The 57,671-nt window shown below is 42.1% G+C and carries 56 protein-coding genes and 3 pseudogenes (2 of these 59 running past the window's edge); 8 read left to right on the forward strand and 51 right to left on the reverse strand.

All coding sequences use genetic code 11. The annotated features are described in order from the left end of the window. The 13 genes from dagF to QNH28_RS24115 form a co-directional block, all read right to left on the reverse strand. Window positions 1-308, reverse strand: the beginning of a protein-coding gene (gene dagF / locus QNH28_RS24055) for a 2-dehydro-3-deoxy-phosphogluconate aldolase (protein ID WP_283908853.1). The gene continues 448 nt to the left of window position 1, outside the view; 308 of the gene's 756 nt are visible here — the first part of the coding sequence; it begins with the start codon at window positions 306-308; its stop codon lies beyond the left edge, outside the window. 1 nt (window position 309) lies between these two features. Further along, on the reverse strand, window positions 310-1,413 hold the full coding sequence (locus tag QNH28_RS24060) for a DgaE family pyridoxal phosphate-dependent ammonia lyase (RefSeq protein WP_283912249.1): 1,104 nt from the start codon (window positions 1,411-1,413) through the stop codon (window positions 310-312). After that, window positions 1,379-2,491 carry an amidohydrolase/deacetylase family metallohydrolase gene (locus QNH28_RS24065; protein ID WP_283908854.1) on the reverse strand — a complete coding sequence of 371 codons (1,113 nt, stop codon included), beginning with the start codon at window positions 2,489-2,491 and terminating at the stop codon, window positions 1,379-1,381. Before QNH28_RS24065 ends, QNH28_RS24060 begins: the two co-directional genes overlap by 35 nt. A gap of 347 nt (window positions 2,492-2,838) precedes the next feature. Continuing rightward, window positions 2,839-3,015, reverse strand: a complete 177-nt coding sequence (locus QNH28_RS24070; protein WP_179086734.1) for a hypothetical protein — start codon at window positions 3,013-3,015, stop codon at window positions 2,839-2,841. A 13-nt stretch (window positions 3,016-3,028) separates the two neighbouring features. Next, window positions 3,029-3,502 carry a NanQ anomerase/TabA/YiaL family protein gene (locus QNH28_RS24075; protein WP_283908855.1) on the reverse strand — a complete coding sequence of 158 codons (474 nt, stop codon included), beginning with the start codon at window positions 3,500-3,502 and terminating at the stop codon, window positions 3,029-3,031. A gap of 215 nt (window positions 3,503-3,717) precedes the next feature. Then, window positions 3,718-4,572 (reverse strand): MurR/RpiR family transcriptional regulator, encoded by an 855-nt coding sequence (locus QNH28_RS24080; protein ID WP_094872738.1) that lies wholly within the window; start codon window positions 4,570-4,572, stop codon window positions 3,718-3,720. Between the two features lie 23 nt (window positions 4,573-4,595). After that, entirely contained in the window at window positions 4,596-5,468 is an 873-nt protein-coding gene (locus tag QNH28_RS24085) for an ROK family protein (protein WP_283908856.1), read from the reverse strand. Window positions 5,469-5,470: 2 nt separating this feature from the next. Then, window positions 5,471-6,172: an N-acetylmannosamine-6-phosphate 2-epimerase gene (locus tag QNH28_RS24090; RefSeq protein WP_283908857.1), complete on the reverse strand. Its 702-nt coding sequence runs from the start codon at window positions 6,170-6,172 to the stop codon at window positions 5,471-5,473. A 24-nt stretch (window positions 6,173-6,196) separates the two neighbouring features. Beyond that, a complete protein-coding gene (locus tag QNH28_RS24095) occupies window positions 6,197-7,039 on the reverse strand; it encodes a carbohydrate ABC transporter permease (RefSeq protein WP_283908858.1) in 843 nt (280 codons plus the stop codon). 13 nt (window positions 7,040-7,052) lie between these two features. Beyond that, a complete protein-coding gene (locus QNH28_RS24100) occupies window positions 7,053-7,865 on the reverse strand; it encodes a carbohydrate ABC transporter permease (protein WP_283908859.1) in 813 nt (270 codons plus the stop codon). Between the two features lie 147 nt (window positions 7,866-8,012). Further along, complete coding sequence (locus QNH28_RS24105; RefSeq protein WP_283908860.1) at window positions 8,013-9,419, reverse strand: ABC transporter substrate-binding protein; 1,407 nt, start codon at window positions 9,417-9,419, stop codon at window positions 8,013-8,015. 13 nt (window positions 9,420-9,432) lie between these two features. Continuing rightward, window positions 9,433-10,110: an SGNH/GDSL hydrolase family protein gene (locus QNH28_RS24110; protein WP_283908861.1), complete on the reverse strand. Its 678-nt coding sequence runs from the start codon at window positions 10,108-10,110 to the stop codon at window positions 9,433-9,435. Next, window positions 10,079-10,990, reverse strand: coding sequence for a dihydrodipicolinate synthase family protein (locus tag QNH28_RS24115; RefSeq protein ID WP_283908862.1), 912 nt, complete (start codon window positions 10,988-10,990; stop codon window positions 10,079-10,081). Before QNH28_RS24115 ends, QNH28_RS24110 begins: the two co-directional genes overlap by 32 nt. 523 nt (window positions 10,991-11,513) lie before the next feature. On the opposite strand from QNH28_RS24115, the gene QNH28_RS24120 reads away from it, so the two are divergent. Continuing rightward, entirely contained in the window at window positions 11,514-11,699 is a 186-nt protein-coding gene (locus QNH28_RS24120) for a hypothetical protein (RefSeq protein WP_042130754.1), read from the forward strand. Window positions 11,700-11,927: 228 nt separating this feature from the next. Here the strand turns inward: QNH28_RS24120 and QNH28_RS24125 are convergent, their stop codons facing one another. The 11 genes and pseudogenes from QNH28_RS24125 to QNH28_RS24175 all read right to left on the reverse strand — a co-directional run bounded on the left by QNH28_RS24125 (window position 11,928) and on the right by QNH28_RS24175 (window position 24,210). Continuing rightward, window positions 11,928-13,202 carry a Gfo/Idh/MocA family protein gene (locus QNH28_RS24125; protein WP_283908863.1) on the reverse strand — a complete coding sequence of 425 codons (1,275 nt, stop codon included), beginning with the start codon at window positions 13,200-13,202 and terminating at the stop codon, window positions 11,928-11,930. Between the two features lie 92 nt (window positions 13,203-13,294). Next, window positions 13,295-14,977, reverse strand: a complete 1,683-nt coding sequence (locus QNH28_RS24130) for a response regulator transcription factor (protein ID WP_283908864.1) — start codon at window positions 14,975-14,977, stop codon at window positions 13,295-13,297. Between the two features lie 13 nt (window positions 14,978-14,990). Further along, complete coding sequence (locus QNH28_RS24135; protein ID WP_283908865.1) at window positions 14,991-16,724, reverse strand: sensor histidine kinase; 1,734 nt, start codon at window positions 16,722-16,724, stop codon at window positions 14,991-14,993. A gap of 45 nt (window positions 16,725-16,769) precedes the next feature. Next, window positions 16,770-17,654 carry a carbohydrate ABC transporter permease gene (locus QNH28_RS24140; RefSeq protein WP_283908866.1) on the reverse strand — a complete coding sequence of 295 codons (885 nt, stop codon included), beginning with the start codon at window positions 17,652-17,654 and terminating at the stop codon, window positions 16,770-16,772. 34 nt (window positions 17,655-17,688) lie between these two features. Then, a complete protein-coding gene (locus QNH28_RS24145) occupies window positions 17,689-18,594 on the reverse strand; it encodes an ABC transporter permease (protein ID WP_283908867.1) in 906 nt (301 codons plus the stop codon). Between the two features lie 89 nt (window positions 18,595-18,683). Beyond that, on the reverse strand, window positions 18,684-20,348 hold the full coding sequence (locus QNH28_RS24150; RefSeq protein WP_283908868.1) for an extracellular solute-binding protein: 1,665 nt from the start codon (window positions 20,346-20,348) through the stop codon (window positions 18,684-18,686). 224 nt (window positions 20,349-20,572) lie between these two features. Continuing rightward, window positions 20,573-21,502 carry an aminoglycoside phosphotransferase family protein gene (locus QNH28_RS24155; protein ID WP_283912250.1) on the reverse strand — a complete coding sequence of 310 codons (930 nt, stop codon included), beginning with the start codon at window positions 21,500-21,502 and terminating at the stop codon, window positions 20,573-20,575. A gap of 280 nt (window positions 21,503-21,782) precedes the next feature. Further along, window positions 21,783-22,118, reverse strand: a pseudogene (locus tag QNH28_RS24160) (HIT domain-containing protein). A 270-nt stretch (window positions 22,119-22,388) separates the two neighbouring features. After that, window positions 22,389-23,156, reverse strand: a complete 768-nt coding sequence (locus QNH28_RS24165; RefSeq protein WP_283908869.1) for a nucleotidyltransferase domain-containing protein — start codon at window positions 23,154-23,156, stop codon at window positions 22,389-22,391. Between the two features lie 211 nt (window positions 23,157-23,367). Continuing rightward, window positions 23,368-23,595 (reverse strand): hypothetical protein, encoded by a 228-nt coding sequence (locus QNH28_RS24170; RefSeq protein ID WP_283908870.1) that lies wholly within the window; start codon window positions 23,593-23,595, stop codon window positions 23,368-23,370. A gap of 261 nt (window positions 23,596-23,856) precedes the next feature. After that, entirely contained in the window at window positions 23,857-24,210 is a 354-nt protein-coding gene (locus QNH28_RS24175; RefSeq protein ID WP_283908871.1) for a hypothetical protein, read from the reverse strand. 262 nt (window positions 24,211-24,472) lie between these two features. Here QNH28_RS24175 and QNH28_RS24180 point away from each other — a divergent pair, with 262 nt between their 5' ends. Further along, on the forward strand, window positions 24,473-24,814 hold the full coding sequence (locus QNH28_RS24180) for a hypothetical protein (protein WP_283908872.1): 342 nt from the start codon (window positions 24,473-24,475) through the stop codon (window positions 24,812-24,814). Between the two features lie 231 nt (window positions 24,815-25,045). Here the strand turns inward: QNH28_RS24180 and QNH28_RS24185 are convergent, their stop codons facing one another. The 4 genes from QNH28_RS24185 to QNH28_RS24200 form a co-directional block, all read right to left on the reverse strand. Then, the gene (locus QNH28_RS24185) at window positions 25,046-25,516 is read right to left on the reverse strand and encodes a peptide-methionine (S)-S-oxide reductase (protein WP_283908873.1); all 471 of its coding nucleotides are present in this window, start codon (window positions 25,514-25,516) and stop codon (window positions 25,046-25,048) included. Between the two features lie 283 nt (window positions 25,517-25,799). Then, window positions 25,800-26,288 carry an NUDIX hydrolase gene (locus tag QNH28_RS24190; protein ID WP_283908874.1) on the reverse strand — a complete coding sequence of 163 codons (489 nt, stop codon included), beginning with the start codon at window positions 26,286-26,288 and terminating at the stop codon, window positions 25,800-25,802. Between the two features lie 144 nt (window positions 26,289-26,432). Continuing rightward, window positions 26,433-26,714, reverse strand: coding sequence for a hypothetical protein (locus tag QNH28_RS24195; RefSeq protein WP_283908875.1), 282 nt, complete (start codon window positions 26,712-26,714; stop codon window positions 26,433-26,435). Between the two features lie 231 nt (window positions 26,715-26,945). Beyond that, window positions 26,946-27,734 carry a helix-turn-helix domain-containing protein gene (locus QNH28_RS24200; protein WP_283908876.1) on the reverse strand — a complete coding sequence of 263 codons (789 nt, stop codon included), beginning with the start codon at window positions 27,732-27,734 and terminating at the stop codon, window positions 26,946-26,948. Between the two features lie 765 nt (window positions 27,735-28,499). Between QNH28_RS24200 and trxA the strand changes: the two genes are divergently transcribed. Together trxA and QNH28_RS24210 are read left to right on the forward strand one after the other, a co-directional pair. Further along, window positions 28,500-28,814 (forward strand): thioredoxin, encoded by a 315-nt coding sequence (trxA, locus tag QNH28_RS24205; protein WP_283908877.1) that lies wholly within the window; start codon window positions 28,500-28,502, stop codon window positions 28,812-28,814. 141 nt (window positions 28,815-28,955) lie between these two features. Beyond that, window positions 28,956-30,125: an MFS transporter gene (locus QNH28_RS24210; protein ID WP_283908878.1), complete on the forward strand. Its 1,170-nt coding sequence runs from the start codon at window positions 28,956-28,958 to the stop codon at window positions 30,123-30,125. Window positions 30,126-30,332: 207 nt separating this feature from the next. Here QNH28_RS24210 and QNH28_RS24215 read toward each other — a convergent pair whose 3' ends face one another. The 5 genes and pseudogenes from QNH28_RS24215 to QNH28_RS24230 form a co-directional block, all read right to left on the reverse strand. After that, entirely contained in the window at window positions 30,333-30,797 is a 465-nt protein-coding gene (locus QNH28_RS24215; RefSeq protein ID WP_283908879.1) for a DUF8821 family protein, read from the reverse strand. Window positions 30,798-30,932: 135 nt separating this feature from the next. Then, on the reverse strand, window positions 30,933-31,124 hold the full coding sequence (locus tag QNH28_RS24220) for a hypothetical protein (protein ID WP_283908880.1): 192 nt from the start codon (window positions 31,122-31,124) through the stop codon (window positions 30,933-30,935). Then, a complete protein-coding gene (locus QNH28_RS29760; RefSeq protein ID WP_481858404.1) occupies window positions 31,121-31,429 on the reverse strand; it encodes an immunity 51 family protein in 309 nt (102 codons plus the stop codon). Before QNH28_RS29760 ends, QNH28_RS24220 begins: the two co-directional genes overlap by 4 nt. Window positions 31,430-31,471: 42 nt before the next feature. Further along, window positions 31,472-32,833, reverse strand: a pseudogene (locus tag QNH28_RS24225) (SMI1/KNR4 family protein); the annotation flags it as partial. 105 nt (window positions 32,834-32,938) lie between these two features. Continuing rightward, complete coding sequence (locus QNH28_RS24230) at window positions 32,939-33,847, reverse strand: LysR family transcriptional regulator (RefSeq protein ID WP_283908882.1); 909 nt, start codon at window positions 33,845-33,847, stop codon at window positions 32,939-32,941. Between the two features lie 129 nt (window positions 33,848-33,976). On the opposite strand from QNH28_RS24230, the gene QNH28_RS24235 reads away from it, so the two are divergent. Together QNH28_RS24235 and QNH28_RS24240 are read left to right on the forward strand one after the other, a co-directional pair. Further along, window positions 33,977-34,987: an alpha/beta fold hydrolase gene (locus tag QNH28_RS24235; protein ID WP_283908883.1), complete on the forward strand. Its 1,011-nt coding sequence runs from the start codon at window positions 33,977-33,979 to the stop codon at window positions 34,985-34,987. Between the two features lie 337 nt (window positions 34,988-35,324). Then, a complete protein-coding gene (locus QNH28_RS24240; RefSeq protein ID WP_283908884.1) occupies window positions 35,325-35,774 on the forward strand; it encodes a GNAT family N-acetyltransferase in 450 nt (149 codons plus the stop codon). Window positions 35,775-36,325: 551 nt separating this feature from the next. Here the strand turns inward: QNH28_RS24240 and QNH28_RS24245 are convergent. The 7 genes from QNH28_RS24245 to QNH28_RS24275 form a co-directional block, all read right to left on the reverse strand. Continuing rightward, window positions 36,326-37,279 (reverse strand): hypothetical protein, encoded by a 954-nt coding sequence (locus QNH28_RS24245; RefSeq protein ID WP_283908885.1) that lies wholly within the window; start codon window positions 37,277-37,279, stop codon window positions 36,326-36,328. Further along, window positions 37,276-37,833: an RNA polymerase sigma factor gene (locus tag QNH28_RS24250; protein ID WP_283908886.1), complete on the reverse strand. Its 558-nt coding sequence runs from the start codon at window positions 37,831-37,833 to the stop codon at window positions 37,276-37,278. Before QNH28_RS24250 ends, QNH28_RS24245 begins: the two co-directional genes overlap by 4 nt. A 150-nt stretch (window positions 37,834-37,983) precedes the next feature. Further along, complete coding sequence (locus tag QNH28_RS24255; RefSeq protein ID WP_283908887.1) at window positions 37,984-38,628, reverse strand: hypothetical protein; 645 nt, start codon at window positions 38,626-38,628, stop codon at window positions 37,984-37,986. A 132-nt stretch (window positions 38,629-38,760) separates the two neighbouring features. Next, on the reverse strand, window positions 38,761-39,273 hold the full coding sequence (locus tag QNH28_RS24260; protein WP_349655009.1) for an NUDIX domain-containing protein: 513 nt from the start codon (window positions 39,271-39,273) through the stop codon (window positions 38,761-38,763). A 75-nt stretch (window positions 39,274-39,348) separates the two neighbouring features. Further along, entirely contained in the window at window positions 39,349-39,762 is a 414-nt protein-coding gene (locus QNH28_RS24265; RefSeq protein WP_283908889.1) for an NUDIX hydrolase, read from the reverse strand. 135 nt (window positions 39,763-39,897) lie between these two features. Then, window positions 39,898-40,896, reverse strand: a complete 999-nt coding sequence (locus tag QNH28_RS24270) for an NADP-dependent oxidoreductase (RefSeq protein ID WP_283908890.1) — start codon at window positions 40,894-40,896, stop codon at window positions 39,898-39,900. Then, window positions 40,877-41,119 carry an ArsR/SmtB family transcription factor gene (locus QNH28_RS24275; protein WP_481858405.1) on the reverse strand — a complete coding sequence of 81 codons (243 nt, stop codon included), beginning with the start codon at window positions 41,117-41,119 and terminating at the stop codon, window positions 40,877-40,879. Before QNH28_RS24275 ends, QNH28_RS24270 begins: the two co-directional genes overlap by 20 nt. Window positions 41,120-41,980: 861 nt before the next feature. Between QNH28_RS24275 and QNH28_RS24280 the strand changes: the two genes are divergently transcribed. Together QNH28_RS24280 and QNH28_RS24285 are read left to right on the forward strand one after the other, a co-directional pair. Next, the gene (locus QNH28_RS24280) at window positions 41,981-42,514 is read left to right on the forward strand and encodes an RNA polymerase sigma factor (RefSeq protein ID WP_283908891.1); all 534 of its coding nucleotides are present in this window, start codon (window positions 41,981-41,983) and stop codon (window positions 42,512-42,514) included. After that, window positions 42,501-43,670 (forward strand): DUF4179 domain-containing protein, encoded by a 1,170-nt coding sequence (locus QNH28_RS24285; RefSeq protein WP_283908892.1) that lies wholly within the window; start codon window positions 42,501-42,503, stop codon window positions 43,668-43,670. Before QNH28_RS24280 ends, QNH28_RS24285 begins: the two co-directional genes overlap by 14 nt. Before the next feature lie 122 nt (window positions 43,671-43,792). On the opposite strand, the gene QNH28_RS24290 is transcribed toward QNH28_RS24285, so the two are convergent. The 11 genes and pseudogenes from QNH28_RS24290 to QNH28_RS24340 form a co-directional block, all read right to left on the reverse strand. After that, window positions 43,793-45,745 (reverse strand): AraC family transcriptional regulator, encoded by a 1,953-nt coding sequence (locus QNH28_RS24290; RefSeq protein ID WP_283908893.1) that lies wholly within the window; start codon window positions 45,743-45,745, stop codon window positions 43,793-43,795. A gap of 645 nt (window positions 45,746-46,390) precedes the next feature. Continuing rightward, window positions 46,391-46,804, reverse strand: a pseudogene (locus QNH28_RS24295) (phage tail protein); the annotation flags it as partial. A gap of 72 nt (window positions 46,805-46,876) precedes the next feature. Further along, window positions 46,877-47,776, reverse strand: coding sequence for a hypothetical protein (locus QNH28_RS24300; protein WP_283908894.1), 900 nt, complete (start codon window positions 47,774-47,776; stop codon window positions 46,877-46,879). A 219-nt stretch (window positions 47,777-47,995) separates the two neighbouring features. Then, window positions 47,996-48,514, reverse strand: coding sequence for a hypothetical protein (locus tag QNH28_RS24305; protein WP_283908895.1), 519 nt, complete (start codon window positions 48,512-48,514; stop codon window positions 47,996-47,998). A 259-nt stretch (window positions 48,515-48,773) separates the two neighbouring features. Next, window positions 48,774-49,097: a hypothetical protein gene (locus QNH28_RS24310; RefSeq protein ID WP_283908896.1), complete on the reverse strand. Its 324-nt coding sequence runs from the start codon at window positions 49,095-49,097 to the stop codon at window positions 48,774-48,776. Window positions 49,098-49,131: 34 nt separating this feature from the next. Next, complete coding sequence (locus tag QNH28_RS24315) at window positions 49,132-50,871, reverse strand: ABC transporter ATP-binding protein (RefSeq protein WP_283908897.1); 1,740 nt, start codon at window positions 50,869-50,871, stop codon at window positions 49,132-49,134. Continuing rightward, entirely contained in the window at window positions 50,868-52,649 is a 1,782-nt protein-coding gene (locus tag QNH28_RS24320; protein WP_283912251.1) for an ABC transporter ATP-binding protein, read from the reverse strand. Before QNH28_RS24320 ends, QNH28_RS24315 begins: the two co-directional genes overlap by 4 nt. A gap of 171 nt (window positions 52,650-52,820) precedes the next feature. Continuing rightward, the gene (locus QNH28_RS24325; RefSeq protein WP_283908898.1) at window positions 52,821-53,846 is read right to left on the reverse strand and encodes a helix-turn-helix transcriptional regulator; all 1,026 of its coding nucleotides are present in this window, start codon (window positions 53,844-53,846) and stop codon (window positions 52,821-52,823) included. 190 nt (window positions 53,847-54,036) lie between these two features. Then, window positions 54,037-55,770 (reverse strand): family 10 glycosylhydrolase, encoded by a 1,734-nt coding sequence (locus tag QNH28_RS24330; RefSeq protein WP_283908899.1) that lies wholly within the window; start codon window positions 55,768-55,770, stop codon window positions 54,037-54,039. 37 nt (window positions 55,771-55,807) lie between these two features. Continuing rightward, window positions 55,808-57,454, reverse strand: a complete 1,647-nt coding sequence (locus tag QNH28_RS24335; protein WP_283908900.1) for an extracellular solute-binding protein — start codon at window positions 57,452-57,454, stop codon at window positions 55,808-55,810. Between the two features lie 35 nt (window positions 57,455-57,489). Further along, window positions 57,490-57,671, reverse strand: partial view of a carbohydrate ABC transporter permease gene (locus QNH28_RS24340; protein ID WP_042191442.1) — the end only. It continues 709 nt past the right edge of the window; 182 of the gene's 891 nt are visible here — the last part of the coding sequence; its start codon lies beyond the right edge, outside the window; it ends in the stop codon at window positions 57,490-57,492.

The raw sequence follows: 57,671 nt of genomic DNA on the forward strand, positions 1-57,671 counted from the left end.
GTAGCTCCGACAACAGGGAACGCCTGGTTAATATGACTACCCGGATAATGCTTAGCAATCTCAGCCACAATTACCGCTTGGCGATTATCCCCTGCACCTAAACCAATCGATACAGCGTCTTCTATTTCTTGACCATATTGCTTCATGGCGGTTACGGCTTCTTCTACCGTCTTATAGTCCTTAGAGAGCACACCGACCAGTACATAACCTTCCGCAGCGGCATAAATCTCTTTAGCATTAGCGATATCTTTAGCGAGTACATTTAATGCGGTACGGCCCTTATAAAAACGTTGTGATATTGTTGTCATCTTATTGTCCCCCTATCAATTTATGAATGCTGTCTACGATCACGAGCAGATCATCCCCAAGAAGCGGTCGTGGATCAATATCGAAATATCCTTGCTTCACTCCATAATCGCGGGTGTAGATCGCAATCTCGCCCTTCTGCAACCCCTCTACCAATTCCTTCGCCGTAATTCCGGTCTGTTGTGGATCAACCTGAACCCGGCCGCGATAGATGGCACGGCCCGCCTCGTCCTGCACAATGGTTATACGAATTCCCGGAAGTTCATTCAACACCATCAATCCCTGCAAAGACGCTTTCTCGGTGTCACTCTTCTCTTCCTTGACCATGTATTCCTCTAGTGCTTGCAGCAGACCAAAGGAAGTTTCTTTACCAACCTTCATACTGCGTCCTATTCCATACAATTGGACCTTAACCCATTCCACATAATTACGTTTGCCGGCGATAATACCGGATGTAGGCCCTTCAATAGCTTTAGAACCACTATAAATTGCCAGGTCAGAGTATTTCACATATTTACAGAGGTCTTCTTCCGCTGCGGCATCTACGATTAGTGGAATGCCCCTACGTTTTGCGATCTCCCATGCTTCTTCGACGGATAACATATTCTTCTGCACCGCATGGTGGGACTTCACGTATAGAATGGCAGCCGTCTGCTCACAAATGGCATCCTCTATATGCTCGGCCCGGCCTTCATTCGCATAACCGACCTCAATTAGCTTCCCACCGCCTAGATAGACCATCGTTTCTACAGGAGCTCCGTACTGTACATTATGCCCCTTCAGAATGATGATTTCATTGCGTGGAATGGCTTCTTGGTGCAAACGTTCACTGCGGCGCCGATTGCCTTGGGTCACTAGCGCCGCAACGGACAATGCAATACCGCTGGAGGCTGAGTTAACGATAAGCGCTGCTTCAGCACCGAGAATTCGTGCCGTGTAGTCCCCGGCTTTATCGACTAAATCTGCTATTTCTACATAACTCTGTCCACCTTGCTTCATCGCCTCCATCACTGTATCAGACGGAGCCGACACCCCCAGAATGCTCATTCTACCGCTTGCATTAATAACGCGTTTAAGCCCGTATTTCGCATTTAATGAATTCCCCACCCAGAACCACTCCTTTTGCATGAATTACTTTATCCGTCACTCTTTCTTCCCCTTCAGAATCAATCAACACAGTAGGTTCATGTTGCACGGTGAACAGGGTCAGGTTAGCAGAATCACCCACCTGAATTCGGCCTAGCTCCGGCCTGCCCAGCCATTCTGCCGCATTGTAAGTAATCGCTGCCATAATCTCATCCAGAGCATAGCCCAAACATAGAAACTTGGAAAGTACATTAGACATGCTAAAGACAGGTCCCTTCATTCGGTTCACTCGATAGATATCTGTGCTAATCGTATTCAGTCCAATACCATTACGTTTAGCAGCCTCAGCTACCTTAAAAGAGAAGCTTGCTGTTCCATGTCCCACATCCAGATGAACTCCCCGTTCAATAGCCTCAGTCAGTACCTGAAGCGGCTGGCCATCCGCAGCGAACAAATTATTCTCTTTTCCGTTGAGATAATGAGTCACGATATCCTTACGCTGCAAAAGAGGCATAACCTCTTCGATATCTGGCGGTGCTGAACCGATATGTACCATTAACGGCAGCCCCGTCTCCATTGAAAGGCTTCGTGCAATATGCAGCGGCTCAATCCCGCTCGCGCCAACAACGCTCTTGCTGATCCTAGCCTTTAATCCCACGATTATCTCCCCGTAGGTTCGTACGGATTGCAGGATCTTCTCCTTATCAATCCATTCCAAGTTGGATAATTCGTCAATTCTTAGCAGTCCGATCCGCGAGATATTTAAGAAAGCCAGCACATTCGTCTTAGCCTGAGACGCATCCCGGGCCAGATCACCTATCCGATCCGCCCCGCAGCTACCAGCATCGACTAGGGTGGTCACCCCTTGCCGGACACCGATCTCATCGATCTCGTCACCATATGGATCAAATTCGCGAAAGGCATGCACATGCATATCGATCCAGCCACTGGATACGTACGCGCCTGAACCTTCCCACTCCCGCCCCCCATGCGCCTCACCTGCCGGGGTGATCTCTGCGATCTTGCCATTTTCGATTACAATGTCGATCTCTTCTCCGCTTACTCGTTTCACCTGACGGAGCACGTATCTTTCATCCATTGTTCTCACCTTTTTCCATATAACATTATAATGTTTAAAATAACACGAATAGCGCGTTAAGTAAATATAACGTTATAATGTTTGTACGTAAAATTAGACGTGGTTGTCACAAAATTAGTGAAACCTGATTATCGGACGGATTCTTTGTAGAGAGTAATTAGGGAAAATCCCCCTGATTATAGCCGATAATTGCTTTTAATGAATAGAATTAGGGAATTCCTCCCTAAAAATCGTGGTAATATCTATATTCACCAACGAATCAGTTGAATTAGAGGGAGATTTTCCCTAATTATTAGTCAAATAAGCAAAAATCGCAGAATTTTACGGAGATTTTCCCTAATTATCTATCAGAGCTTCCGTTTCACTTCTTCAGTAGTGCTAGAAGTCGATTTGGCTTTTACCTGCCCATAATCTACAGAAGCAAGCTGCAAATGACCGAAACGCAAAGCAGCGATCCTCCAATAAAAAGGAGAATCGCTGCTTTCTTGACTTTTACCGTTCAGAATATCGAATGTGTCTGTCACTCTTGTACAAAATCTATGAACTTAATAACCCTACATGTATCTTAATAACAGCCTTCTTAATCTTCATGCCCGGTTGACCCATACCAGGTCTGTGTACATCATGCGGGAAAAAGACAGCGAACATCCCCGGCTTCAAAGTTAACAAAATTTCATCGGATGACGGAGGATAGAGCGCATAATCTGCTTCGGCATCGTAAGGCTTAGTAGCCTCGATCCCTTCTTGCAGAGGGGACCAACCGATCGTTTCTTCACCTTCAATCAGATAATGCACATCAATATAAGCCTCATGCTTTTCAGCAACCTGTTCCTCTAGCGACTTCGCCTCAAGCGCCATAACCGAAACGTATATCTCGTTACCGCGAATCTCGATTCGCCCGAGATCAGGTTCGTGCTGTAAGATGACTTTTAATTCCTCAATAGCCTCTGCAATGACTGAATTCTCATATCTGCTATGCTCTTCCCAAGATGACAATGAACCTAAGATCATATTGTCTCATTCTCCTCACATCTCAATTATCTTACAGAGGTTGTTCAAAAAGTCCGCTTTTGATCATGAAGTAGCCCAAGAAGCTTACTCGACATCGAATATTGAATTCAGGCGAAACTTCCGGTGCTCACGTAGCTTCCACTACGCCCCGCTCCTCAGTTTCTACCTTCATCCAATCTTCTCGGTGCTGAAAACCATACTTTTTGAACTCGCACTTATAGGAGCTTCTCACTAACTGCCGCAGCTGTTGTTTCTTTATTAATAATGGACTGCTCACTAGTCCTCTTGAAATATTCTACATATAAAATATCCAGCAGATAGAGCTGTGAGATCTTAGCAGATAATGAACCGCCCTGCAGAGGACCCTCATTAGCACCACATAGCAAGGTAAGATCCGAATACGACGTTAAAGGTGACTTTTCAAATCTCGTAATAGACACCACCTTAGCGCCTCGTTCCTTCGCCTTTCTTGCAACTTCGATACTATCTTTAGTTGAGCCGGAATAAGAAATGATTACAGCGACATCTCGGTTAGACATCAGCGCTGCAGACATCATCTGAAGATGTGAATCCATCAAACATTCCGTTTTGTTCGTAATGCGCATAAATTTAATTTTGGCTTCCATCGCCGTGATTAGAGAAGAGCCCACGCCGAAGAATGATACACGTTCCGCGTTAATCATATAATCAATGGCTTCATTGATCTTCTGTATATCAATTAAATTATAGGTCTCGTTCAGTGCACTTACATTTGTGGTCAGCACTTTGGAAGCCACGGCTTCAGTAGTGTCGTCCATTAGAATTTGATCCGTAAGCTGCGGGATCTCATTCTCCACAGTGATACTATGAGCGAGTGCAATCTTGAATTCTTGATACCCTTTATAACTTAAAGATTTGCAAAATCGAAAAATACTTGATTCACCTACATCGCACGCATCTGCAAGATCAGTAATCGACATATAGACAACACTTCTCGTGTTCTCCAGGACGTAGTCCGCTACCTTCTTCTCCGTATTCGTCAAATTGTTGTACTTGGAATGAATAGAAGAAAAAATACTGATTGTTCGCAAATAAGCCCCTCCTTTACAATGATTTAATGTGTGAATAAAGAGGAAGCGCCTAGCAAGCCTGCCTTATTCCCAAGTGAGGCCTTAACAATTCTTACACCCGCAAAACTCTCCATAATTAAAGACTTCGTCCGTTCTTCTACCCTTTGAACTAAATCTTCTTGCTCCATAACGCCACCCCCAATAATTATAGCGGATGGATTAAAAATATGAATAATTGAAGCTAAACCCACAGACACCTCAGTTACCCATGAATCCAAGATCTGTTTCAGAGCTTCGTCCCCATTGTGTATTTTCTCAAATAGGACTTTTCCATCTACACATTCGGGATCTGCCAGCTGAGCCATCTTCACTAAAGCAGTGGTTGAAGCATACTTTTCATAAAAAGGCAGTCCCTCCACCGCATCTGACAATGGATGTGTCAGGATATGACCAAATTCGGCCGCCACCCCATCTGCACCTTTATAGATTTGGCGGTTCATTACAATGGCACCACCAATGCCCGTGCCAAACGTCAAGCATAAGAAAGTGTTAAAGTTCTGGGCAGCACCATAATAAGCCTCGCCTAATGCTGCTGAATTCACATCGTTCTCTACCATAACAGGTTTATGAAAATGATTAGTTACAATTTCCTTAATCTTCATCCCTGTATATCTAGGTATATTTTCGTTAGCATAGACTATAATTCCTTCTTCAGCATTGACTTGACCGGCCGTACTTATAGCAATCGCATCAAAATCATCATTTTCTGCAATCTTATCAAGCAATCTTGAGATTACATGCGGCCCTCCCAAGTGGCTCTCCGTTGCATACTCCTTAAAGTTATGAACATTCCCAAGCTTATCGCATATACACATCTTGGTATTGGTACCGCCAATATCTACAGCGAGAATTCTCATTCTTATCTACCCTCTCCGGCAATAGCGTCTACAAACCTTTTGGTAATCTCCATTGGTCTTGTAATCGCTGAGCCGACTACTGCTGAATAAACACCTAGATCGAACATTGTCTTCAGTTCTTCAGGAGTGGAAACACCGCCTTCAGCTATCACAGGCACAGAGAAGTTGCTTACGATTTGTCTGACTAGCTCGAAATCTGGAAGTGACCGCTCTTTGGTGTATTCTGTATATCCGCTTAAGGTAGTTCCCACAAGATCAAACCCCAGCTCGACGGCTTTAGCAGCTTCTTCAAATGTAGAGCAATCTGCCATAAACAGTTGATCTTTATAGGTCTCCCTTATGTGAGGAAATAGTTCTGAGATGGTTGATCCATCCGGACGAGTCCGGTCCGTCGCGTCCATAGCAATGATATCTACCCCTTCGCGGTAAAGCTCCTCTACTTCCTTCAGGGTTGGTGTAATGAACACTTCAGAACCTTCATATACCCTTTTGATGATCCCAATGATAGGTAGATCCACTGTTTTCTTAATTTCTTGAATATCCGCTACGCTATTTGCCCGAATGCCTGAAGCACCGCCCAAGTATGCTGCATAAGCCATTCTTCCCATTATAAACGGACTATGCAGCGGTTCTTCGGGTAAGGCTTGACTGGAGACGACTAGTTTATGTTTTATCTTTTTAAGTACATTATTTTCAGTATTCATCAGTAACCCACTCCACATCTTTATTTATTCTTTAACTGCTCCTGCTGTAATTCCATTGGTGAAGAACCGTTGGAATAACATGAACACTAGCAACATCGGAATTGCAGCGATGGTGGCTCCGGCCATTTTATATGCGAAATTAGGATTCAAATCCTGCATTAAGGTCGCAGTACCAACCATTAATGTTTTCATTTTGTTCTCTTGGCCTATAACCAGCTGCCACAAATAATCATTCCAGACTTGCACGAAATTCAGAATAAATAAGGCTCCAATACCAGGTTTAATAATAGGTACCATGATGCGAGTGAAGATTCTCCATTCGTTTGCACCATCTATTCTCCCAGCTTCTCTTAAAGCGTTAGGGGTTAAATCGAAGAATCCTTTTAATAGGAACACTCCAAATGCACCCGCGACGTTCGGCCAAATCATACCGTTATACGAATTCACCATTCCAAATTGCTGTGTAATCCGGAATAAAGGTACGATCATAATTTCTTTAGGAATCATCAAGCTCGATATGAAAATAATGAAGATGATATCTTTCCCTTTAAAATTGATCTTCGAGAATGCATAGGCAGCCATAGCGCCTACAACAATAACGATAATCGTAGATACGCCTGAGACATAAATACTATTAAACGTCCATCTCAAAGCCGGTTGGTTCTGAAACACATCCACATAGTTGGAAAATGTGATCGATTTAGGCCACCAGTCTGGAGGCATCTTCACAACATCTGAACTGTTCTTAAGCGAACTAGTGAATAACCAATACAATGGAAAAAGATTAAGGAGCGCGAAGAGGACAATGATCACATTCGATATCACATCAAACTTCTCTCTCTTCTTCTTATTTCTTATTTTCGACATGTTGTATTCCCCCTCACTTCACCTTAATCATGCTTCGTAGCTGAGGCACAGATAATAACAATGTAATCACGAACATGATAACGCCTACCGCAGAAGCTACGCCGAGTTGGTTGTACTTAAAGGCATTATTATAGAGGTAGTACATCAAGGTTACCGATGAGTTGTTCGGTCCGCCGCCGGTTAATAACTGGATGACTACAAATATTTTTAGAACAGCAATAATATTGATAATCGTAATATAGGTCGTTGTTGGTCCTACAGAAGGAATGAGGATCTTCGAAATTACTTGCCATCTGCTTGCACCGTCGATTTCTGCTGCTTCAAAAAGCTCTTTAGATACACCAATCATCGAAGCAATATACAGAATAATGGCTTGGCCCACGTTAGTCGCGAAGGTCACAAAGATCACCACTGGCAAAACTGTCTTTGGATTTCCTAGAAGATTGATCGTCCCAAGACCCATATCTTTATATATAAAAGAAATAAGTCCGTTAGCAGGATTCAGCAGGAAACTCCACACCATACTCATTACAACCATGGATACCATGACCGGGATATAATAGCTCCCTCTTATAAAGGAAACGTACTTAGCGTTCTTATCAAATACAGCCGAGGCTACAAATAATGCAAAGCCCACTGTAAGAAGGACGATAAAGACTACGAATATAATCGTATTGAAGATGGCCTTGAAGAATACCGGATCATTAAACAATGTGGTGTAATTAGCCAGACCCACAAACTTCTCACTATCATAATTAATTTGGTATAAACTCAGGCGCATCCCTTCTAAGATCGGATAGACAAGAAAGGCTAAGAATACTATCATCTGAGGTAAAATAAACAGATAACCTGTAATATTCTCTTTTAGGTAATTACTACGTAGTTTCATATCGTTTACCTTTCTAATTAACAGCCCTCGGAGCCTCTTCAGACTTAAGGGCTGTTAATCGTTTATTGTTTACCTGTTCTTAGATTATTGGAAAATAACAGAGTTAGCTTTATTCGTATCAATCACTTTATTACCATTGGTCTGATAATCTTGTACAAACTGTTCTGGTGTCTTAGCTCCCATGTAAAGCGCCTGTAGATCAGGGTACAAAACTTCTCTTAATTGGCTATATCCTGGCACGTTGCCCGTGAAGTTAAACAGATATTTTGAGTTGGCATCATAAGCAGCAAAGAGAGGATTCTCCGACTTCAGTTGTTCGGCCACGGAGCTTCTCACAGGAATACCGTTCTTAGAGGATTTCACTAATTCAGGATCACTTGAAAAGAACTTCACGAAATCTTTAGCGACTTCAGTCTTCTTCGCATCTTTAGACTTGAATACACTAGCACCTACTACATAAGTAAAGGATAGGGGATCTCCGCTTTCGGACGGAATATTAGCAAGACGCATATCAAACTTTGGAGACGTGCCGGATTCCATATTTGCTTTTGTTCCATTGAACAAGATTGGATTGGTGAAACTGATCGCTAGCTGCTGATTCTGGAACATAGCATTGGCATCATTGGAAGATACAGATTCTGCACCTGGATTTGTATATCCACCGTCATATAATTTTTTCAACCATGTAGCTGCTTTAACTCCATTCGCATCATTCAGAACAATGTTCCCTTGATCATCGAAGAACTTATTGCCGAACATTCTTAAGTATGCAAGGTTCCATGTATCTCCTTGGTTATTCACAGCATACAGTGCCATTGGATAGGCATTAGAATATTTGTCCTTCGGAAGATTATTTTTCAGACCATCCAGAATTTGTTGATATTCATCCAAGTTCCAAGTCTTAATTTCGGACTCTCCACCAATGAATTTTTCTAAACCAGCCGCTTTAAACATGTCTGCGTTGTAGACCAAAGTGCCTGGATTGTGCTGGAATGGGTAGAAGTACACATCTTTTCCGAATGTTACTGCATCCCAGTAATTTTGTGCGATATCACTTTTTGCGTCCTCATCGATGATGTCGGTCAAAGGCTCCAAAGCTCCACGATGAACATAATCGCCCATTGGGAATACGCTTTCAAAGAAGACATTCGGTGGAGTTCCTCCGCTCAAGTTAACATTGAGGAGTTGGTCGCGCTGATCTCCGGCAATAACTTCGACCTGAATGTCAGCATCATATTTATCATATTGTGCCTTGAATTTCTCAGCAGCAGCCTTAAGGAAGCTATCATAGTCAGCACCGCTTTCCGTTGCATCCACAACACCCTTCCACTGAGGGGTCAGCCATACTTTAATCGCCACTTTTTCCTTGCCTGATTTAGCAGTATTATCGGATGTATTAGAGCTTGCTGCGTTGTTACCAGAGCATCCTGAAATCAGTGAAATAATTACCATTAATGCAATCATTGTTGAGAGTAAACGTTTCTTCTTCATTTTAAATCCTCCCCTATTTTAAAATCCGTTTGACGTGATCTTGTACTAAATCAGCCATGTTCCGATGTCCTTGTATATCAAGATGCATGTAATCTATTTCATTCATCGATACATATTCTCTGGAATCAATAAAGTGGATATCTGTCCCCGAAAGCAACGCCGCAAGATGCTGAGAGAGCTCCAATGATTTCTCGCTACAATTACTTCCCATTGGCTTACCAATCGGAGTATGAATATACTCTGCCCCAATGGGAGGAGGAGCGATCACAAGCACTTCTGGCGCTTTTCCCGATGGTCCTGTCCCGCTACCTCTAGCTTTAAGAGCGAGTCTAACAATACCTTGTGCTATGTTATAAGAAGTTAGTGCAAATCTTTCTTTCGTATCATTCGTCCCAAGCATGATCACTACCAAATCAAGTGGTGCATGTGACATTAGGCATGGATAGAGATAAGCTATTCCGGCTAACCCTTCAAATAGCGGATCGTCACTAACACTGGTTCTACCAGGAAGCCCTTCCTCTATGACCCGGTAAGTGTTGCACAGTTCTGATTGTAGAAGTCCGGTCCAACGTATTTCATCATTAAACCTTTGGTCCGTCTCTGCGTCGTAGCCCCAAGTATTGGAATCACCAAAGCATACGATGGTTCTCTTCATTGCATTAACCACAATATTTTTCGATCGCTTGATCAATCAATTTCATAATATCTGCGATTGGACCAGCATCTTCAGCGGCTACCCCTTCAAGCGGTGCTCTTACACTACCAATGTTTACGCCTCTTAATCTCAGAACCTCTTTAATTTCCGCATACATAGAACCCTTGAGGGAACAAAGCGCGATGATGATATCGTTGATATCACTTTGAAGTTGTCCTGCTTCCTCAAACTTGCTGGCAAGTACAAATGTATTAGCTTGCAAGAACAGCTCCGGCATAACTGCATAAGTACCACCAATGCCAGCATCGGCTCCCATGATTCTTCCCGCAACATACTGTTCATCCGGTCCATTAAAGACCACTACATCTTTTCCACCCACTCTTTTGAAGCGTTCAATATCCATAGGTGGCATAGAAGAATTCTTAACGCCGATAACTTTTTTATTAGTAAGCAGTTTCTCGAATAAAGCTGGAGTTAGTGTATATCCCGTAGTCTGAGGAATGTTGTAGATAATGAACGGTAGAGGAGTTGCCTCCATAATATCGCTCCAGTATTTAGTTACTGCACTATCAGGTAATTTGAAATATATAGGTGGGATTGCGGATAGTGCATCATATCCTAAGCTCGCCGCATGTTTTGCTAATTCGATACTATCTCTAGTGGAAGGGGCTCCTACATGAGCAATCAGTGTCATTTTACCTTTCAGGTTACTAGCTACATAGCTGAGTACCGCTTTGCGTTCGTCCAGACTCTGGTAGATACATTCTCCAGAACTACCTCCCACATAAACACCTTGAACTCCTTTTTCAAATAAGTAATCACATAAGGCATGTGTCCGGGATTCGGAAATATTTCCTTGATCGTCATAGCAAGCATAGAAGGCAGGTATAATTCCGTGGAACTTGTTGAGTGTCATTGATAATCCCCCTTAAGATGTGAACGGTTTCTTTTCTACATCTTCAAGATATCACTTAAATTAGATTCTGTAAATTATTTTCTCTATTTTTTTAAAAATAAAATTTATTTCCACCAGAAGAACAATCATACTAGAAAAATAGTTTCATTTAAGTGAACGCCCATAAAATAAGACCTTATTTTCCATTTAAAAATAGAATATCGTACGATATATGCAGTTCTAGTTATGATCAGAGAAACACTATCTACAGCCTTAAAGTCATCCGTCTGGTTGGTAATTACTGAAAATCCTTTACGGTTCTTAAGGGCAGTAGATTATCGTTTTAAATCTAATATGATTGTCTCCTACAAGGAGACACTTTTCTCCTTAGGAAGCACAAACCCTAATTAACACACAATGTTCACTAATAAACTGTGTTTTCAGGGTGGACATATCTTTAAAAAACTAATTTCTATGTTATAATGAAAACGTAACCAAAACAATATAAAATACATTGTTTCTTCGCCAAAGGAGGCTGGAGGAAATGCTAGCAGGTCTTAAGGAACTTAAAAATTGGGTAACGGAAAATTGGAATCCAACGATGAATTCAGGGAATGAGGATTATCAAAAAATGGAATATTCCGTGCAACGTCATTTGCACACTCCAAGATCCCCAAAACCACTCACCTATGAAGAAGAAGCTCGTATCAAGACTGTTAAATTCCATTAATCTCACCACCTTTAGATACAGATTGACCCTATAATAGAATCTTGTCCTAAGGCCGCAGATCCGGAAGTCATTCCAGTAGAGCGGTCTTTTTATTATGCCTTGAAATTATGTAACGAAAAACCTTTTCCATATTGACTCGATTTCTTGAATCAAATACATACCAAAAAACCTCCCTCTCCATGACGGCATCCCATCACTTCGAAAGAGGCTTCCTAGTATCATTTTATCTTATACAGACATTTCTCCTTTCTTCTGCAAGTCCGAAAGCTTGACCGCCTGACCTGCGTTCAATCTCGAATGTTCCGACGCGAATGCGATCAAATGACTCTGCAGGGATGCCGTCGCCGAGGTCAAGCCTTGCGATGGATTGCTGTCGAATTGACGCACATTCCGCAGGAATGAGCTTACCATACGGTCATCGCCGCCTCCATGACCATCGCCTTCCACATTGCAGCCAATCTCAACCTTCTCGCCCGATACATAGCGGTACAGCGTGAAGGATCCCTTGTCCATATCCCCGATGATCTCGCCTTGTGTTCCCATAATTTGAACCCGACGCGTGCCGCTCTGTGTCAGCCCTGACATGATAAACGATGCATTCGCTCCGTTCTCGAACTCCATGTTGACCACCTGGTGATCCACGACATTATTATCGCAGCGATACACGCAGCGACCCCACGGTCCTTCCTTCAGCGCCTTCAAGATTCCCTCTTGCGACAAATCATTCGTCATATAGCGTGCCCAAGGGTGTTCCGGGGGCTGAATATATATTTTCAGCGCCGAGAAGGCGCATTCCTTCTCAACCTCACAGCCGTTGATACAGCGATCCGCGGAGCCTTCCGGAGCGTTCTCCGCCCTGAAATGCAGTAATGATCCGTACGAGCTCACGCTTGTACATGGTTGATTCATAAGCCATGAGATGAGATCCAGATCATGGCAAGATTTGGCCAGGATCATGGGACTCGTCTCCTCCGAATTGCGCCAATTCCCACGGACATAACTGTGTGTCATATGCAGGTAGCCCACATTTTCGGTTAATTGAATCGTACCTATCGTTCCGAGTTCACCGTCTTCGATGCATTTTTTGATCCCAGACCAGAACGGGGAATATCGCAGGACATGGGTTACGACGAGCAATCTCTTATACCGAAGCGAAGCTTGCTCCAATTCGATGCATTCTTCCATGGAAGGAGACATCGGCTTCTCTAGCATGACATGATAGCCTAGCTCCATCGCTTTCATCGCTGGTATATAATGCATCCGATCGAGCGTAGCAATTATCATCACGTCCGCCATTTGACCCTGATCGAATACTTTCTCCCAAGAATCGTAGACAAGCTCTGGGGCAATTCTATGAATCTCTGCAAATCGATTTCTACGTTCATCATCCGGCTCAGCTACGGCAACAATCTTTAATTCATTCGGGAACTTCTCCGCGTAAGGCCCATAAATATATCTTCCTCGACTGCCAGCGCCAAGTAATACAGCTGTTAATGTTCTCAAGACTACTCCTCCTCTTGCGCACCTAGTGTACTTCCATTGTAAGGCGGTAGAAACGGAGGCAAAAGAGATCGTTACTGACATTTCATATACATTTATTGACCTTGATTCTGTATATGGGTCCTTGTCATACGGAAATCTTGCGGAGTTGTTTCGTTCTGCTTCTTGAAGAAGCGAATAAAGGCAAGCGCTGAGTTGTACCCCAGAGCAGCAGCAATTTCATTCACTTTCATCGATGTGTTGAGCAGCATATCTTTGGCGATCAGATTACGATAGTCGTTCACATATTTAGATAACCCCATTCCAGTGATTTGCTTATAAAGTCGGGACAAATACGATGGATTCAAGCTCACGTAATCGGCCAGCGCATTTAAGGAAATATCAGTGGAAATATGTTCTTCAATATATCGATGTACCTTATTCACGACTTCTGTCGGTAATTGCGTACCCCGCAGCGCATTCCACTCGAAGAAGCAATCCGCCATTTGCGAGAAGTATTGAATCAGCTCCGACCATGATGCGGAATCTCCATAGCGATATAACTTATCCAGATCCATCAGCGTATTGATGTAATCCCGAATTTCCCGATTCTTATGGATATAGAACAGAAAAATAGCTGAAAGCGAATGATACAGTTCGATCTTCCGCCCATTTGGCGAATCCTCATCATTCCAAATGGACGTTAGTTCGGCATACAGCTTGTTGAATTGCTCCCGATGATTATTCTCGAGACAAGACATCAGCAATTGAACACGGGCGTGATAGAAGGCATCGTGGTAGTTCCCGTTCACATCACCGTTCACTTCTCTTTGAATGTCTTTATCGGTCAATATGACCTCATTAAATAATCCATGTCCTTGTACCAGGCCGTATTTGATCGAGTGAAACCGATCAGATATGTTATCCCATGTCGTTGCTTCACCTCCAAGGAGGAAAGAAACCGATAGACTCAGCAATTGCTTGCAATTTCCCTGTACAGTCTCCAGAATACCGCTCGTATAACGATGAGCTCTGAGCCAATCCTGATCCCCGTATTCGATAGACGATCCATCCGGGATTTTCGGTTGAATCATCCAGACGATTTTGGATAACTCGAATACAACGGAATAGCATCTGACCTGCATGGACAAATACTCATCGCAAATGTTCTGTACGGCGTAAGTCAATAACGCTTTATCCGGCGTCGTGAACATTTCTTTCCATGCGTCTACCCTGCCTATGAGCAAGTAAACCGGCAATGTCGCATCAAGCCGGATATCGATTTCTTTGAACGCCTGCTTTAATTGGCTATCCGATACATGCTTGCCTTGAAAGAGCTCCCACACATACTCTTTTTGCAGGGAGGGCAATGCCAGTCTCATTTTGGATTGTGCTCTAGCGATCATCTGTTCTTGGTTATTTTCTTCTTCAATTTTCTCAATCGCCCGTTCTACGGACTGAATAATTTTCTCATCACTTTCGACCTTCAGAATATAATCGAACCCACCGTACGTAATTGCGCTCTTAGCATAATGAAAATCATTGTATCCTGTTAAGAAAATAACTTTGCAGGCCGGCCACTGGGATTTGATTTCCCGAAGCAGCTCAATCCCTTCCAGTCCAGGCATCTTAATGTCGGAAATCACGATATCAATACGATGATGAGACAGTACCTCCAGTGCTTCTTCACCTGAATACGCCTTCATAACCTCGAGTTGTAAATGATCGGTCTCATTGAATAGCTCCAGAAGACCATCGACAATAATGGGAAGGTCATCGACGATTAGCAGTCGGTACATACTGATTCCTCCTCTAGTTCGCGCTCAGATTGATTCTTACTTGAAGTCCACCAAGAGCAGAACGTGACACTGTAATGCCATATTCCTCACCGTACCGCAGCTGTATTCTGCGATGCACATTTATGATTCCGGTTGTTTCCTCCATCCGAGTGGTGGATTGACGCAGTCGCTTCTGAAGCTGTGCGATCTCCGCATCGGAGATGCTTCGGCCATTATCTTCGACATAGATGGAGAATACATCGCCCACCCGCTCACAATGAACCCATAGCTCACCCTGCTGAATCATATTACCCAAGGCATGCTTATAAGCATTTTCGATGATCGGCTGCAGAATCAGCCTCGGCACGAAGAGATCGGGAACATCACCTTCGAACTTGACTTGAATACGGTCTCCGTAACATATGGTTTGCATGTCTACATACGTACGAGAATGATTGACCTCCAGCCCCAGCGGAATATCATCCTCGTCATCGCGAGTAATGAACTGAAAATATTGTCCGATGTACAGGCAGAATTGATAAGCCTTTTCCTTCTGATTCTCGGATTTAATTAACCGGCACAATACAAAAAAACAATTATATAAAAAATGAGGATTAATTTGCGATTGCAATCGTTTCAGTTCGGAACGCTGGTTCCTGATTTGCTGCTCGTAATTTTCCTCGATTAGTGTTTTCAAGGATCGGATCGTATTATTAAAAGCTTGGTACAAATACCCGAACTCATCGGCTCCACGATCGATCACGATCGGTTCCAGCCTATTCTGCTGAACGCGCCGAAAGGAATGCACAAGCTTCATTAATGGGCGATAGATAAATCGTAATAGAAAGTAGGAGAAGAACACGACAATACCCACAGCTAGCGCGCAAGCCCACCAGAACAATGTTCGATAGATCTCAAGAGAACCCAAGATCGTCTCTTCGGGAATGCACATAATCGAATAGGAATTCCAGAGACTGGAGTATTTATATACTGTAAGAAACCGCTTACCATTATACATAATCGTTTCGTATCCTTCGTCTTTTTGCAATTCCCGCTTATCCGCAGCGAAGGATTTCATTTGTTCCAGCAGTTCCGGATCCATGTTACTCTCGATCTCCCAACCACGTTCCAGATTGAGCAATACGCTCTGTCCACCACGCGAGCTGCCGATTTGAGATAACGTTTCTCTGATTTTGGTAGTCGATAATTCAACCGCAACGATATAAATCGGATTTTTAACGGTGTTAATGGGGTATTGCATGGAAATAAATAATCGATCGTTCCAGTAAATGAAAGGTTCTTCGTATAATCTCTTGTTTTGCTGCATAGAAGCATATTCCTGCTTATTCATCGAAGTTTCAAATTTATTGCTAAGAATCGTTCGGTCGATAAGAGGGATATACGCCCTTGCTTCTTGAATAAATGGACTTGAGTTCTTCATCAATTCAAGCCGTCTTTGGATATCTAATATTTTTTGCGCACGATCGTAATAACTCATGTAATTGCCTGTAGTTGCAATTTCCATCAAGTCTTTGTCCATCACATAGTTCGGCAAATAACGGCTGATCCGGTCTGCTTCCTTGTCGAGTGAATCCAGATAAAAGCGAGTCGTATTTAGAATAGACTCGGAAATTTCACTCCGAATATTGTCCGAACCCTTCTCATTAATCAACCAGGTAATCGCCATGAGCGGAAACAAGGCTGCCAGAAAGGCAGCCATTATTTTCTGGAATATAGAGGAATCTTTAATCAAGAATCGGATTTTCATCGTTTGTTCTCCTGCAATGCAATGTCTTAGTTTGAGTGCCCTATTTTATTCTTTGACACTCCCCATCACAATTCCTTTAATGAAGAACCGCTGCAAGAACGGATACACGATTAGAATCGGAAATGCTGCTACGAAAATTTGAGCGGCTCTGCTCGTACGATCGGACAATTTGAGCATTAATTCTGCCCTCTCAGGTTTAATAAAGCGGAAATCCATTTTGATAATGATCGTCTGCAGGAAGGTCTGCAGCGGATAATTCTCGGGATGATTCATGTAAATCATACCGTCAAACCAGCTATTCCAATGCCCCACCATGGTGAAAAGACCTGTCGTTGCCAATGCCGGCAACGATAGCGGCACATATATTTTCCATAAGGTAGTAAATTGACCCGCTCCATCGAGTAGCGAAGATTCCTCAAGTTCTTTGGGCAGACTGCGATAGAAATTCAGCAGAAGAATAACGTTGAACACCGTGACCGCTCCTGGCAGCACCAAAGCCCAGATGGTATCAAGCATCCCAAGGTTCTTCACGGTTAAATAGTTTGGAATAAGCCCGCCACTGAATAAAATCGTGAATACGAAGAACCATGAATAGTAGGTCCGCAGCCGAAATTGGCGAGAATCTTTGGATAATGGATAGGCCGTGATAATTGTAAGGAACATGCTGATTGTCGTTCCCATAAGGACCCGCTGAATCGATACCCAGAATGCGCGTAAATATTCAGGTTTTCCAAATACGTTAGCATAAGCAGCCGTTGTGAATTCAACTGGCCACAGGATGACTTTTCCGGCGGATGCTGCCTGCCCGGAGCTGAACGACAGCGCCAAAATATGAATAATAGGCATGAGGCATAACAAAGATACGGATGCCAGAAAAATGAAATTACATATCAAAAACAATTTCCTTCCGAATGATCTGTCAGTACGCACGATGTGTCTCCCTTCTGAATTACCGCTGATTGCATTAGAAAATGCGGTAATTCGCTACACGATAGGCTAAGATATAGGACATAGATACGAATACGAAAGAGATGACGGATTTCAGTAGTCCTACGGCCGTAGCGAAACCGAACTGTGCTTGCTCAATCCCCATACGATATACGAAGGTATCGATAATATCCGCGCTCTCATAGACCGGAGGACTGTATAGATTGAAGATTTGATCAAATCCGGCATTCAGTACATTCCCGATACTAAGCGTAAACATGAGAACGATAATAGGAAGCATCCCCGGCAGCGTCACATGTAACGTCTGCTTAAAGCGTCCTGCGCCGTCGATCTCCGCTGCCTCGTACAGTGACGGATTAATACCGGTAAGCGCAGCCAGATAGACAATCGTACCAAATCCGAACTCTTTCCATACATCCGATATGACCATGACATAAGGGAACCATTTATTGTCTCCCAGGAAAAAAACAGGGTTGATACCAAACAAGCCAAGCACTTGATTGAGAATACCGGAAGATGGAGACAATACATCGATTAGAATACCGCTTAACAAGACCCATGATAGAAAATGCGGCAAGTACACGAGCGTCTGGAAGGTCCGTTTGACCCATTCTTTCCGCAGCTCATTCAGCAGTATCGCTATGGTGACCGGAACGACCATGCCTGCTACAATTTTCATCACCGCAATGTATACTGTATTGAAGAATATCCGGCCGATATCGGGGTAATCCATCAGTAACTGAAAGTTTTTAAGACCAATAAATGGTGAGCCGAACAATCCTTTATTCGGTACGTATTTCTGAAAGGCCATCATAATGCCGGCCATCGGGATATAACTGAAGATGAGGACCAATACGATCCCAGGAACCAACATCAAGTGAAGCGGCCACTCCCTTTTCCATATACGCGTTAATACATTCATGCCATCCACCTCGCTATAGAACTAAAAATGAAGAACTAGGTTAAAGAAAAGAGAGGTCGTTTGTGTCCAACCCCTCGATTCTCCTGCTATCATTGTTTGTTAGTCGCGTACCATTCATTGACTTCTTTGGTCATTTCGTCGCCGCCAAGCTTTTTCCACTCTTCTACGAATTTATCGAATTCATCCACGGATACTTGATTCATCATAATCTTGAAGTATACTTCATCCCGCTTCTTCTTCAGGATTTCTTGTCGATCTGCCATGGTTGGAGTCGGTGCGCCGTAGAATTTGTTTTGTAGGTACTGTTTATTGTTCTGAATTTCAGGAACAAGTGAATATGCACCTTTTGGACCTGAGATCAGATATTCCCACCACATGTTGATATCGGTACCATCAACATACTTCATGGCACGCTCGTAACGAGTTTTTTGATCTTTCGTCTCCAAAATGCTCTCGTCTTTGTTCTCGATCGCTTTTGGCAATATTTCACCGTTATTATCCTTTTGTTTACCAACACGAAGCGGGCTTAGAAGCCAGTAGTTGTTCCCTTTCTCCTTCAGGTCTTTACCATACTCATACACTTTCTGTTCTGGCGTCGGATGATTATCCACGACAATCCAATGATTCAGCAATTTAATAACGCCTTCCGGATGCTTCGCTTGCTTGGAGATAACATAATATTCGTCAACACCCAAACCTATCTGCGATAGTGCAGGTTCGCTATCCACCGATGGAATCGGGAATACGCCCCACTCTTGTACGACTTTACCATCCTTTACTGCGCCTTTAGCGAGCTGAGCCGGTACCCAAGACTGGCCGTATACGATACCTGCGTTGTTGTTATAGAGGAGCTCTGCTGCTTTCTCCACATCTTTAACGACGAACTCAGGATCAATTAATCCTTTCTTGAACATTTCCTGCAGCGCCTTAAGTGCGTCTTTCACTTGAGGCTGAATGTCACTGTTGACCAAATTGCCATTTCCGTCTTCCATCCAAAGATTTTCATAAGCATGGTAACTATTCAAGAATGCTATTAGTCCTGTAACAGCTGTGGACTGGTTGTTAAATGGATCTTTGCTAATTACAATTCCATACGGTTTCCCAGTGCCGCCTGGATCTTTTGTTTTGAACGCTTCGGCGATCGTCAAGAGATCCGCCATCGTCTTCGGTTCCGGCAGGTTCAATTTCTTCAGCCAGTCCGTGCGTACATAGAGGAACTGATACTGGTACGGATTATAAGAACTTGGAATCCCCATGAGTTTACCGTCGAAAGTGGCGGTCTTCAGTTGCATTCCGCCATCCATCGACAAGAATTTCTTCGTCTCATCCGTCGCATTCTTGTCATATACGTCCGTGATATCCATAATCATATCCGCTTCGGTCAGCTCTTTCAGCTGTGTAGCATTAACCTTCATGAAGTCCGGAAGATCATTGGAGGCGATGGACATCTTCACTTTTTCCTTGAATTGAACGTCATCGGCGGACACCCATTTATTCGTGAGCTTCACGCCGATATCTTTCTCATACGCATCATAGACCGAGTTCTTCTCAAAGCTTTCGCCATCATCGAATTTGAGATACTGATCGCTTGCCGAAACTGTTGAAACTTCAATCACTTCATTTTTTTGTTCCACAGATTTCTCAGGCTGCTTCTCAGGCTGCTTCTCCCCTTCATTTGTGGTTTTGCCGCATGCCGTGATAGTTAAACTTAGGATCAATGCGACGATCAGAAGTATTCTACTTTTTTTCTTCATATTACCCCTCCACATTGTCTCAAAATAGGTCGTGCATCTACTTCATGCAGCTTCTCTTCCTAGTTCTAGTATAGGAAAGGGAATGACCCCCATCTATATACTAGTCTTTACTTTCGTATACACCTCTTGACTACTGCCAGGCTTGTCCCTAGAACGCACAAGAGAGAGGGAGTCTCCCCTAGGTTAGGTTGACTCCCCCTTCGCTTCGTTGAATTTTCATTTCTTCATTTTTCGATAAACCTAAGCGCACGTTCAGATTGATATTTAGCTAGACCTTTTGCGAATTGTTGATCGGGAAATCCTCTATGCTGTAGCTTTAAACCCGCTGAAGTTAATGATATATGGTGATGCAATTGATAAAATAACAGCCTATCCGGATCAAGCTTATCGTTCTTAAGATACCGATAGAAATCTCCAAATCGCATCTCCAAAAAACTATGCTCATGCTCAATATCAAAGAACGCTGCTCCTTCGATATCGATCAGAAAGGGCTCCAGCTTATCATTAACCAATACATGGTCAGGGCCCAGTTCCCCATGAATAAATCCATACTGCTTTCTAGGCTTAATTCTTGACTCAAGCTCATACAACTTATCGAGCAGTTTACTTTGATTAGACCCGATCTTCTCCACATGCTGAGAGGCATAAGCTAGCTGTACTTTCGCATTTTCCATTTGTAATGAATGACATTTTTCTGTACTGATCTCGTTAGCATTGGCTTTCCCAAAAAACTGCCTTTCGGTGGTATGCATAGTAGTAAGCATATCCCCCAACTGCTGAAACACTTTATCTTGAGCAGCTAACTCGGAATGTTTGAAAAAGGTTTCTGCCTTACGTCCATCTATATATTCAACAAGCGCATAATCAAATGGGTAACGATCTCTTTCCTTGTTCAGATCATAAAGTGCTGGGGTCTGAATTCCATGTTGTGTTAAATACTTATTGTTTAATTCAAACAAATCACTTCCATAGGACTGTTCATTTATATCTTCATTCGCTTTTTCTTCTTCAAAATAATTCATGGAAAGATCCCACACATACAAAACGCAGGAAAATCCATTACTGCACTCAATCTTGTAGACCACCTTTTGTGCGCCACCATGCATTCGTGAAACACGAGTAACTAAATAACTGGTGCCAAAAATCCGTCTAATATAATCCTGTAAGTCGGCCTGATCGAGATGATAGGTAACGTCCATTAACAACACTCCATTTATTAAGTTTTGCCGGCTTCACAATAGTAAATAAAATCCAGCCCAAAGTATAGACTTTTTCTTTCTGATCAATTATGATGTTGAATAAGGTCTTGAAAAAAATAAGCATACAAAAAGCCTTTGGATTTTATTCCAAAAGGCTTTTTTTTGATGAAAATTCTAGCCAATCCAACCCTTAAGTTATTTATAATTACTCAACTATCGTGTCCCGTTAGTATAATCAACTCTTGTTCAAAGACTGACCAAAGACTGCGTGAAAATGAAGATGTTTAGAATCTTGGTATTTCCCCAAATTTGTTATCACTTTACAAGCCCCATGTTCTGAAACGATTTGTGCAGCTATCTTCTTTACAATATCCATAATCTCAATTAACAGGGCATTATCTCCTTCTTCTAAAGAAATCAGTGATGGAATATGTCTTTTCGGAATTACTACAATATGCACTGGATAGAATGGACGAGTATGGTGCTATGCGAGTACATTATTTGTTTCCAATACTTTTTGTACAGGTGTTCGTCCACTTAAAACCTCTTCGCAATAAAAATCCTCAGTCATGACTATCCCCTCCACATCATTTCCCATTTTTTTGATATTTGTTACATTTCGTCAATATCCTACCCAATAGTTAACACCAAGCGGAGCAGCTGTCGCGGCATTCTGTTATGCTATCGTTCCCCGTTAGTTCAATAGTCTTATGTTTTAATTAGAGTCGCTGCTTATAGTTGTGAGGCTTGCCGAACCGCTAATGCAATGACGTCCCGACGGGCTTAGGGGGCTGGATGTGGTCACTCGCTTCTCAGAGTGACCCGGAGCGTCAATATGTTGTTAGCCGAAGGAAGTTCTGGAAGCAGCCATTGCATTTAAGGCGTTCTCAAAATAGCTATATACTTCATCTGCAATTCCCAGAAACTCTTCAACAAGTACATTACTATCCAAGTAACAAGCATACAGATAATCAACTAAAGCGGAGTCAATCTCACAATAGTTTAATATGGCATTCTTCATCTTAATAATGTCATCTTGCCATACACCTGTATCTTCTAAAACCAAAGAGTATAATGCACGAATTAATCTCTTAGAGTAACCTTTAATATATCTAGTTTTCATTGTGTTATCATTAGCATTAGAAAGTAAACTATGTATACGATCTACTTCCTCCTTGGTCTCTGTATTTAAGTCTAAAATGAACTCTGGAGAAATAATTATCGGTGGTACTTTTTCACCAACGTCATGACCATATATGCAAACACAAATTATCTTTACCCAAAAACCCCACTCATTTGGTTTACTTAGTACATCGTCAATCGAGCAAATTATCGTATCAATCTTAGTTACTACTGGATATTCTTCCAAAAGCCTGTCTTTAATATTTGACAATCTTTCGTAATCAATATCTTTGGGATTTACACATACAATAGTAAAGTCTGCATCTGACTTAAAAGGTTTAGCAGTTCCTTTTGGAATCGAGCCACACATATAAATGCTATGAATCTTACCTTTAAATTCGGTAAGTATATTATCTATATACTTATCAACAAAATCCTTATATTCACTTTGTATTACAATTCTATTTATAACTTTTTCTAATATCATATAGACTCCTCCTAAACTAAGAACTTCTTTCGGCTAACGTCTTTTTTGCGAACTTCGTAAATTCGTCATGACTTAAGTTATTCGCGAAATCATTCAACTATCCTGCCCGTTAGGTTAACCGCTTTTTGCTTACTATTGGAACAACCCTAGATTTTATTTGAACAAGATTGAGGTATCACGAGAATCAAAAAAGTACAAACGGACGTTGATGCTAACTAAATATTAGGACTCCAAATATAATAGTCAGTACCACAATAACTGTCAATGAGGCTACTTTTGCATAACGAATTGCCCCCTCAGATAGTTCAGGTTCTTCTTTATACATCCATCGTTTCCCCCATAATAAACTATCCTCAGGACAAAAATAAGTCCATATTAATACTCCATACATAGGAATCATAAAAATAAAAAACAAAAAAATTTCAGCTATCTTTTCCACTACATCACGCTCCCTCTACCATACCCCAATAATGGATTGGACAATTCTTATGGCCTCCAATAAGTAGGATTTCGTCTTATTTAAATATACCATATATTGGAACATTCCTGCCCGTTCAATGAAAAAAGCAGGATACCGTAGCTCCTGCTCATCAATGTGTATTATTGAACTATAGTGTCCCGTTAGCGCAAAAACTTAAATTAGGGACCGAGGGACGCTAGCCCGATGCGTGAATGATGTGTTACTGTCTTCTCGAAATCCTTACACTAGTTTCTTAGCTTCTATATGATCCCTATATTTATCATGTAGTTGAATATTCTTTGTTATCGATTCCCCAGTTTTCTTATCAATTATATCTGCTTCAAAATTCAAGCTCTTATAACCATCGAGCATTTCCAGAATTGAGTATATAACCTCCTCAACCAATTCCAATTGAATTGATTGAAGTTCTGAATGTTCAATTATTTCACCAAGTTTTTCATATTCCTTTTTGTATTCGGTCCAGTTCATTTTAGATTTTTTGTCCAGACTTCCTACACTTAGTTCAACATAAGTTTCTTTGATGTTCTCTAATTCTCGAAACAAACTATTCAGCTTATCATTTTCAAATAGCATTAGGATTCTCCTAGTTTGTTATTTCTTATTCACAGTAATTTCATTTAACCTCATATCTACGAACTTTGTAAATAAATACATATGTGTCCCGTTAGTTGAACAAGCACGCTTTCTTCTATTACACAATATCTTCGTACTGTGCATCATCTAACGGACAGTATAAATAAACTTAATACCAATAATGAACGAGAAAACAAGTCATCTCCTTATTGCGCTGGACATACATATTATTAAGTTTACTTTCTGTGTAGGGGGGCTCGGTTTGAGACTACTAATTCTCGTGGTGGGTATATTCTTACTTGCTCTACTTTGGACAAACCCCGATAGCTCGGATTTTGAAAAATGGGTCTATAAGAAAGAAGTGACCTATTTCCAAAGAAGCACTCCTTTAGAACCTGTTGGTTTTCGAAGTAAAAATTATTTGTTTTTCTCAGTACATGAACTATTGATTGTAAGGCAACAGACGGACCTTATGACTGAGTACTCCTACTACGGGGGTGTAGGTATATTTGGAATGATATTCCCAACTTCAACACCTGGAGTTGATGGCAAGCAGTCCCCTTTAAGTTGGTCCTTGAGCTATCGAGAAAAGTTAGTTCGATAAACCAACGGCAGTCTAGGATTTATTTCTCAGTTTTAGACAGCTGTTGGTTTTTAAATTTGAACCCTTAAAACGAGCTCTTTTGGAATTCGCTAGTGAGCAGTTTGCGTCAAATGCGACATAAAACCTCCACTTATCTTGTTCAACTAAACTTCCCGTTAGTTGAATAAATAAAAAACGGCTGCCGAAGCAACCGCTATTCCACTATAGTTACCCGTTAGTTTAATATCTCCCTTACTTATACCTACTTAATATTTCTTCTGGAATATGACAATAGTCATTTGGACATTTAGCTAATCTATCTTGATGTTCTTCTGCACTTCTCACATAGTTTGTGAGAGGTAATACTTCAACAACTATAAGGTCATAATCATTTCTCTCACTAAGAAACACCTTCGCTTCTTTTAAGTGTTCAGGCTTTTCACTATATACTCCTGTTCTGTATTTCTCGCCAACGTCCTGTCCTTGTTTATTCAAACTGTATGGATCAATGATTTCAAATAGATACCCCATTAGTTCCCTGATCGTTACAACTGTCGGATCAAATCCTGTTTTTACAGATTCGGCGTACCCATCATAATTACCCTCAAGTGTATGACTTGTTCCATTAACTCTTCCTGCTTCTGTAAACTTAACTCCAGGTAAAGTTTTTATAAAAGCTTGTACTCCCCATAAACATCCACCTGCAAAATATAATACTTCCATATTGACTCTCCTCTTCGTTTAAAAAGCCAAAAAATTCATTCCAACTAAATAGGAAGAAAAAACTGTAGTTACTAAGTCTACTACACATTAAAATAATGACAAATTTTCTTATTCCACATTATGTACCGATTGTTGAACACAAATTAAACAACACTGTTCAACTAACCTGCCTGTTAGCTTAATAAAAAGAGCAGGATACCGTAGCTCCTGCTCATCAATGTGTATTATTGAACTATCGTACCTCGTTAGTGCAAAGATTCTTAAAACACGAGCCCTCGTACAACTAAACCTGCCTATGAAGCTTGACGTTACATTCTGACGTTGTCGCAGGGACAAACTCTATATAATTCACAGAGCCGTTAAAGTTCAAATAAGCTTCATAACGCATGCGGATTGCGGGTAAAAAAATCACATCCAGAACATTTTCCTTTGGAACCCACCTGCAATCGCTCGTTTCATCAGAAGTAGCTAACTCTCCACCCACAGCTTTGCACACGAAATCAAACATGACCTTCGTAGGAACATCAGTCACACCGTCATACCACTTATGGATCGCTGTATTCGATACAACACTAATTAAATGGCTAACAGTGGCTTCTATTCCACTTTCCTCTTTGATTTCACGAATCACGCCATCAATCAGGTTTTCTCCAACTTCAGTTATCCCACCAGGATACACCCAACCATCGTCATGGGCTTTTACTAATAGGATATTTCCATTTCCATCTTCTACAATTCCGCCTGCCGATACAATATGTGTCGGAAACGCCATTCCAAGCCCCCCTAATACGCTATATTTGTATATTTATTCCACATAATCCCTGTACTTTCCTGCCCGTTAGTTGAACAAAGGCAGCCGATCAACTTGACTGACCGACTGCCTTATCATGTTTAAATAGGTATCGTTTCCCGTTGTTTAAAGTTCAGGCAATGAATCAATATGTGATTCGACTTCAAAAATAAAATCTTCGAGGTTATCGGAGTCAAACCAACCACTTTTTTTATTGATTCTATAAAGTTCTTGGAAACCATGATAGTCAATCAATGCTTTCCAACCATCTCTTGAAATCATCGCCTCTAATATCTGACAATAATCAAATAAACATTCAACTTCAGCTTTGTCTATTAAATTGGAATGCTGATATTCGGTCCCAGATGGTTCTGGATAAATTCGATATGCCAGCCATTTCTTATCCATCTTTTCCGCCACCACCTTAGCTCGATATATCAATTACAACTATCCTGTCCGTTAGTTGAATAAAGGCAGCCGATCACGGACTGATCGGCTGCCTTATCGTGTTTATTGAGCTATCAGTACCCCGTTAGCATAATGTTCTTAGCTAATTTATTTTCTTAATCAGGACTCGCTACATATTGTTAACAATAGAGATCTGCCAAATATTATACATTGATTTAAGGGCCAAGCTTTTTATTCGGCTAACTTTTTTCTGATTTTTCTCCAGAAGCCGTCGTTCCTCCGAGTAATATGCTTCTCATTGTAGATCAGTAGACTATAGGAAGACCACAGAGTAGATGTTCGAATAATTACATATGCGCCCATAGCGATCAAAATGACGCAAATAGGATAATAAGGGACTAGTGCGCCTTCAGAGATCCCCTTTCTCTCTAGCAAAAAGCCCATTCCGCCTACCGCCACCATGCCAGCACCCACGATGATCACAGTTGCGTACCTACTCTTCAATCTATTAAAACGTTCCGTCAACTGCTTCACATAACCTTGATCCAGCATAAGAGCCTCTTTATCCAGCACATGGTACCTTTCCTCATCTTTCAGTATGGCGGACACGAGAACAACTACACCCCCTGCCGCCAACAAAATAATAATAAGAAAGGAATAAATAACTGATTCCTTCCGAAGCATCAAATACGGAAAAAAAGCCATAATTAGAAGGAACACGCCTGTCGCAATGCGATTGGATGACTTTTGCTGATGAATCAAATACCCTTCTGCCATTTCTTGGCTGACATAATACCCACGCTCTTCAACGCCACCCTTTACCTCGCCTTCCTTTAGCAAATAATCGATGGACACCTCGAACAAGTTACCAATCATAAGTAGCTTTTCGGTTTCGGGGAACCCTTGCCCGTTTTCCCACTTGCTGACTGCCTGTCTGGTTGTGCACAGTTTTTCGGCCAGCACTTCCTGGGAATAACCTTTTTCTTTTCTAAGTTGCAACAATTTTTCGCTAAAAGACATAGACTTGCTCTCCTTTGCTATATGTTGCCTTAATTATAGAAAAACAATGGAGACAACGCTATATGATTGAGGTTGCGTTTGCGCCACTTGCAGTTGCAAATGTGTATTAAACAATAAATTAGACTATTCTCAACAGATATAACTATTTCCATCATCTGTGGTGCAGCAGTTGTACTACATGTATGGCTAACGATTATATTTTTTATTAAGAGACTCAACTTGACACATCTGCGACTTAAAAGATATTATAGATACAATAAGTATTTAATTGAGGTGAGACCATGAAATTTACAAAAGCGACGAATTATGCTCTGCACACCATGCTTGAAATTGGTGGACTTGATCCAAAAGTAACCTCAATTTTAACTTGAACTACTTATCTAGATTTGAAGAGTACGGTTCATTCCGTATAATAAGTTTTTTTTAACTTCATTATAGATATAAAGAGTCTTTAATATCTTCGAATAGGCAAATGGTTCCCAAAAGCTGAATTAGTGAAAAAACGCAAACGGAAATGGGGTGTTTAAATGGTATAAAGAAACCGAGAAATTTTTATATTCATTAAAGATACAAAGTATCTATTAAATCCCTTTTATGTAACTACAGCAAAGTTAACAAGAAGAAGGAGGTGAAAGAGATGGTAGAGATCGATAGATGTACGATCGCATGCTTAAGGAAATATAAGGTCTTAGATGACGTGATAAACTGATTAACCTATTCATGTAGAAATAAGTATCAAATTATCGAATTGAAAGGAAGATACGAATGATTTGTCATACAACGAATACCACATTCAAAACGGATTTGCGAAGCGAAGGGTTTACAATAGTGAATTTTTGGGCGCCTTGGTGTGGCCCTTGTCGTATGTTTGGGCCCATTCTCGAAGAGTATGACTTGGATAAGCAAGATGACGTGAGGATCCTCAAAGCGAATGTGGATGAATGTGCAGAGATTGGTTCCCAGTTTGGAATTTTGTCCATTCCCACAACCATTTTATTTAAAAATGGCAAGGCGATTGATAAAGAGATCGGGGTACTGTCTAAAGAAGGATTGAAACAGTTCGTTTCTAGCAATAGATAATAGGGAGTACCAGCAAATCAATGACCCATTCGTTTGCGAGTAGTGATAGCTATGCTGGTACTATCCCATATAAAAATACATCTTCCTCATATTAACAAGTCATATAGTTATGAAGACAAAAGATAAATAGGAGAAGAGACTATGAATCGTATTGCCATTTATTTATTAGCTTTAGGTGCCTTTGTATTAGGAACAGCAGAATTTATTGTTTCAGGTATATTAGAAATTATTTCAGGGGATTTGGACGTATCTATTTCATTGGCTGGGCAATTAGTCACCATATATGCCTTATTTTATGCATTTGGGGCACTTGTACTAGTTATGCTAACTGCAAAGTTTGAAAGAAAAAAAGTATTATTATACTCCATGATCTTTTTTATTGCGGGAACCATCATGTCTTTCTTTAGTGTTAATTTTAGTATGCTCATGCTTTCCCGTATTGTTCAGGCAATGAGTGGTGGTCTGTATTTCGTTATAGCAACCAATTACGCTGCTAGACTTGCTGAACCTACAAAACGTGGTGGTGCAATCGCAACAGTAATAACTGGATTTACAGTCTCTTTAGTGCTGGGTGTACCGATTGGAACCTTAATTGCTGCCTTTATGGATTGGCGTTATATCTATCTTATCATTGCTGCTGTGACACTTATCAATCTAATACTAATCAATAGATACATCCCAAAATTAGAGGGAACTAAATCAATCTCTTTGAAGCACCAATTGCTATTAATTAAAGATAAGCAATTAATTAGTGGTTTATTAACTACCGTATTTTTTTTCCTCGCATACACCATGGTCTTTGCTTATATAGCTCCGCTTTTAAGTAATGTAGCTGGGTTTTCAATTAAAAAGATAAGTACAGCCCTTTTCGTATTAGGTGTGTTTGCTTTCATAGGCTCACGGTTTGGTGGGTATGCGGTAGATAAATGGGGACCCGTTCGAACCATTTACATTAGTTTAATCGTTCACGCGGCAGCTTTATTCCTATTAACGGTAACAGCAACTTCGACGATAGGTGTTCTCCTTACATTTATGATTTGGGGGACTGCTGCATGGACAACAACGCCTGCAAATCAATTTTATTTAATCTCCATAAAACCACAATCATCAGAAATTGTCTTAAGTTTCAATACTGCTTTAATGAATATTGGTATGACATTAGGTGCAGCTTTAGGTGGAGTCGTGATTGAGTATACATCCATTCAGAATTTGGGTTGGATTGGTGGATTAATCGTATTACTTGCGTTAGTAATTGCATTTTATTCGTTTGCGTTGAATAAAAAACATGATGCAAATGGTATAAATAGTTGATTTAGAATTTCCGTTTCCCTCGCCTTAAACCTGTCACAATGCGCTATATCTTGTTTTTCAGGATTCATCAAATGAACATCAAATCATACATAATTTCGCCACTCAAAATTTGAGAAGCGAAGTATCCACAGATTTATCGCATCTCAAATTTTAAATAAAGCCTATATTCCGCTACTCGGAACATAGGCTTACATTATCCTTATTCCTTTAATACTCACCTTTGATTACAAAATACGAGCCACGAATTGTACCGGCTAGTTTAGACTTCTGTCTAGCAAACTTAAACTTCTCTTCTAACTCTTTGGGTATCTCCATTCCCTCAGAAAGCTTAAAACCAACGGCCCGCTTCTTAGAATCATCAACCGTATACATGACATTAACCTCAAGACCATCTTCATAAAAAACGTAGGTGAATTTTATATTTTCCACTTGAAAACGCGATGTTTCTAAAGGTTTGGCCGCAAACACAATATTACGTTCTTCTTTCAAAATTCGGTTCACATAATCAAGGCTCTCCTGACTTTCACTAGCTGGGACAACTGTAAATTCATGCTCGTACTTGTTCATAAAGTAACGGGCTTCATTAGCACGTAAACCAGCAAGTGCTTCTGCTACGGGTGAAGACTCAACTCCGACCGTAGACACATTTTTAAAATCAACAATATACGTCATTTCCATCTCTCCTTTTCTCTCATTATTCCCTATCAACAGGATTACAATAACTAAAAATTTAACTATATTATATCAAAAATAAGCATCTAGGGACTTAGTCATCCCCATAGTTTCTAGCGACAGAGCATAGAGATTTTAAGGTCTTCCTGTATACTTCTCCAGTTCTGCATAAGTCCCCTTTTTACTTGCGCGGTTAACGATTAGACCAAATATAATACGCTGTATCCAAAATGGAATGCCGACGATTAGTGTGTTTTGTAGTGATAACACCTGACGCATTCTCTCAACCTTCTGCGTGATCCAGCCCTTGAATACTATTGTGATCAATCGAGCTCCGCGCGGGAGAATAGATCCCGAATCACCGTCTCATCTTCGCAGGCCTGCTTCAACCGTACCGCGAACCGCTTAATAGCTTCGCTATTCTCCGAATAAGCACAGAACATATCCGCTTCCGGGTCAAAATGAATCGTATCTACCCATTCAGGCATATATTCGTTCACAAATACAGCTGCCAAAGAAGCCCAATCGTACCCATTACCTTCAAACCCTTCGTCTGCCCGGGCCTCGAACACTTCCGATCGGTAGCTACCAACATTTAGAATGACAGACATGCCTCCACCCTGCTGATCCACGAGTATAAAAGGGGCAACGTCCTCTTCTGCGGTTTCCGCCTCCAGCCGTGCAATAACCTCAGAACGGGCTTGATCCGTGAAGCGAAGCACCTCGTTTTCCTGAATGATCAATCCTTCCCGTATCCGCCCATCCAGCCAATCGCTGATCCAGCCGGGAGCATACCCGCCTTGACCGAACTCGCCGCCAAAAGCGATCATTTCCTCATATACATCCAGATATTGTTGACGGCTCGTATTCGGATAAGAGCTTGTGTACAGCCAGAACTGCACATCGTACATCAGATTAGAAAGCTCATCCGCATGAAAGGAAAAGTGTCCCTTCTCTTCAACGATTCGGGTGCAGACTTTACGGATCTTCTGCTCAAGCTGATCCACCTCAAGCACATGGCTGCACAGCTTCGCGAGCAAAGGCGAGAATTTACCTACGGCTACTTTGCGCAGATCCTCCTCTTTATCTTCTTGAGAGGTATCGTATTGCTCCTCACTCACCAGGCCGCGTATAAACGTCTCGAAGTCTTTGGCCAGGAACGTAATCTCATAATCGTCTTCCTGATCCACATGAATCACCTCGGGTTCGCCGTCCCTCCCGCAGTTCCGGTAATCCAGCATCACGACATCATGGCCTGCCGAAGGGCAGTCACAAATCACCACGCCGATGTCAGGATATCCCCACTCCTCAATCATGAACGGGCTGCCGAGATCACCGCAGAGTGAATAGCTTTTCTCGCGTCCGATGCCCATAATGCCCGTAACCGCAATATGATCCTCGGCCCATGAGGTCGCATCCTCCGTCGGAAAACAAGTAGTATAAGGAACTCCCCCATTGTGCTGCTTCATCAGACTGATATAAGAGGCAGGAAGCTTGTAACCGAGTTCTTCTTCTACAGAAGCAATCAGCTCATCCGAAGGCGGGGCAGAAACATATTCTTTTAGCGCATAATCGCTATCGTCCCAAAAATCGGAGAGATCCATCCCTTCAAATGGAGTTGAAACCGGCCCCGAATCATTATGCTGCTCTCTGATTGCCTGTCTGGCTGCGGCGTGTTGTTCTTTGCGTAGCTTGCGCTGGCTAAAGTTCAGTAACATGGCCGTATTCCCATCGTCAGGATCGAGGTCATGGGCGATACCCAGCACTCTCACTGCTTCCTCATATCGATTCAAATAGTAGTAGGAATATCCCACACGAAAATGCCACAAACGATCATTCTGCCCCTGTTCCGCAATCCTCGCAAACTGTTCAAGCGCTTCTTCATAACGTCCCAGATTGTTATATGCTCTTGCTAGACTGCTGACCACCTCGTAATCTCTTTCCTCTGGAGGAATCTCCATCAGGGTATCTACAATCTTCTGGTGTTCATCATCTTCATGCCACTGTGTCAGCTGCGCGATTAGTTCGTTGTCCATGGTCTACCTCCCCCAAGCGTATAATCAAGTTACTAGAATATAGAGTAATATGGTTTTCCCTATTCTACCAGATGGGATCAAGACTGGCATTCAGCATGCGTAGGATCATGAGTAACGATTCAGATCTTTTCTCAAAAATGTTTCTCTAGTCAAGCTCAAAAAGGCTTCGATTGCAGGCGAGATCCATTTCTCTTCATGCCAAAACATTTGGGTCGCAAACGAAGTGGCGGTCAAATCCCACGGCAACGGAACCAGTTCTCCCCGATTCACTTCTCCTATCACGGCCATTTCAGGCAATATGGCAATGCCCATTCCTATTTTCGCACATTGTTTAATAGCCTCAGCACTGTTAAACTCCAATTCGGTAATTCCCCCCATGCCCTTCTGTGAAAGACTTCGATCAAAAAAAGTGCGATAGGAACATCCCTTTTCCGTCAACAATAAGGTCTCGCCATGAAAATCTTCAATGGCCAATGCAGTATGTGCAGCCAAAGGATGATCTGGTGACACCAATAGATAAAAGGGCTCATCCAACATTTTTTCACGGCAAAATCCTGTCTCGCCCTTGTCTTCACCCAGCATAAAAATAATGTCAGTTTCCCCTTCACGCAAGCTCTGTTTGAGGTTCGAATTAGCCAGCGGTCGAAACATTAACCGAATTCCTGGATAGCACAAACGAAACTGACGCAATACAGCCGGCAGCCGATACGTACACAACGTTTCATCGGCACTTATGACTACCGTACCCGTTAATTCGCCGGATTGCTTGACGGCATGCTGTGCTTCTTCAACCATACTCAATATGTTATCTGCATAGCGCAGGAACGTTCTCCCTGCATCGGTCAAAGTCACATTTTTACCCAATCTGTCCACCAACTTGACACCCAATTCTTCCTCTAAGGCCTTCATTTGCATCGTAACCGTTGAAGGGACATAGTTCTGCACTTCTGCAGCTCGGGTAAAGTTGAGTGTGGAAGCAAGCGTATAAAAGGTTTTTAATTGGCGCAATTCCATCGAGTTCCCGCTCCTTAATTCAAAAAAAATGAACGTTCTATTCATAAACGTTTCTTTGACTTAACAATAGCCGCATCGTAGAGTGATGACAAGGAAGGCAGTCCATAGATATGAAAAGGAGTTTTTTATATGAGAGATTATGAAATTTATGAAATAGGAGATGTTCTGCTGCAATCCGGTGAAACTCTACCAAATGCCATTCTCGCCTACAAAACATACGGCATACTAAATGCAGCCAAAAATAATGTGATTGTATATCCCACCTGGTTTGCCGGCTTGCATACTGATAACGAATGGTTAATCGGACCTGGAAAGGCACTGGATCCAGAAAAATATTTTATTATCGTCCCTAATATGTTCGGCAATGGACTCTCCTCCTCGCCAAGCAATACGCCATCACCCTATCATCAAGCAAATTTTCCACTGATTTCGATTTATGATAATGTGCGACTGCAGCATCAACTGGTGAATCAAAAGTTCGGTATTGCAGAAATCGCCCTCGTTGTAGGTTGGTCACTAGGGGCTGTGCAGACCTTTCAGTGGGGGGCAAGCTACCCCGATATGGTAAAACGAATCGCTCCATTCGGCGGGACTGCCATGATCCGGCCTCATGCAAAGGTTGTATTTGAAGGAATGATCGCTGCCCTTCAGGCTGATTCTGCTTGGAAAAATGGCTTTTACACGCAGAAACCCAAAACGGGATTGGCAGCGATGGGTCGAGTCTACGCAGCTTGGGGGTTTTCTCAGGCTTATTATCTAGAGCAGCTCTATCAGCAAGAGGGCTACCACACACTAGAGGAATATCTCGTCGATTACTGGGATCAAGTATTTTTGACCTTTGACGCTAATGACCTGATCACCATGTTACGTACCGGAATTACAGGTGACATTAGCGCTAATCCGATGTATAACGGCGATTTTGAGCTTGCATTAAGCAGTATAACAGCACGGGCCCTAGTTATGCCGGGAAGTACAGACCTTTTCTTCACTCCCCAGGATAACAAAGCTGAAGCACGTCATATACCAAATGCATTCTTCCTTCCGATTGAATCCAAGTGGGGGCATTGCGCAGGCATTGGACAGCATGAACCAGATTCCGTATTTATAGATAAAAGTCTAAAAAGTTTCTTGCTTGAATGAAACTGAATTGGATCATTCGTGAGAAGAGCTCTTGAAGTCTTATGGGGTATACATAATGATACTACAGGATAAGTGGTTGTTATGAATGGTTTATCGTTTATTCAATACTTCACTGTAGCCAAATTCTCTGCCACCTCTTGCGAAATCTTACCAGCATTGGTCAGAATCTCTTGGTCATTGAACTTCCGTCAAATAATTTTTAGCTACTGATATATCACCTTTCCTGACCTTATAACCTTTCTAAATGTCTAATCCTACAGTTCATCACTAAAAGAAATTGAATATTTATTTATATTATTGTATTATTATTAACATTATAAAAACTGGAGGAATCACAATGTCTTCTTTTATTCGAATTGCTGAGCCTGAAGATATAACGAATTTGACAGAATTAATGTATGAATATATCGTCGGATTTTATCAAAACCCTGCCCCTCCTATCAATAATATTCATCATTTGATTCAAACCCTTTTTGACAGACAACAGGGTATACAATTCGTCGTAGAAGAAAATGGAAGACTAGTCGGCTTTGCTACTCTATACTTTACATTTAGCACGATGAAAGCAGATAAAATTGTTGTGATGAACGACTTCTTCCTCACAGAGCCCTATAGAGATACGGAACTGGAATCCCAACTCTTTTTGGCATGTAAAAATTACTGCATCAATCAGGGATACACCAATATGACTTGGATAACTTCTATTAATAACACACGGGCCCAATCATTCTTCAACACAATGAAGGCGATCCAAGGGAAAGATTGGGTGCACTTCTCCATCAACTAAGCATGCTACAAGATTATTTCTTCATTTTGAGGAATTTCTTCAACAACAGAAGATAAACGGTCAAGCCAAACATTCTTGGTTCGTCGCTCTTTATCTGGAAAGTCAGGAAAGCGAACTTTTTCACCGCTTACTCCCGCTATTCTTGCTGCAACCCTCTTTGTATGGAGTCGGAGGCAGTGCCACGACTCCATACAAAGAGGCTACTGTCAGCCACTCCGATTAATATCATCGAGACTTTATGAAAAAATTGTAGTTAACTTATTGAAAAACAGCTACGCAAAATTAATTCTGCTTAAAAATGTTCAATGTAGATCCACATTGGGCAAGTTTTAAGGCCATCCTATGCAGGATGGCCTTTTTTACAGTCCGGAAAATAATGAAATTATTATCCAATATTTTTCATATCGCCATCCAAAGTGTTCACGGACGACAATTTGAAAAAACCATTTACATGTCCATCATTCGGTTTATTAAACCATTCACTCCAGTCTAATCCTGGATGAGGATATTTAAGCGCAGGGACCTATGATACGGTTCACCGGAGCATGCTCTCATTTAGACTTATTAAGCTCTTTTACTTCTATTATCTTTTTACTAAACTGATAATTCACAGTAACATTCTCAATAATCTCAGTATTCTGGTAGGCAAGAGAACCCTCAAATGCTAAAGTATCATTGTCTTTCCAAACGATCTTATCTGCATAGCTATAATTTTCATGATCTGTGCGAATCCATGTATCTAATTCTTTTTGTGCACCATATTTGACTCTTGCAGATTCTATTAACTCTGGACTTGTCATTCCCTCTTCAATATTGCTAATTTGCACGAAATCACTTTTATTAGAGCATGTTACGATCGCAACTAACTTATGATTTGGTGAAGGAATAATTTTTTTAACATACATAGATGGTGCAGAAAAACTTAAATACTCGTTAAGCACATTGTCTTTTATTCTCCAAATAACATTTTGGCTTCCATAGTCTGAATAATTATTAAACAACGTAAATATCATACTTCCGTCTGCTAACTTAACAATATAAGGGCTCCGATAACTTTTGGACAAAATATCTACGGCAAAAGCAGCCGCATCAGCAATTTTTTGATTCTCATTTTTTATAAATGGCTTAAGTTCTTTTAATGCTTTTTCTCTCAGCTTTTGATCATTAAAGCATTCTACCAGCCTATTAATAGCAATATATACATATTCATTATTATCACTTTTTAAAGCATGTAGAAATTTTTCCGCATCATATTTAGTAGCAGGCTCTAACTCCATGTCTTCAGCTTTTAAATAACGTATATAAGGCTCTGAATTTTGATTTTTATAATATTCTGTTGCTAATAAAGCTGAAGCGGTTGAACTATACAGGATAAGACAAGCAACCAAAATAACCCACTTTTTAGAAATACCCTTTTTCCTTTTCTCTGTTCCATTGTGCCTAGCCGCCTCAATTAAGTTTTCATCAATAAGTCCGATCTCCTTAAATAAATCTTCTTTTTTCATAGGTTAACCCCCTCTTTGTCTAGATGAACTCGAAGTTTATTTCTTGTCCTAAATAATATAGATTTCACTTTGCTACTACTCATATTAAATCTTATTGAAAGATCATCTATTGAATAAGAATGCCAGTACCTTCCAATAAATATATTTCTTGCTTGCTCATCTATTCCATATAAAAATTGATTTATTAAGTTAGCGATCTCACCTTCTTCGTACTCTGTTTCTACAGTATCAGGTGAAGCTAGACATTCTTCTAGTTCACTTAAAATGACTTCAAACTCACGATTACGCTTTTTCGCTGTATTATAACCATACTTATCAAGCGCAATATTACGGGTGATCCTCCCTAGAAATACAGGGAAATTCCTAGGCAGATTAGGCGGTATTGAATTCCATGCCGCTAAGTATGTATCGTTCTCACACTCTTCAACATCCGAGAAATTTGAAATAATGTTTCTTGCAATTACTCTGCAGTAAGCCCCATATTTATTTTTAGTCTCTAAAATGGCTTGCTGTGAACGCTGCAGGTATAAGTGGACTATTCCTTGGTCTTCCATCGGTTATTCTCCTTTTTAACACTCTTATCTATATAGTAGAAAGTTCGTAGAATAGGTTGCACTTATATTAAAATTCACACCAATATATAAAGACAACCCCCTCCTAAACAAGGAAGGGGTTCTTGGAATAGATCTACCTTTTAGTCATCTCTACAGTCCAAAATGTTCTCTAACTAATCTAAATTGTTCTTCCACGCTCATACTTGGTATTCTTTCAACAGTTTTGATTCCCATTTTAGTGCAGGCATTCTTAATCTCATTGGAGAATTTAACCATAGATTTGTTTCCGTGCTTAATCGTTTCTTCTGGATTTATCGTGTAGGCGTTAATACAATCCAAAATCATCTTATGATCTTCTCTGAAGTAATATAATCGCTCTATCTCTTTATCGGACGTATAAAAACAAATCATTCTCTCTTCTGGAATAAAAGGTAGTATACGCTCAGGCATTATTCCTAGATCAATTATTATTGGTTTGTCATTAGGCATTGTTAGCAAGTCAACGATAAAGAAATCCATCATCTCTTCGACAATTTGAAATAACCATTGGCAGTGCTCATCTACGGGTTTATTGAACCACTTATTCCAATCCAAATCAGGATTAGGAAATTGAAGAGCCGGGTACTCAACAGGGCTAGTAAATGGTCTATATTTTAAGACATCATCACCCAATGTTTGAAAGCCTAATTCCTCTACAAATTTCCTGGTCATGGTCGTCTTTCCAGCACAAGGTCCACCATTAAGCCAATAAACATGTTTTAATTGTTCCTTCAAATAATTATTATTTATCTTCATCCGATACACCCCATATGATTTGTGTAGTATCTTACTTTAACACGTTGGTTTCGGGGAGCTGGCGGATTCTTATCTTCCTATAACAGTGAAAACACAAAGAAATTCTCCTTTCTTGACACAAGTAGTTTTAATCTACGTGTTAGGAGTTCTGTAGCGTAACGACTTACTCTGTTGAATTTCATGTTCCTCAACATAATTTCTATAGTTATTACCATTGTAGTAATCAAGAATGTCCTGATTAATCTCCGGATACAGTTGAATAGAGTGCAGCTCCGAAATTGGAACCCACGTTACACCAATTTGCTTAGAATCTGGTGATTCGGGAAGTCTTGGATTTGATCCCGCTTTCAATTTACAACTAAATGTAACTCCTACTGAATGAGAATCCCCGTATATGTAATTGCTTTTTGTAGGTTGATATTCGTAAACAAATGCAACGGGACCGACCTCTATCTCAACACAAGCCTCTTCTTTTGCTTCCCGTTTTACAGCTTCAATCAGTGTTTCTCCTGGCTCAAGGCCACCTGCTGGAAGATTGTAATGCACGCCATCAAGATTGTCATTCTCAAACTCCACTAGTAAAATGCAACCCTTCTCAATTATTAATGCACCAGCGCGCAGTCTTATCTTTTCCAGTATTATCACATCCCATGGTTTTTGTTTTACATATGGGATATTGTACCATTTAATATTCCTAAGGGAAGAGTCTTTAAGTATCCTCTACAATGATTGCATAACTTCTATGGCACTTTTAAGAGCGTTGCTATCCCTTAATCGTCCTTTTTCTGGTACTGTCAGATTTATTAATTTAAATGCCTCATCCTTGCTTACCCATCGGATTTCCTGTATTTCATGATCAAAACTATGTACTTCTCCTATTGGTCTTAATAAAAAACACTTAGTTGTACATGTCTCTGATTCAAATGCCCCTGGGATCGGTGCGACAACTTCACAAACATACCCAGTCTCTTCTCTCACTTCTCTCAATGCTGTATTTTCAGGAGATTGATCTTGAGGATCGCTTCCACCTTTAGCAAAAGTCCAAGCGTAACCTCCCCAGAATCCGCTAGGGCTTCTCATCAATACCTCACCAGCATTATTGATAACAATTCCTCCATAAGCGAGTTCACCCATCTTTTATCCACCCCAACAAAAAAATAAATTCTGATTTAATCACACTATTCCATTAAAAACTCATATCTCCCTGATTCTTAGTTACATCATCATATTTTGAACCTAAAAAGCTCTGATCATCAAATCTTTCTACTGTCACTTTATCTTTAATACGATCTTTCCCTTTGCACGGCCCGATTCGGAATACTCCATCGCCTTCTGAGCTTCTTCAAAAGAGAATATTTGATCAATTACAGGCTTTATTTTCCCTGCTTCTATAAGCTCCGAAATAATCTCCAATTGTCTACCGCTTGGTTTCATGAACAAGAAGCTGTATTTGACATTATATCGCTTCTCTAATTTTGTTAGCTTACGGGTAACTAATCGAAAAAGACTCGTTTTTATAAAACCAGACCCATATTCAACTCCGAAGCGTGCATTGGGCAGCCCAGAAACCGATACAATTTGTGCGCCTGGTTTGACTATTTTAAAAGCCTTTTCTAATGTCTCTCCGCCAATCGTATCGAATACTCCATCATAATTTAGTAAGACTTTATCAAATTGTTCTGTTTTATAATTGATTATTTGATCAGCTCCAAGAGATTTGACCAGATTTGCTCCAGCATCGCTAGTAGTTGTAGCCACATAAACCCCCATCGCTTTGGCCAGCTGGATAGCAAAGGTTCCAACGCCCCCCGAACCAGCTTGAATTAACACCTTTTGCCCTGCCGATAGCTGTAATATATCATGTAATGCTTGATAGGATGTAAGCCCGACTAATGGGATTGACGCCGCTTCCTCAAAAGAAAGATTTTGAGGCTTTAAGGCTATATCGTCTTCATGAATAGAAATATATTCTGCGAAGGTTCCAATTCTATTCTTTCTTGGACGACCGTATATTGCATCACCTATTTTGAATTTTGTTACTTTGTTTCCTACTTTGGTGACTATACCTGAAAAATCATTTCCTAACACAAGCGGCATATCGTATTTCAACAGCATACGAGTTTTGCCATCCCGCACCTTGAAATCGATAGGATTAATACTCCCCGCATGGATTTCTGCCAACACATCATAATCACCTACTGAAGGCATTGGAATGTCTGCCAATAGAAGAGGACTTTTTCCGTATTTTTCAATGATCATCGCTTTCATCAAGAACCCTCCATTCATAATCGAGATGCAAAGTATTTTTAGTGTTAGTAATTCCGGCTTCTCTTAAGATTCTTAGATGATGGGAAACCGCTGGTCGTGATAGATGCGTTTGTTCAGTAATCTCACCTACGCGTAATCCGTTCGTACAGGTAGTCTCCATAAGTACTGTAATAATGGATTGTCTTGTCTCATTACCAATAGCTAAAAAGACCTTCTCGCACATCTTAAAATCGTCTTTGATGACTTCGACTTGTTGCTGTTTATTAATGATTCTCACCGCTTTCGTCTCGTTCAATCGTTTAACTTAGTGAACCATTTGCTGACGAGTATGTCATAACAAGATATGCTCCGCAACCTTGAGAAAGAAAATCGAGATCACAAGGGAATTTTTTACATTATCTTCCAATGGGTTTAGAGTACTAATGCAACTGATAGGTTAATTTAGTTAACCACGCGGCCATTGCGGGTATTTTACACAAAAGTTATACTGCAATTGACTAGTCGAAATGATATAAATTGTAGGTTATCCAAATGAGAAAATACGACAGTAAAAGTAATCATAGTGCTTTGCGGGATGCGGTGAATGGAATCATTTTTGATTGGAATTTTTTCAAATCACCATAAACTCATTGAGTAGTATAAGAATTCAGTGCCGAATCACCCGGATTACTGGCAGGCTTATGTATAGCTTATGAACTATTTAATTACAGAAGGCAGATGTATCGAAGCAAAAGAAATTCTGGAACAATTGAACCAGATCCATCCTGTATCCTGAGGATTGGCTTGCATGGTCCTCCAGAGGAAACTGTATGGCTAAACTTTGCAGGTACGACTGGCCCTTTCCGCCAAAACGGCGGAGGGGGCTTTTGCTTTCAGTAAGCAAAACCGCCCCACCAGAAACTACATTATTTTGTGAACCCAGAATGCTTGCAAAAACCCGTGTGTGCTGATTTTGCCCAAACGGTACAGTCCCCGGATATCTTAGGTTTTCTTTCGTTGTAACCTTCTAGCTACCTACCCGATCTAATATTTAAGTAACGTTACGAACATCCTAAGACTTTTAGTCAAGAAAGCAGGTAAATCTTTGTATATTAATCCTATTGTCGTCAAAGCCAAAGCTGGGGACCCAGAAGCATTCGTGCAGTTGATGCAGGAGATAGAGTTACCTTTATATAGAACTGCAAGGTCCATCGTCAACAAAGACGAAGATTGTGCAGATGCGCTGCAAGAGACGATGCTTAAAGCCTTTAAGTCCATCCATACACTCAGAGAGCCCGCTTTTTTCAAAACGTGGATCTTCCGGATTCTGATTAATGAATGCAACAAAATGATCAAAAACAACGCAAGAGCCCTCCCTTATGGAGAGCTTCCCGAAGTCCCTTCCATTTCCAAGGATTATGAGAAAATCGAATTATGGGATGCCGTTCAACATCTTGAGGAGAATCTACGGATTGTCATTCACCTTCATTACCTACAGGACATGCCGATCAGTCAAATTTCTGACATTCTCGAAATTTCTACGGTAGCCGTGAAGACCCGGCTGCATCGCGCCCGCAAAAAGCTAAAGCATTCATCTCAATTCAATCAAGAAATGGAGTTGCGACATGGTAAACACTAAGTTAGAAGAACAATTAAAGAACTGCCAAAGCCTACTTCCCGATCAGTTATCGGATATTGCCCGCTCCAAGCTGAATGAGACTTACCAAATCATCAGGGAAACCGATAATTCCATTTCCCCCGTTCAGAAAAAGAAAAATGTATCTAAAACTTTTAATAAATGGTTGATTTCCACTGCAGCCGCTGCAATTCTTGGAGTTACAGTCCTTGCTTCCGGCTTTGTATCGCCCGCAATGGCTGATGCACTCAAGCAAATTCCGGTTTTGGGACAAATCTATTCATTATGGGGCGAAAAAAACTTAGATCCCGGTGTTCAACAAGCCGAGGATTTCATCACAAACGTTAACCAAAGCGTGACCCATGGCGATGTGACTATGAATATTCCTACGTTATTATTCGACGGGACCCGAATTCTTATGAACATAACCACTCCTGGAAACCATCTGGCTTCGGAGCCCAATTCGCTGCCTTCCGATGCCAATAAAGGGGCAGTGGATACGTTTGAGGTCCTCTATAAAGGCCAACCTCTGCTCTGGAGTTACGAATACATGGACGGTGAGACTGCTTCCAGCATAATGGTTCAGGTTTTGAACACTTATTATGAGCCGAGCACAACAACACAAACTGTCCAGTTCCCTGATCAGTTTGACTTGACTGTAAATGTAACGTTAAAGGGTTACGATGTCCCGTTCGAATTCGTTCTGCCTGTTACCAAATCAACGCCTGTTACCGCACTAACTTCAGAGGAGACCAAGCATCACGATAACATTAACTTGCAGATCAGTAAGGTAGAAATCACCCCAATCACAACGCAGGTATCCATTGAGTACAAAACTAAACCGGGCCAGAGCGTAGAAGAAATGCTCGCTTCTATCCCTTCGAAATATAAGGGTGCTAACGGGGGCGCCATCGCTCTTCAATTTGACATTGTGGATGAACGTGGTGTTCAACTGAAGCCCATCGGTGCTCACCCCTTAAGCGAATCTTATAATGTTCGTTTTGAACCCTTCAAGACTATACCAAGTACTGTAACCATCAAACCTTACTTAGTCGTTTCCGAAGGTCAAGCCCCAGCTGGGACTACAGGTCTGTGGGAAGACAACAATATGGTCAAGGAATATATCCCTGAGCTGGAGACTGTACTTTCGGTGCAATAGTTCATTTGTAAAAGGACATTATTCTCTAGCATTAAAAGAGTATACAAACCTACAAAAGACGAAGCCATAATGGCTTCGTCTTTTTATTTAAAATGACTTCAGATAGATTCAATTCAATAAGGTTATTTAGCTGAAACCAGCTTCGATATTTTATCAGCAATATCTTCCGCTTGTAACAGAGAGGAATATGAATCTGCTGCAAAATATTTCTCCATATCAATCTCAATTACTCGATTATTCTTGACTGCATCCAACATCTTCCATGTTGCTGGCAACTTAGGCGGTTCTTTGTCCTTTACTGTAAGGACAATAACATAGTCACCTACATAATCATTTACCGTTTCCCAAGAAACTTCAACACGGCTCATTTCCTTATCAATGATTTCATTTTGAACTTTTGGAGTGGGATTCAGCCCCAAAATATCGTAAGTAGCTCTGCCGCCTCTCTCACCCTGATTACCAATGACCATTAAAAATTTCTCTACCGTGATATAATCTACGATAGAAATCGTTGCATCTTTTGCAATTACATTTTTAATTTTATCGCGGGCAGCTATTTTGCGTTTTTCGAAATCTGCCACAAACTGTTTAGCCTCTTCTTCTCGATCAAGAATTTCTCCCATAGCTGTAATCTCTTCTTGAATCGTTGCGTATTTGCTTGTATCAAATAACACGGTCGGTGCGATCTTAGAATAGTTGCTATAGGCATCTTTATTCCATGTGATAATGACGTCTGGTGCTAGCTCTAATACTTTCTCAAAAGAAATACTTCCTTCTGCCCCTATGTCTTGTACCGTCTCATCTAAGAAAGGTTTGAGAAACTGAGAATACTCCAGCTGTGTATTCGATGCTCCAACCGGTTTTACCCCAACTGCTAAGACTGGTCCCAAATCCCAATCCACTACAACACGTTGGGGATTGGCTGGAACATTAACATCCCCCATCACCGTTGCTATTTTCCGTAAACCCGTTTTTTCAACGGCCTGATTGGAAGGCGTACTTTGTGTCGGTTCTGCTCCCGAATTGTTATTACGGCTAGTGTTACCATTTCCGCAAGCTGCAAGTAACAGTGTAAGCACAAGCATTAGCATTAATCCTTTTTTCGTCTCGATCCCCTTTAACATCTGTTTATCCCCTTCTAGTTTTAATTGATAATGATTATCATGATCAATATAACAAGCAGGAGAATATTTGCCCATGGAGGATAAGAACTCTTGCCATGGACTATCTGAAACGATCAAACCTGACTTCACCTTATTTTTGTATTGAACTGGCGTCGTCCCAACCTGCTTCTTAAACAGACGGGTAAAATAAAAGACATCACTATAACCTACGTTTACAGCAATCTCCTGTACGGTGGCATCGGTTTGAATCAGTAACTCCTTCGCTTTAGCCATTCTCGTCTGAATTACGTATTCAATGGGACTTCTCCCTGTCCGACGTTTGAACTGCCTCGATAAGTATTGAATGCTATAGTTCCAGACCTCTGCCAAAGATTCAAGTGAAATAGTCTCATTATAATGTTTGTGAATGTATTGAATGATCTGTTCCACTAAATCTGTTTCTTTGGGTGCAACTCCCTGAAGCTGTAACTGCTGTACAAGCGTATATACGAACTGATAAAAATGGATTTTCGCTTGGAACCGTTCCATAGCCGGTCTGCGATTCCATTCCTCATATATCGATTCCATATGACGATATAAAACAACCGGCGAAATAGGTTTACATGCATATTGCAGATGAAAAGGGTTATTTATATGATAGGATTTCAATATTGATTTACTAGCTTTAGTAGAAATAGTACCTCTATATAAAACGTAATAGTATGTGACATCCTCATGTCCAACCTCGAACTTGATGTTACTTCCTTTTCCCGCATGTAAGACAAAGAATCGTTCTAATGGATACCGATCACCATCCAACCAGACCGCACCTTGCCCTCGCACGACAAATATAAAACTACTAGCTGGGAGTACATGTCGCTGCTTACTCTGTCTACGTATCACATGTTGGCGAATGTCCACCAGTTGAATCCATGAAGTGTCCCATATCTGGATGTATTCTTCCCAGTTCACTGTTAATCCTCCCAAGTTCAAAAGCATGCTAACCCTTTACAGCTATAAATCCCTATACAAATGAAAATCGTAAACGATAACCATTATCATTGTCAAATGATAGGTGACTAGTCAAACCAATTTTAATAGATCAAATCTGACGCTCCCAGAGAACCTCCAACCAAGTCGATATAGCCATTGCTAAGCATGCCACAGCTATCCTCCAAGAAATAAATTACTAACTCTTTTATTACCTAAATCACTAACATTAATAGTTACAGTTAAGGAGAACTGTTTTTTAGAAAGCTAACACCGAACTATAATAGTCCGCTAATGTACAAAACCTGACCGTACATTCTACCGTTCCAGCCACTTCAGCTCATTTCTACGGTATTTATACCGTACATTCCACCTCCTAGCCATCTCAGCTCGTATCTACGGCATTTATACCGTACATTCCACCATCCTAGCTACTCATGCAAAATAATTGTGAAGTATGCACGCTACTCAAGTTTTCGTTGCTCAAATGATAAATTCGGCCTCTTGGCTGGGGGCCTTTCCAATAGATAACCTACGCAAATCATCTATACTGGCAAGATTTAGGGCCATCCTTTTACAGGATGGCCCTTTCTTTGATGATTCATCTAAGTTGCAATTTTGCTTACTTTAATATTCTTTAATAATTACAAAAAACGAACCCCGAATTGTTCCAGCTAGCTTGGACTTCTGCCTAGCAAACTTAAACTTCTCTTCTAGCTCCTTTGGGATCTCCATCCCCTCAGAAAGCTAAAAACCAACAGCCCGCTTCTTAGGGTCATCCACCGTATACATAACGTTGACTGCAAGACCATCCTCATAAAAGACATAAGCAAATTTAATATTTTCCACTTGAAAACGCGACGTTTCTAAAGGTTTGGCCGCAAACTCAATATCACGTTCATCTTTTAAAATTCGGTTCACATAATCAAGGGTCTCCTGACTTTCGCTGGCTTGTATAACCGCAATTTCATGCTTGTATTTATTCATAAAGTAACGGGCTTCATTAGCTCGCAAACCAGCAAGCGCATCTACTACAGGTGTCTCTCATTACCAAAAAAACTTATCGTTACTTATGTACGGTTCGCGTGCTGTCTGTAACGGCAAGTTTCTGAGTTAACTACTGTGCTCTTTTTCTATTAAAGTGACCATCTCACGCTCCCACTTTTCTCGCTCTTCTGGCGGCATCGGCTCCCCTTTGCCATACAGAAATCTAATCATGTAGAAGCCATTCTTGGTAAGCAGGCTAGTAACAAGTTCATGCTCTAATACATTATTGCTCATCAACTTTGTCTCAACTACAGAGCTATTATCAGTCTGATGCAGTACTTGAGCGGTCAACAAGGTCTCTTGGGAGATATAATCCGCTGTATGCTTCTCTACAGAAGATGCCTCTATCTTATCAAAATAATTAATCGTGAACGTATGCGAAGGTTCGTACCGATGGTATTCTCCTAACGGATAATATCCGATAAATTGACTGTTACTGTAGACATGGAATGTTGCAGGTACATAGCTATTAAGCTGAAAATACGGGATGAATCGCGCAATGCCTGAATTGATCTCTTCTCCAGGAGGAATGACCGCATCCACACCACTAAGGAATTCACCCTTCTTATCTACAAAAATCGTGCTATAAGGGCTGTACCTCGTAATCCAAATTGAACCATTCTCCTTCACAGCCTCAACGTAATAACTGATAATTTGATTTCTTTTTTCCTCACGTTCATCGGCGGGGTTGACACAGGTATGAATATGCTTCCGAGTGTATGTAAAGACTGCTTTAGTGGCATCCATTGACAGCAATTCAAATTCGAGAATTTCAGATTTTATATTATAGATTTGAAATGTCATCATTAATTGAAAGTGATTTAAAAAGGACATTCCCCTCTTATCTGGATGAAATCTTTTGCTCAAACCTTCTTCATCCTTATCCATATAAGACTGCTCCAAGCCTTCAACCAAGGCCTGCAGTTCCTCTTTTGTGATGCCTTTATTTTTCTTAAAGAAAAACATGTCTTATCTCCCCTCATCATCAGTCTACTGCCAATTACTTGCTCCTATTTATTATACGGGCACACCTGTGTACTTTTCTAGTTATGTATAAATTCCCCTTTGGTAGTACCTAAAGGAAGATATCATGTTAAACATTAGGTCAACTAGATGATCGCAAAATATTATGAAAAAACCATTCCTGACAAAGGAATGGTTTCTTTGAGTAGGTATACCTTTCAGTTATCCCAATATTTTAAAATGTTCACGAACTAACCTAAATTGTTCTTCTACGCTCATGTTTGGTGTTCTTTCTATGGTTTTGATCCCCAGCTTAGTGCAAGCATTCTTTATTTCATTGGAGAACTTAATCATAGATTTATTACTGTGTTTAATTGTTTCTTCTGGATATAACGTATAAGCGTTAATGCAGTCCAGAATCATCTTATGGTCTTCTCTAAAGTAATATAATCTCTCTATCTCCGCATCGGACGTATAAAAACATATCATTCTCTCTTCCGGGATAAACAGTAATATAAATTCAGGCATTATTCCTAAATCTATTATGATCGGTTTGTCATCAGGTAACTTCAGCAAGTTAATAATAAAGAAGTCCATCATCTCTTCGACAACTTGAAATAACCATTGGCAATGTTCCTCTACAAACTTCTTGGTCATAGTAGTCTTTCCAGCACAAGGTCCACCATTTAGCCAATATAGATGTTTTAATTGTTCTTTCAAATAATTATTATTTATCTTCATTCAACACACGCCATTTATATTTAAAAAAGCTTACTCTGACATGTTGGTTGTGAGGGGTTGGCGGATTCTTTTCTTTCTATAACAATGAAAGCACATAAAAAAGCCTTCCCCACCCTAAAGGGTGAAGAAAGCTTAAATGTGTATCCCCAAAATATGGGCAGCTATATTAAATTTTCGCACCCGATAATGTTTGAGACAGTAATTCCTCCAGCCACTTTACAGCCTCAGCCTCTTTCGCGAAGGCGCCTCCGTGACAGCCCTAGGTTCTTTTAGTAGACACTGCCGTAACCGGCTTGTAAAGAGCGAGCAATTTGGCGTTCTGCATTACAACCGCGATGCCTGAGCAATATTGAGCGATTTCATGTTTGTTCCTCTTGCACCAGTTCATATACAGCTGTATGACTGCACACTCCGGACGTATGTTCTTCTCTGAAGAATGCAGCATGATCAGACCAAAGGGGGATTGACGGGAGAGCAATTCTTCCCAATAAGCGATATATTCCTCTACCGTTTCCTGATCAAAATTTCCTCCCAGACTAAGGCTTATAATGGGCCAGTTAGATTCATCCTTTGTGATAGCCATACGTTTGCCCTCCTAAAAGCGTAAATGACGTTTCCTATGATGTGATGCGGAATCCGACGGATTGCTGCTGCAGCTTCCAGAGACGGTCGTACAATCCACCGCGTAGTAATAAAGCTTCATGCCGTCCCTGCTCCACCAGTCGGCCATCTTCCAGCACAATAATGTTGTCTGCACCGCGTATGGTTTTCAGCCGATGGGCGATAACAATAACGGTTCTGCCCGTAATCAGCGCATCAATTCCCTTCTGGATTTCGGCTTCATTCTGCGGGTCAAGCGATGCAGTAGCCTCATCTAACAATACAATCGGGGCGTTCTTAAGAATCGCACGAGCAATGGAGATCCGCTGCTTCTCCCCTCCGGAAAGCGTACTGCCACCCTCGCCTACTGGCGTGTCATAGCCTAGCGGTAATTTCATGATGAAATCATGGCAACGGGCCATTTCTGCTGCTTGTTGAATATCCTGCTGCGACGCGCCCGGCCGCCCAAAGGCAATGTTGTTTCCAATGGTATCTTGGAACAGATACACATCTTGAAACACAACCGACACAGAACCTAGCAAATGTTCTGGATCAATATCTTTAATATTGCGTCCACCTAGCAGAACACTTCCTTCATCAGGATCATAGAAGCGTGAGATCAAACGCAGCACTGTACTCTTTCCGCTGCCGGAGGGACCCACGATTGCAGTTAATGAGCCTTGCGGCATTTCTATGCTTAATTGTTTCAGAACAGGCTCACCTCCATAGCTGAAAGTAACATTGTCAAAGCGGATCGTACTGCTCTCGGGAAGTGGAGCTGTAGTCCCCGTCATTACCGGCTGGCGAAGCAGGTCTACGATGCGTTCACCCGCTTGTTCGTTGTACCGGAATTCGGCATAGTTGGCGAGCGCCGTCGTCAGTGGATCATAGATGCGTGTGCCGACAATAAGGAATACCGCCAGCTGCAAAATACCGAGCTCCCCGCCTAACAATAGATGCACACCTACGAATACCATTAAGGTCAGACCCGCACGAAGAAGAGCCATAGCCGTTAGAATGACCGGTCCGAATATCCCTTCAAGCTTCACACTTTCCTTCATCAAAGTTCTAAAAGAGCTATCCAGACGGACAAATCGTTCTCCCGTTAGGTTATAGGCCTTCATCACCCGAATACCATTCAAATACTCCTGTAGCCGATTCGCGGCGTTCAATTTCGCTTTCATATGATTCGTCCCTAATCTCCGCCGCAGTCTGCCTGACAGATACATAATCAGGAGGGCAATCGGCAGCGCCACGAACATGGAAAGCGCCATCCGCCAGTCGAGGAACAGTAAACCCGCAAGTGCAAATATCGGCAGTACAAAAGCCCCTGCAAGCTGTGGCAGCAGATGTGAAATCCCTGTCTCAACCAGTGTGAAATCGCCCATCATCATATTGGCCAGATCACCGGGGTCCCGGCGAGTCAGGTAGCCTAGCGGAAGCTTACGCAGATGCTCTGCTAATTCCGCCCGTCCCTGCGCCGCAACATTGTAAGCCCCGCGGTATGCAGTGCGGTAAGCGGGAATCTCGCTCAGGAACATCAGTACCATGACAGCAGCTAGTCCCGCGCAAATCCACCAAAGCCGTTCTATCTGAAGCTCTGCACCCACCGTAATATAAGGAGCAAAAATCAACCGTACCGCCTCAATCACAAGCGCAAACGGAAGCACACTGACTATGTTAGCCAGTAAGGAAAAAAACACAGGCTTCAGCAGCTGCTGTGGTTTGCCAGCAGTAATATTGTGCAATACCTTCATAGCTGTTCCCCCCCTTTTTCCAAATGCCAATCTCCGGCGTCACTGTAGGCATGCCACATTTGAGTGTAAAGTCCATTGAGATCAATCAAACTATCGTGATCTCCGTGCTCCACGATTTGCCCATCTCGTAGTACCAAAATCTGTGCAGCTTCACGAATAGAAGACAGACGGTGGGCAATGACAATAACCGTCTTCCCGCGCATAAGCTCCGTTAGTGCCAGCTGCATGTGATGTTCATTTTCCGGGTCGGCAAAAGCAGTCGCTTCGTCGAGGACAAGTACCGGCGCATTTTTGAGGATGGCCCGGGCTACCGCAATACGCTGCTCTTCACCGCCGGAGAGATAGACACCACCTTCACCGATTAACGTATCGTACCCCTGCGGAAGCCGAGAGATGAACTCATCGCATTGCGCAGCTCTTGCTGCAGCTTGGACTTCATCCAGCGTGGCTCCCGGTTTGCCGACGGCAATATTTTCATACAAAGTGTCATAGAACAGGAAGGTCTCCTGGAATACGAAGGCAACTGTATTCATCAGTTCATGAATCGCCATATGGCGGATATCCACTCCACCGATACGGATCGCACCCTCTTGCGGGTCCCAGAACCGCGGCACCAAGCTGGCCACCGTCGATTTACCTGATCCTGACGGTCCAACCAGCGCTGTAACCTTCCCTTGTTCTGCTCGGAAAGAGACCTCGCTGAGCGCAGCCGCAGCCCCCTCTTCTTCACTGTAGGAGAAGGTTACGTCCATAAATTCAACGTCGAAAGCTTGCGGTGATAGCGGCTTAGCTATTTCTGGTACAGGCTGCTGTGCCAAAAGACGATCCATCCGCTCCACGCCTTCGCCGATATCCCGAGTGCTCGAAGCCAGCATAAGCAGTTTATAAAGCGGAGATGATACGCCTGGCGCCATAATTAGAAAGAACAGCAGCACAAGCGCAAAGGACATGGAGTCCGGCCGACCGCTTAGCATAAAGACACCCACCGGTAAAATAAAGGTAAACGAGGAGGCCAGTAATGTTTTGAACAGAACATAGCCTGACTGATAACGGTCCGTAAACTCCAGACAATAATCACGGTATCTGGTCATATCACTGTAGAACTTTCGGAAGGAATGCACCGTCTGTCCGAACACCTTCACCGCTGGCATCCCCCGCACATACTGCACCGCCGAAGCATTGATCTGCTCCAAGGAATCATGATACTGCTTCACACTGGTTTTTCCCTTGCCGCTCATCATAAGTGCTGACTGCACAACCATTCCTATGAAGATCGGTAGAAGACAGGCAACAGCTAACGGAGGACTCAGCCAGAACATCGCCACAATCATCAGCACCGTAGACGCCAGCGCGCTGACCAAATCTGGGAGCTGATGCGCTACGAAATTTTCCACCTTGTCGACATTCTGTTCCAGCGTCTTCTTCACTGCTCCGGTCGAAGTTCCATTCAGGAAGCCGAGCGGCAGTCTGCCCAGATGCTCGGTCATTCGTACACGCAAATTATACTGAATACGAAAAGCTGCAATATGTGAGCACATAATACCGCAATACGAGGTCACCAGACCTCCGATCAATCCGCCGAGTGCAATCCATCCCCAGCAAATCATAGCATCACCATCAACCTGTCCAGGAGATGCGGCATGCCGCAGTAGCTCGGCCAATATGAAATAAACAGACAAAAATGGTACCAGCATTAGCACAGCGCTGACAGATGACAATACGCCAGACAGGATCAGCAGGCTCCGCTTCTCTCCGGCAATCTCCAGCAGTCTCGACATGCCAGTTTTGGTTTTACTCACAGCTGTTCCCCCACTCTTTATAATTACGCACAAAAAAAGTGCACTGAGAATGATTCTCTGTGCACTAGTGTATAGGAACGCTCATCCTGGTTGCTACCGTTTCCGGGATTATAATCAACCAAATCAGGAGCATCTGTTTTCGACGCGAGCTTACACCCTTGTTCCTAAAGAACGCTGTCTACCGCTGATCAGATATTCTCCAGGGCGCACACCGAATTTTTTGCGAAAGGCTGCTGAGAAATGGCTGACATTCACGTATCCGACCCTGGATGCTGCTTCACTGACAGTCATATTTCCATCTTCTAGCAGCTGTTGCGCCCTTTGCATCCGTTGTTCGATAACATAGGCATGGACGGTATAACCGAACATTTCCTTAAAGCCCTTCTTTAGCTTGAACTCATTGAGGCAAATGATACGTGAGAGGCCAGCCAGCGTCGGTGGGTGTAAATAATCACGTTGCAGAATTACCTTGGCTAGTCGCAGGCTCTCCATATCATCTCTAGATAGCTTGACTGAGTGGGAAATCCGATCAGCTTCATATAAAGATTCATTGAGATAAACAGCCATTAGCTCCAGCATTTTTCCCTCTAGATAGAGTTCCCGCATACCCTGACTATAGGAACAGTCCGCAATTTGTGACAGAATGAGCCGGATAGATGGTGTAATACCATTTTTGCCAAAAAACAAAGCTGCTCCCCCTCCGGCTCGAAGACGTGTATCCTCGGTCAGTCCGCTGGTCATCCGCTCAAATTGTGCCGGACTCATATCTATGCTGAGGAATCTGTAACCCGCTCCGCTAAGGTATATACAATTTTCACTTCTTACTCCGCCGTGAAGCAGCACACTTTCTCCTGTATCTATGGCAAAATAGTCCTGCTTCAGCGAGGTCCCCCATTCAATTCCATTTCCTATGCAGAATATCAGCTCCGTACGAGGTGTTCTAAACTCGCCCTTCGCTTCGATATCCCGATTAAATTGGAGATCAAAATCCGTCATCTGAAGATAACGCTGAGTAAGCAGGCTCCGGCAGCTGCCCTTCCCTAGCTCTAGCGGTGGTTTTATCTCAAAGTGGCTTCCGTCCAACTGGTAAGTAATATTAAACCCTTCGCATCTAAGCGTCTTATGGGCATCAATCGTTTCCGCTTCATTCAGACCATCGCTACGCTTCATGCTCATCCCTACTTCCCCTTACTTTGGTTTAATTATATATGTATTGAGAATGATTATCAATTGAATGTTCTTTTAGCAAATATGCATAAACAACAAAAAACCTTCCCACACCCCTAAGGGTGAAGAAGGCTTATATGCGTCACTTCCGAAGACATGGCCAGCTATATTTTCAGCTCCCCAAGCTATTGTATTAGGCTTAATCCGTAACCTTCACATTTCCAAACACGGCCTTATTCCTCGAATCATCCCCCGGATTGCTGAGCGCTATGCCAATATACACCTTGCGATTCATCGGAATTTGAACAGTTCCGACCGTTTGCCAGTTATTCCCGTTCGTCGAAATAGCGCCTTTGAAGGTATTTCCACTTCTGGTCAGCTTTAGCCATCTTGGAGCCGAGGCAGCCGCAGTATGGTCGACCATATTACCCGCTGTCTCTGCACGATACTGGAAGGTTGCCCCATTCTCGGGGGTAAGCATCATATCCGCGTGCTTCGAATTATGACCCAGCGACTCCCGAATCATAATACCAGCCTTGGCCCAGCCGTCCAATCGGCTAGTGGACTGCACTTTTACAATAATCTCTGCATTGCCACTCACGGATTGGTATATATAATTCAGTTGATCTCCATTTCCCCAAATATCCGTAGAGCTGCTGCTGAGTGTAAATTGCTTATTGGAAGAATTGTAGGTAACGTTCCCCGGCTTGGAACCGATATTTCGTGCTTTCCATCCGGCTGGTAGTTGAGCCGGATAGTCTTGTTCTACCGGAGGCGTCCAGCCTGGCGTCGGCCAGGTTTCACGTTCCTTGATATTGGCCAATTCATCTTCTGGCCAGGCCCCGTAGGCAAAGAACGACAGGCGCTTCACGTCCGGATAATTCTCGCGGATTCCCTTGTAAATCTCCTGATATTGATCATCAGTCCAGTCATTATCCAGTGTGGCTACAATCTCCACGTCACTGCCGCTGATCCGGTCGCTCGTATCCTTCAGAATGCCGTAGGAAGTGCTGTATACCCAATCACTATTGAACTCCCAGTCATCAAAGTACGCCATCGGTGCGACAAAGTCGATATCATCCTTGAATTTGGCTACATTCTGTCCAACCTCTGTAAATTCCGGCGGCAAAATATACACACCGAGCTGCACATCCGGATTTGAGGATTCGGAAATATCCTCACGGATATCGCCTACATACTGTCCAATTTGTTCAGTTCTCCATTCATTCCACTGCTCACGCTGAGGCGAATCCGTATCGAAGTCAATGCTGAGCGGGGAATACCCGAACTGCGCCTGATACTTCGCAACCGTGTAATCACTGACGTCCATGTTGTAATTGTCAAAGCGGATCCAGTCTAGCACAACACCGTCAACAGCATAATTCTCGATCACTTCCTGAATGATGGAACGCTCATACTGCTGCACTTCGTGGTGAATCGGATTGACGAAGTATTCGTTGCCGTTAGAACCTGTGAACGGAGTCTGAACCCCATTAACCAGCGCTTGCATCTGCCACTCATCGTGAGCAAGGAAGGCTTGCTGATCATGGAACTGGGGAATCCAGGCATGAACCTTAATTCCTGCAGCATGGGCTGCTGTAATGACAGCCTGCAGAGCATCAAAATTCTCGTAGCCTTGCGCGATCGGAGCGATATCACTCTGATAAAATACACTTCCAGACGGAACCTCATCATCTTCATCCTGCTTCACGTTCATGCTGATGACATCGACACCGTAGCTTGTGGACAGCTGAATGAAATTATGGACATCCGCCGTGTTCTTAAACTGGTTTACGGTCCGTACAATAACTTCCGTTTCAAAAGGGTGATTACTCTCCTCATCGGCCTTAACCGGCACGGAACCACCTACTATCGAAGAAACCAATACGAAGCTTAACATTGCTATGCATCTCGATCTCAGAGCAAATGCCATAATATCGCCTCCACAAGTATAAGATTTTATAAAAGTCTTATTTCGTCGCGTTGATTTTCTTGACATTCTCCTGCCATTTTTCGGTTCTGAACTCAAGCAGCTTATCCAGCCCCGCTTTTTGGGTGTTCTTTTTGGCTGTCTCCAGTGCCGACAATACCTCTTCATCCGACTTCGCCTGAACCATTTGTGCGTAAGCAAGGGTATAAATATCCCCGACATTCTGTGCGATGATGCCAATCTCCGTATCCGGAAGCGGATCGGTATTCACAAATTCCGTAATGTCCAGCGCGGTTTTCCAGGTCACCGTGGACTGCGCCACTGTCTCCCATGATTTCTGGTTCGCGGAAAGCAACGCCTCTAAGCTCATTTTCGCCGTATCAATAAAGGTCGTATTTCCCGCCCAGTTAAAGTCCTCGAATTTTCTCATCGTTTCGGTACGTTCGTTAGCAGGAGTCGTCTTGTATTTCTCATTCGGAATTGGTGCTCCGTCTGCGTCCTCCTCATCCCAGTACAAGCCTTTAGGACCGAAGAAAAGCACCTTCTGTCCCTCCGGACCCGTAATCCAGTCAAAGTAAGCGAAGATGGCCTCCGGATCCTTGGCCTTTTTCGTAATGACACTGACGTTCCAACCCAGCGTCTCGAAACCGCTTACAAACACTTGTGTTTTGTCTAGTCCGGCTTTATGAATAGGCCAAATAATTTCATAACCGCTGTCCGGATTACTCGCTGTCAGTGCCCGGTGTCCCTCGGCTCCATACGTAGTGATATTGGATTCGACCATGACCGCTACGCGGCTGGTATTGACCTTTTCTTTGACCGCATCCTGGGTTTGTTGCAGTGCATCCTGCGTAATCAGCCGTTCACGATACAGCTTATTGATATACAGCACCATCTCCTTGTAAGCGGGATCGTCCAAGATAGATGACAGCTTATCGCCTTCCGGATATCCCATGAGTGAAATGAACTTACTGGTGGAGTTCTCCGTAAAACCGCCATACATAATTTCCAGACCTGCCCCCTTCTCACCAACCTCCAGAGGTACTACATCCGGATACTTTTCTTGCACCAAGCGTAAATATTGATACAAATCATCAAAGGTCTCCAGCGTCGGTCTGCCGAGCTCATTATAAATATCTTTATTCACCATCCATCCGCCGTTGCCGAATTGCCCGGATGTATACCAGTTGGGGATTTGATAGATTTTGCCGTCATCTGAACGGAGCAAATTCAGGGTGGATTCCTTGACATATTTCTTGAAGTTCGGATACCTGTCATAGTAATCATCCAGCGCAACGAGCTGCCCTGCCTGCACCAGCCGTTCCACTGAGGATCCCCGGTCAGTAAAAATGACATCCGGTAAATCACCGCCAACGATCATCGTGTTGAGCTTTTCTCCAGCCGCCCCTCCAGATTGTATCGGTTCAACAGTAACCTTGCGGTTCTCCTGAATCCATTTTGTCGCCTCATTATCCCCCCATGGTGATGTCGTAAGCCAGTCGTAGTTTCCATAGAAGCTGAAGGTGACGGGCTTGATTCCGCTGCCGTCATCCGTGGCGACCTCGGTATTCAGATTTTTCTCGCTTGTGTTTTGCGAAGTGTTAGAATTCCCCCCACCGCTACAGGCAGTGAGAAGTAGCACCATCGAGGTCAGCAAAAGCGATACCCATTTCATACGATTACGCATTCTTTTCCCTTCTTTCTACATAGTAATGGAAACTGCTATTCTTTCAATGAACCGATCATTACACCCTTAACAAAGTACTTTTGGAGAAAAGGGTACGTCAGGATAATCGGAATAGTAGCGATCATCATCGTAGCCATGGTCAGTGACTTCGTGGTAATCGTCCGATTTCGGTTCATATGATCCAGCGCAATGGCATTCGATGAACCAATTTGGGTCA

The organism is Paenibacillus sp. G2S3, from assembly GCF_030123105.1.
Lineage (GTDB): Bacteria > Bacillota > Bacilli > Paenibacillales > Paenibacillaceae > Paenibacillus_AQ.

Bases quoted from the DNA above. Each gene is read 5' to 3' on its own strand.
- QNH28_RS24305 (WP_283908895.1), bottom strand. From the start codon at position 48,514: ATGAAGATAAATAATAATTATTTGAAAGAACAATTAAAACATCTATAT.
- QNH28_RS24175 (WP_283908871.1), bottom strand. From the start codon at position 24,210: ATGCTATTTGAAAATGATAAGCTGAATAGTTTGTTTCGAGAATTAGAG.
- QNH28_RS24145 (WP_283908867.1), bottom strand. From the start codon at position 18,594: ATGAATGTATTAACGCGTATATGGAAAAGGGAGTGGCCGCTTCACTTG.
- QNH28_RS24240 (WP_283908884.1), top strand. From the start codon at position 35,325: ATGTCTTCTTTTATTCGAATTGCTGAGCCTGAAGATATAACGAATTTG.
- QNH28_RS24265 (WP_283908889.1), bottom strand. From the start codon at position 39,762: ATGGGTGAACTCGCTTATGGAGGAATTGTTATCAATAATGCTGGTGAG.
- QNH28_RS24090 (WP_283908857.1), bottom strand. From the start codon at position 6,172: ATGAATACTGAAAATAATGTACTTAAAAAGATAAAACATAAACTAGTC.
- QNH28_RS24130 (WP_283908864.1), bottom strand. From the start codon at position 14,977: ATGTACCGACTGCTAATCGTCGATGACCTTCCCATTATTGTCGATGGT.
- QNH28_RS24315 (WP_283908897.1), bottom strand. From the start codon at position 50,871: ATGAAGGTATTGCACAATATTACTGCTGGCAAACCACAGCAGCTGCTG.
- trxA (WP_283908877.1), top strand. From the start codon at position 28,500: ATGATTTGTCATACAACGAATACCACATTCAAAACGGATTTGCGAAGC.
- QNH28_RS24190 (WP_283908874.1), bottom strand. From the start codon at position 26,288: ATGGCGTTTCCGACACATATTGTATCGGCAGGCGGAATTGTAGAAGAT.
- QNH28_RS24075 (WP_283908855.1), bottom strand. From the start codon at position 3,502: ATGATCTTAGGTTCATTGTCATCTTGGGAAGAGCATAGCAGATATGAG.
- QNH28_RS24085 (WP_283908856.1), bottom strand. From the start codon at position 5,468: ATGAGAATTCTCGCTGTAGATATTGGCGGTACCAATACCAAGATGTGT.
- QNH28_RS24250 (WP_283908886.1), bottom strand. From the start codon at position 37,833: ATGGAAGACCAAGGAATAGTCCACTTATACCTGCAGCGTTCACAGCAA.
- QNH28_RS24195 (WP_283908875.1), bottom strand. From the start codon at position 26,714: ATGGATAAGAAATGGCTGGCATATCGAATTTATCCAGAACCATCTGGG.
- QNH28_RS24245 (WP_283908885.1), bottom strand. From the start codon at position 37,279: ATGAAAAAAGAAGATTTATTTAAGGAGATCGGACTTATTGATGAAAAC.
- QNH28_RS24115 (WP_283908862.1), bottom strand. From the start codon at position 10,990: ATGACACTCAACAAGTTCCACGGAATTATACCTGCCTTCTATGCTTGC.
- QNH28_RS24120 (WP_042130754.1), top strand. From the start codon at position 11,514: ATGCTAGCAGGTCTTAAGGAACTTAAAAATTGGGTAACGGAAAATTGG.
- QNH28_RS24150 (WP_283908868.1), bottom strand. From the start codon at position 20,348: ATGAAGAAAAAAAGTAGAATACTTCTGATCGTCGCATTGATCCTAAGT.
- QNH28_RS24210 (WP_283908878.1), top strand. From the start codon at position 28,956: ATGAATCGTATTGCCATTTATTTATTAGCTTTAGGTGCCTTTGTATTA.
- QNH28_RS24215 (WP_283908879.1), bottom strand. From the start codon at position 30,797: ATGACGTATATTGTTGATTTTAAAAATGTGTCTACGGTCGGAGTTGAG.
- QNH28_RS24095 (WP_283908858.1), bottom strand. From the start codon at position 7,039: ATGTCGAAAATAAGAAATAAGAAGAAGAGAGAGAAGTTTGATGTGATA.
- QNH28_RS24135 (WP_283908865.1), bottom strand. From the start codon at position 16,724: ATGAAAATCCGATTCTTGATTAAAGATTCCTCTATATTCCAGAAAATA.
- QNH28_RS24330 (WP_283908899.1), bottom strand. From the start codon at position 55,770: ATGGCATTTGCTCTGAGATCGAGATGCATAGCAATGTTAAGCTTCGTA.
- QNH28_RS24200 (WP_283908876.1), bottom strand. From the start codon at position 27,734: ATGTCTTTTAGCGAAAAATTGTTGCAACTTAGAAAAGAAAAAGGTTAT.
- QNH28_RS24105 (WP_283908860.1), bottom strand. From the start codon at position 9,419: ATGAAGAAGAAACGTTTACTCTCAACAATGATTGCATTAATGGTAATT.
- QNH28_RS24285 (WP_283908892.1), top strand. From the start codon at position 42,501: ATGGTAAACACTAAGTTAGAAGAACAATTAAAGAACTGCCAAAGCCTA.
- QNH28_RS24335 (WP_283908900.1), bottom strand. From the start codon at position 57,454: ATGCGTAATCGTATGAAATGGGTATCGCTTTTGCTGACCTCGATGGTG.
- QNH28_RS24165 (WP_283908869.1), bottom strand. From the start codon at position 23,156: ATGATATTAGAAAAAGTTATAAATAGAATTGTAATACAAAGTGAATAT.
- QNH28_RS24185 (WP_283908873.1), bottom strand. From the start codon at position 25,516: ATGGAAGTATTATATTTTGCAGGTGGATGTTTATGGGGAGTACAAGCT.
- QNH28_RS24255 (WP_283908887.1), bottom strand. From the start codon at position 38,628: ATGAAGATAAATAATAATTATTTGAAGGAACAATTAAAACATGTTTAT.
- QNH28_RS24300 (WP_283908894.1), bottom strand. From the start codon at position 47,776: ATGTTTTTCTTTAAGAAAAATAAAGGCATCACAAAAGAGGAACTGCAG.
- QNH28_RS24325 (WP_283908898.1), bottom strand. From the start codon at position 53,846: ATGAGCATGAAGCGTAGCGATGGTCTGAATGAAGCGGAAACGATTGAT.
- QNH28_RS24100 (WP_283908859.1), bottom strand. From the start codon at position 7,865: ATGATAGTATTCTTAGCCTTTCTTGTCTATCCGATCTTAGAAGGGATG.
- QNH28_RS24230 (WP_283908882.1), bottom strand. From the start codon at position 33,847: ATGGAATTGCGCCAATTAAAAACCTTTTATACGCTTGCTTCCACACTC.
- QNH28_RS24270 (WP_283908890.1), bottom strand. From the start codon at position 40,896: ATGAAAGCGATGATCATTGAAAAATACGGAAAAAGTCCTCTTCTATTG.
- QNH28_RS24310 (WP_283908896.1), bottom strand. From the start codon at position 49,097: ATGGCTATCACAAAGGATGAATCTAACTGGCCCATTATAAGCCTTAGT.
- QNH28_RS24320 (WP_283912251.1), bottom strand. From the start codon at position 52,649: ATGTCGAGACTGCTGGAGATTGCCGGAGAGAAGCGGAGCCTGCTGATC.
- QNH28_RS24275 (WP_481858405.1), bottom strand. From the start codon at position 41,119: ATGTGCGAGAAGGTCTTTTTAGCTATTGGTAATGAGACAAGACAATCC.
- QNH28_RS24235 (WP_283908883.1), top strand. From the start codon at position 33,977: ATGAGAGATTATGAAATTTATGAAATAGGAGATGTTCTGCTGCAATCC.
- QNH28_RS24065 (WP_283908854.1), bottom strand. From the start codon at position 2,491: ATGGATGAAAGATACGTGCTCCGTCAGGTGAAACGAGTAAGCGGAGAA.